The 57,671-nt window shown below is 41.1% G+C and carries 52 protein-coding genes, 1 other RNA gene and 1 pseudogene (1 of these 54 running past the window's edge); 45 read left to right on the top strand and 9 right to left on the bottom strand.

Features of this window, described 5'->3' with window-relative positions:
* Positions 1-157: pseudogene (locus tag JOC28_RS10685) on the bottom strand (transposase); its annotated part reaches 666 nt to the left of the window's first position; the annotation flags it as partial.
* A 211-nt stretch (positions 158-368) separates the two neighbouring features.
* Between JOC28_RS10685 and JOC28_RS02725 the strand changes: the two are divergent.
* From JOC28_RS02725 to JOC28_RS02685, 9 genes are all read left to right on the top strand, one after another.
* Positions 369-914, top strand: a complete 546-nt coding sequence (locus JOC28_RS02725) for an LOG family protein (RefSeq protein ID WP_205009116.1) — start codon at positions 369-371, stop codon at positions 912-914.
* 9 nt (positions 915-923) lie between these two features.
* On the top strand, positions 924-1,472 hold the full coding sequence (locus JOC28_RS02720; protein WP_205009110.1) for a nucleotidyltransferase family protein: 549 nt from the start codon (positions 924-926) through the stop codon (positions 1,470-1,472).
* A gap of 146 nt (positions 1,473-1,618) precedes the next feature.
* Positions 1,619-2,038, top strand: a complete 420-nt coding sequence (locus JOC28_RS02715; protein WP_205009109.1) for a CopY/TcrY family copper transport repressor — start codon at positions 1,619-1,621, stop codon at positions 2,036-2,038.
* A 116-nt stretch (positions 2,039-2,154) separates the two neighbouring features.
* A complete protein-coding gene (locus JOC28_RS02710; RefSeq protein WP_205009108.1) occupies positions 2,155-4,389 on the top strand; it encodes a heavy metal translocating P-type ATPase in 2,235 nt (744 codons plus the stop codon).
* 26 nt (positions 4,390-4,415) lie between these two features.
* On the top strand, positions 4,416-4,622 hold the full coding sequence (locus JOC28_RS02705; protein WP_205009107.1) for a heavy-metal-associated domain-containing protein: 207 nt from the start codon (positions 4,416-4,418) through the stop codon (positions 4,620-4,622).
* Positions 4,623-4,848: 226 nt separating this feature from the next.
* Entirely contained in the window at positions 4,849-5,391 is a 543-nt protein-coding gene (locus JOC28_RS02700) for a TetR/AcrR family transcriptional regulator (RefSeq protein WP_205009106.1), read from the top strand.
* A 103-nt stretch (positions 5,392-5,494) separates the two neighbouring features.
* Positions 5,495-6,295 carry a hypothetical protein gene (locus JOC28_RS02695; RefSeq protein ID WP_205009105.1) on the top strand — a complete coding sequence of 267 codons (801 nt, stop codon included), beginning with the start codon at positions 5,495-5,497 and terminating at the stop codon, positions 6,293-6,295.
* A 672-nt stretch (positions 6,296-6,967) separates the two neighbouring features.
* A complete protein-coding gene (locus JOC28_RS02690; protein WP_205009104.1) occupies positions 6,968-7,597 on the top strand; it encodes a trimeric intracellular cation channel family protein in 630 nt (209 codons plus the stop codon).
* Positions 7,590-8,399 carry a Cof-type HAD-IIB family hydrolase gene (locus tag JOC28_RS02685; RefSeq protein ID WP_205009103.1) on the top strand — a complete coding sequence of 270 codons (810 nt, stop codon included), beginning with the start codon at positions 7,590-7,592 and terminating at the stop codon, positions 8,397-8,399. The genes JOC28_RS02690 and JOC28_RS02685 overlap by 8 nt, the downstream gene beginning before the upstream one ends.
* A gap of 45 nt (positions 8,400-8,444) precedes the next feature.
* Here the strand turns inward: JOC28_RS02685 and JOC28_RS02680 are convergent, their stop codons facing one another.
* Positions 8,445-9,002: a TetR/AcrR family transcriptional regulator gene (locus JOC28_RS02680; protein ID WP_205009102.1), complete on the bottom strand. Its 558-nt coding sequence runs from the start codon at positions 9,000-9,002 to the stop codon at positions 8,445-8,447.
* Between the two features lie 145 nt (positions 9,003-9,147).
* Here JOC28_RS02680 and JOC28_RS02675 point away from each other — a divergent pair, with 145 nt between their 5' ends.
* On the top strand, positions 9,148-9,993 hold the full coding sequence (locus tag JOC28_RS02675; RefSeq protein WP_205009101.1) for a DegV family protein: 846 nt from the start codon (positions 9,148-9,150) through the stop codon (positions 9,991-9,993).
* 12 nt (positions 9,994-10,005) lie between these two features.
* On the opposite strand, the gene JOC28_RS02670 is transcribed toward JOC28_RS02675, so the two are convergent.
* Positions 10,006-10,506, bottom strand: coding sequence for a YgjV family protein (locus tag JOC28_RS02670; protein ID WP_205009100.1), 501 nt, complete (start codon positions 10,504-10,506; stop codon positions 10,006-10,008).
* The gene (locus JOC28_RS02665; protein ID WP_205009099.1) at positions 10,506-11,060 is read right to left on the bottom strand and encodes a peptidase; all 555 of its coding nucleotides are present in this window, start codon (positions 11,058-11,060) and stop codon (positions 10,506-10,508) included. Before JOC28_RS02665 ends, JOC28_RS02670 begins: the two co-directional genes overlap by 1 nt.
* Before the next feature lie 199 nt (positions 11,061-11,259).
* On the opposite strand from JOC28_RS02665, the gene JOC28_RS02660 reads away from it, so the two are divergent.
* From JOC28_RS02660 to pepC, 13 genes are all read left to right on the top strand, one after another.
* Positions 11,260-12,894: a Na/Pi symporter gene (locus JOC28_RS02660; protein WP_205009098.1), complete on the top strand. Its 1,635-nt coding sequence runs from the start codon at positions 11,260-11,262 to the stop codon at positions 12,892-12,894.
* Positions 12,895-13,198: 304 nt separating this feature from the next.
* Complete coding sequence (locus JOC28_RS02655; protein ID WP_205009097.1) at positions 13,199-13,483, top strand: lactococcin 972 family bacteriocin; 285 nt, start codon at positions 13,199-13,201, stop codon at positions 13,481-13,483.
* Positions 13,484-13,547: 64 nt separating this feature from the next.
* On the top strand, positions 13,548-15,500 hold the full coding sequence (locus JOC28_RS02650) for a DUF1430 domain-containing protein (RefSeq protein WP_205009096.1): 1,953 nt from the start codon (positions 13,548-13,550) through the stop codon (positions 15,498-15,500).
* A gap of 1 nt (position 15,501) precedes the next feature.
* Entirely contained in the window at positions 15,502-16,137 is a 636-nt protein-coding gene (locus tag JOC28_RS02645) for an ATP-binding cassette domain-containing protein (RefSeq protein WP_205009095.1), read from the top strand.
* A gap of 78 nt (positions 16,138-16,215) precedes the next feature.
* A complete protein-coding gene (gene nagA, locus JOC28_RS02640; protein WP_205009094.1) occupies positions 16,216-17,370 on the top strand; it encodes an N-acetylglucosamine-6-phosphate deacetylase in 1,155 nt (384 codons plus the stop codon).
* A gap of 404 nt (positions 17,371-17,774) precedes the next feature.
* The gene (gene glyQ / locus JOC28_RS02635) at positions 17,775-18,692 is read left to right on the top strand and encodes a glycine--tRNA ligase subunit alpha (RefSeq protein ID WP_205009093.1); all 918 of its coding nucleotides are present in this window, start codon (positions 17,775-17,777) and stop codon (positions 18,690-18,692) included.
* A gap of 429 nt (positions 18,693-19,121) precedes the next feature.
* A complete protein-coding gene (gene glyS / locus JOC28_RS02630; RefSeq protein ID WP_205009092.1) occupies positions 19,122-21,158 on the top strand; it encodes a glycine--tRNA ligase subunit beta in 2,037 nt (678 codons plus the stop codon).
* 9 nt (positions 21,159-21,167) lie between these two features.
* Positions 21,168-21,425 carry a DUF896 family protein gene (locus JOC28_RS02625; RefSeq protein ID WP_016465955.1) on the top strand — a complete coding sequence of 86 codons (258 nt, stop codon included), beginning with the start codon at positions 21,168-21,170 and terminating at the stop codon, positions 21,423-21,425.
* Positions 21,426-21,562: 137 nt separating this feature from the next.
* Positions 21,563-22,951 (top strand): amino acid permease, encoded by a 1,389-nt coding sequence (locus JOC28_RS02620; protein ID WP_205009091.1) that lies wholly within the window; start codon positions 21,563-21,565, stop codon positions 22,949-22,951.
* Between the two features lie 215 nt (positions 22,952-23,166).
* Positions 23,167-24,621, top strand: coding sequence for a nicotinate phosphoribosyltransferase (locus JOC28_RS02615; RefSeq protein WP_205009090.1), 1,455 nt, complete (start codon positions 23,167-23,169; stop codon positions 24,619-24,621).
* 9 nt (positions 24,622-24,630) lie between these two features.
* On the top strand, positions 24,631-25,455 hold the full coding sequence (gene nadE, locus JOC28_RS02610; RefSeq protein WP_205009089.1) for an ammonia-dependent NAD(+) synthetase: 825 nt from the start codon (positions 24,631-24,633) through the stop codon (positions 25,453-25,455).
* A gap of 323 nt (positions 25,456-25,778) precedes the next feature.
* Positions 25,779-26,972, top strand: a complete 1,194-nt coding sequence (locus JOC28_RS02605; RefSeq protein WP_205009088.1) for a glycosyltransferase — start codon at positions 25,779-25,781, stop codon at positions 26,970-26,972.
* 556 nt (positions 26,973-27,528) lie between these two features.
* The gene (pepC, locus tag JOC28_RS02600; RefSeq protein WP_205009087.1) at positions 27,529-28,863 is read left to right on the top strand and encodes an aminopeptidase C; all 1,335 of its coding nucleotides are present in this window, start codon (positions 27,529-27,531) and stop codon (positions 28,861-28,863) included.
* Between the two features lie 400 nt (positions 28,864-29,263).
* Here pepC and pbp1a read toward each other — a convergent pair whose 3' ends face one another.
* Complete coding sequence (gene pbp1a, locus JOC28_RS02595) at positions 29,264-31,444, bottom strand: penicillin-binding protein PBP1A (RefSeq protein WP_205009086.1); 2,181 nt, start codon at positions 31,442-31,444, stop codon at positions 29,264-29,266.
* The gene (gene recU, locus JOC28_RS02590) at positions 31,441-32,037 is read right to left on the bottom strand and encodes a Holliday junction resolvase RecU (RefSeq protein ID WP_205009085.1); all 597 of its coding nucleotides are present in this window, start codon (positions 32,035-32,037) and stop codon (positions 31,441-31,443) included. Before recU ends, pbp1a begins: the two co-directional genes overlap by 4 nt.
* Before the next feature lie 75 nt (positions 32,038-32,112).
* Here recU and JOC28_RS02585 point away from each other — a divergent pair, with 75 nt between their 5' ends.
* The 5 genes from JOC28_RS02585 (at position 32,113) to JOC28_RS02565 (ending at position 36,264) form a co-directional block, all read left to right on the top strand.
* Complete coding sequence (locus JOC28_RS02585; protein ID WP_205009084.1) at positions 32,113-32,628, top strand: SLOG family protein; 516 nt, start codon at positions 32,113-32,115, stop codon at positions 32,626-32,628.
* 103 nt (positions 32,629-32,731) lie between these two features.
* The gene (gene gpsB, locus JOC28_RS02580) at positions 32,732-33,064 is read left to right on the top strand and encodes a cell division regulator GpsB (protein ID WP_205009083.1); all 333 of its coding nucleotides are present in this window, start codon (positions 32,732-32,734) and stop codon (positions 33,062-33,064) included.
* A 13-nt stretch (positions 33,065-33,077) separates the two neighbouring features.
* Positions 33,078-33,450, top strand: an RNA gene (gene rnpB, locus JOC28_RS02575) — RNase P RNA component class B.
* Between the two features lie 153 nt (positions 33,451-33,603).
* The gene (locus JOC28_RS02570; protein ID WP_205009082.1) at positions 33,604-34,761 is read left to right on the top strand and encodes a THUMP domain-containing class I SAM-dependent RNA methyltransferase; all 1,158 of its coding nucleotides are present in this window, start codon (positions 33,604-33,606) and stop codon (positions 34,759-34,761) included.
* 12 nt (positions 34,762-34,773) lie between these two features.
* A complete protein-coding gene (locus JOC28_RS02565) occupies positions 34,774-36,264 on the top strand; it encodes a cell division site-positioning protein MapZ family protein (protein WP_239548818.1) in 1,491 nt (496 codons plus the stop codon).
* 477 nt (positions 36,265-36,741) lie between these two features.
* Here JOC28_RS02565 and JOC28_RS02560 read toward each other — a convergent pair whose 3' ends face one another.
* Positions 36,742-37,224, bottom strand: a complete 483-nt coding sequence (locus tag JOC28_RS02560; RefSeq protein WP_205009081.1) for an S-ribosylhomocysteine lyase — start codon at positions 37,222-37,224, stop codon at positions 36,742-36,744.
* 144 nt (positions 37,225-37,368) lie between these two features.
* On the opposite strand from JOC28_RS02560, the gene JOC28_RS02555 reads away from it, so the two are divergent.
* The 14 genes from JOC28_RS02555 to JOC28_RS02490 all read left to right on the top strand — a co-directional run bounded on the left by JOC28_RS02555 (position 37,369) and on the right by JOC28_RS02490 (position 52,991).
* The gene (locus JOC28_RS02555) at positions 37,369-38,979 is read left to right on the top strand and encodes a ribonuclease Y (RefSeq protein ID WP_205009080.1); all 1,611 of its coding nucleotides are present in this window, start codon (positions 37,369-37,371) and stop codon (positions 38,977-38,979) included.
* A 290-nt stretch (positions 38,980-39,269) separates the two neighbouring features.
* Positions 39,270-39,884 (top strand): guanylate kinase, encoded by a 615-nt coding sequence (gene gmk, locus JOC28_RS02550; RefSeq protein ID WP_205009079.1) that lies wholly within the window; start codon positions 39,270-39,272, stop codon positions 39,882-39,884.
* A gap of 99 nt (positions 39,885-39,983) precedes the next feature.
* Entirely contained in the window at positions 39,984-40,295 is a 312-nt protein-coding gene (rpoZ, locus tag JOC28_RS02545; protein WP_205009114.1) for a DNA-directed RNA polymerase subunit omega, read from the top strand.
* A 141-nt stretch (positions 40,296-40,436) separates the two neighbouring features.
* Complete coding sequence (locus tag JOC28_RS02540) at positions 40,437-42,821, top strand: primosomal protein N' (protein ID WP_205009078.1); 2,385 nt, start codon at positions 40,437-40,439, stop codon at positions 42,819-42,821.
* A gap of 9 nt (positions 42,822-42,830) precedes the next feature.
* A complete protein-coding gene (locus tag JOC28_RS02535; protein ID WP_205009077.1) occupies positions 42,831-43,340 on the top strand; it encodes a hypothetical protein in 510 nt (169 codons plus the stop codon).
* 216 nt (positions 43,341-43,556) lie between these two features.
* Positions 43,557-44,492: a methionyl-tRNA formyltransferase gene (gene fmt, locus JOC28_RS02530; protein WP_205009076.1), complete on the top strand. Its 936-nt coding sequence runs from the start codon at positions 43,557-43,559 to the stop codon at positions 44,490-44,492.
* A complete protein-coding gene (rsmB, locus tag JOC28_RS02525; RefSeq protein ID WP_205009075.1) occupies positions 44,482-45,804 on the top strand; it encodes a 16S rRNA (cytosine(967)-C(5))-methyltransferase RsmB in 1,323 nt (440 codons plus the stop codon). The genes fmt and rsmB overlap by 11 nt, the downstream gene beginning before the upstream one ends.
* A gap of 46 nt (positions 45,805-45,850) precedes the next feature.
* Positions 45,851-46,591, top strand: coding sequence for a Stp1/IreP family PP2C-type Ser/Thr phosphatase (locus tag JOC28_RS02520; protein WP_205009113.1), 741 nt, complete (start codon positions 45,851-45,853; stop codon positions 46,589-46,591).
* A complete protein-coding gene (gene pknB, locus JOC28_RS02515) occupies positions 46,591-48,489 on the top strand; it encodes a Stk1 family PASTA domain-containing Ser/Thr kinase (protein WP_205009074.1) in 1,899 nt (632 codons plus the stop codon). Before JOC28_RS02520 ends, pknB begins: the two co-directional genes overlap by 1 nt.
* 129 nt (positions 48,490-48,618) lie before the next feature.
* Entirely contained in the window at positions 48,619-49,314 is a 696-nt protein-coding gene (liaF, locus tag JOC28_RS02510) for a cell wall-active antibiotics response protein LiaF (RefSeq protein WP_205009073.1), read from the top strand.
* Positions 49,311-50,294, top strand: a complete 984-nt coding sequence (locus tag JOC28_RS02505) for an envelope stress sensor histidine kinase LiaS (RefSeq protein ID WP_205009072.1) — start codon at positions 49,311-49,313, stop codon at positions 50,292-50,294. Before liaF ends, JOC28_RS02505 begins: the two co-directional genes overlap by 4 nt.
* Before the next feature lie 247 nt (positions 50,295-50,541).
* Positions 50,542-51,180, top strand: coding sequence for a response regulator transcription factor (locus JOC28_RS02500; RefSeq protein ID WP_205009071.1), 639 nt, complete (start codon positions 50,542-50,544; stop codon positions 51,178-51,180).
* A 51-nt stretch (positions 51,181-51,231) separates the two neighbouring features.
* A complete protein-coding gene (locus tag JOC28_RS02495; protein ID WP_205009070.1) occupies positions 51,232-52,632 on the top strand; it encodes a Cof-type HAD-IIB family hydrolase in 1,401 nt (466 codons plus the stop codon).
* Positions 52,632-52,991, top strand: a complete 360-nt coding sequence (locus tag JOC28_RS02490) for a S1 RNA-binding domain-containing protein (protein ID WP_205009069.1) — start codon at positions 52,632-52,634, stop codon at positions 52,989-52,991. The genes JOC28_RS02495 and JOC28_RS02490 overlap by 1 nt, the downstream gene beginning before the upstream one ends.
* A 63-nt stretch (positions 52,992-53,054) precedes the next feature.
* On the opposite strand, the gene cysK is transcribed toward JOC28_RS02490, so the two are convergent.
* Both cysK and JOC28_RS02480 read right to left on the bottom strand, forming a co-directional pair.
* Positions 53,055-53,978: a cysteine synthase A gene (gene cysK / locus JOC28_RS02485; protein WP_205009068.1), complete on the bottom strand. Its 924-nt coding sequence runs from the start codon at positions 53,976-53,978 to the stop codon at positions 53,055-53,057.
* Positions 53,979-54,080: 102 nt separating this feature from the next.
* Positions 54,081-54,731, bottom strand: coding sequence for a YigZ family protein (locus JOC28_RS02480; protein ID WP_205009067.1), 651 nt, complete (start codon positions 54,729-54,731; stop codon positions 54,081-54,083).
* Between the two features lie 44 nt (positions 54,732-54,775).
* Between JOC28_RS02480 and JOC28_RS02475 the strand changes: the two genes are divergently transcribed.
* The 3 genes from JOC28_RS02475 to hpf all read left to right on the top strand — a co-directional run bounded on the left by JOC28_RS02475 (position 54,776) and on the right by hpf (position 57,369).
* Positions 54,776-56,083 (top strand): ATP-dependent helicase ComFA, encoded by a 1,308-nt coding sequence (locus tag JOC28_RS02475; RefSeq protein ID WP_205009066.1) that lies wholly within the window; start codon positions 54,776-54,778, stop codon positions 56,081-56,083.
* Positions 56,080-56,742 (top strand): ComF family protein, encoded by a 663-nt coding sequence (locus JOC28_RS02470; protein WP_205009065.1) that lies wholly within the window; start codon positions 56,080-56,082, stop codon positions 56,740-56,742. Before JOC28_RS02475 ends, JOC28_RS02470 begins: the two co-directional genes overlap by 4 nt.
* Before the next feature lie 78 nt (positions 56,743-56,820).
* Positions 56,821-57,369, top strand: coding sequence for a ribosome hibernation-promoting factor, HPF/YfiA family (hpf, locus tag JOC28_RS02465; protein WP_205009064.1), 549 nt, complete (start codon positions 56,821-56,823; stop codon positions 57,367-57,369).
* Positions 57,370-57,671 lie beyond the last annotated feature (302 nt).

Here is a 57,671-nt window from a genome sequence, read left to right as displayed (position 1 = left end):
TAGCCATTTTTTCTTGGCAGCTGGAGCATTGCGGCGCATCGTAATCTAATTTGGCATAAAAGACTTTGTGAGTTGAAAATTTATCAAATTCTTTTTCAAAAGTGATGTTAGGGTCTTTAATATCGAGCGAGTCTTTGATATAATCTATTTGTTCCATATGAATCTTTCTAATGATGGTTTTGTCGCTTTTCATTATAGGTCATGTGGGACTTTTTTATACTCAAAAAGCCCTACAATCTCTATGGTGGGTTTACCCACTACAGAAATTATAGAGCCAAAAAGAAGAGGTTGGCTAAGGCCAGCCTCTTTTTTGCTTTTGTGTTATGATTAAAGCAATAGAAGTAGATTGAAAGAAAGTGAGAATGACAATGAGAGTGACCGTATATTTGGGCGCTAGTTTAGGTAAGGATGACAGTTTTAAAGAGGCAACACTTGAGCTTGGACAGTGGTTGGTAGATTCTGGCTATGATCTGGTTTATGGTGGCAGTAAGGTTGGGCTGATGGGAATATTAGCAGATACAGTCTTGGCTGGTGGAAGACAAGTTTTCGGCTATATACCAACTTTTCTGAGAGATCGTGAGATTGCTCACGCTGGTTTGACAGACCTGACTGTTGTAGAGACAATGAGTGAACGTAAGCAACTGATGATTGAAAAGGGTGATATCCTCCTTGCTCTGCCTGGTGGTCCAGGGACTCTTGAGGAGATTTCGGAAGCAATCTCTTTGGCGCGTGTTGGTCAGCATGATAAGCCCTGCATTTTACTGAATATCAATGGTTACTATAATCCTCTAAAGGCTCAGTTTGAGGCCATGGTTGCCTCTGGTTTTCTAGATGCGAAGGTCGCACAAAAGACTCTCTTTGCTGATAACCTAGATCAGATTGAGCGCTTTCTGGCTAGTCAAGGCTACAAGTGAGGACATTTTATGGATCTCGTGACTTTATTTGAGCAGGACCCAGAATTGATGCGGATTTTTAGGATAATCGCAGAGCTAGGTTTGAAGGATTCTTGGCTAGCTGCTGGCACTCTGAGGAATTATGTTTGGAATACTTTATCAAATAGGAAAGGTCTCGAGAATGCTAGTGATTTAGATGTGATTTTCTATGATCCAACAGTTACCTATGAGCAAACATTGGCCTTGCAAGAAGATCTTAATCACCGCTATCCTGATTACAAGTGGGAAGTCAAAAATCAAGTCTATATGCATAGCCACAGTCCGAATACAAGCTCCTACCTGTCTTCATGCGATGCAGTTAGTAAATACCCTGAGCGCTGTACAGCCATTGCTGCGCGTCTTAATGCACAAGGTCATCTAGACCTTTTTCTCCCATATGGCTCTGATGATATTGAAGAATTTATTGTAGAAGCAACACCGCATTTTGCAGCGGACAAAGATCGGATGTCTGTCTATCGGGAGCGTCAGGCTAAAAAGAACTGGAGCAAGATATGGACTCAGTTGGATGTGAGATATTAAAAAAGAGTCTCAGGACTTTTTTTAGATTTTTAAGTTGACAATTGTAGACCAAGGTAATATAATAAGTTTACAAAAGTAAACGAAGGATATAAAAAGTTGAAAACTTGAATATAAGCCTTGTTCAATAAAGAAGAAAGGAGTTTTCTATGACAATTTCAAATGCTGAATGGGAAATCATGAGAGTGGTTTGGACCAAGCAAGAGACAACCTCAAGTGAAATTTTAGATGTTCTGAGTCAGAAGACGGAATGGACAGCATCGACAGTTAAGACTCTCTTGAGACGTCTGGTTGACAAGAGCTATCTGGTGACAGAGAGAGTTGGCAAGGCATTTATTTATCGACCTTTGATGACTGAAGAAGAGAGTATCAATCGTCAGGTAGATCAGACCTTTGCTAAATTTTGCCAGCAAAAGCACCTGTCTATCTTTGAACATCTTCTGGAAGAAGCTCCGATGACAGCTGAAGATATTGCTCGCTTGCAGGCCTTGCTAAGTCAAAAGACGACTGTTTCTAACGTTCCTTGTAACTGTATCAAGGGTCAATGCACCTGTAAGGAACATCAGTGATATAGTGAATGGAATAAAAGTTAGGATGGTCTTGAATTGCTTCGATGAATGCCAGTTCTATCTGTCTCAATCCACTATACAAACAGATTTACAGTCTTTAGAAAGTTAGGTTTATTATGAAAGAAGAAGTCTTTGTCATTGACGGCATGACCTGTGCCTCTTGTGCACTAACTGTCGAAAATGCCGTTAAAAAGATGGATAATGTTGATGGTGCCGTTGTCAATTTGACAACAGAGAAGATGACGGTCAATTATGACCCAAGTTTGGTTTCTGAGTCTGATATTGCAAAAGCAGTTGCTGATTCAGGTTATAGCGCTAGTGTCTATGATCCTGCAACAGCTAAAAGTCAGTCAGAGCGTCAGGACGAGGCTACTAAGAGCATGTGGAATAAATTCCTCTGGTCTTCAGCCTTTGCAGTGCCTCTTCTTTACATCTCAATGGGGTCAATGATGGGTCTCTGGTTGCCTGATATCCTATCACCAACTAGTCAGCCGATGATTTTTGCGACTGTGCAGTTGCTTTTGACCCTTCCGGTCATGTATTTTGGCAGACGTTTCTATGTTAATGGCTATCGCGCCCTTTTCAAGGGGCACCCAAACATGGATTCCTTGGTTGCCTTGGCAACCAGCGCAGCCTTTATTTACAGCTTGTACGGCATGTATCATATCGGTTTGGGACATGCCCACCATGCGCACGAGCTCTACTTTGAGTCAGTGGCAGTTATCCTTGCCTTGATTACGCTTGGGAAATACTTTGAAACCTTATCTAAGGGTCGCACGTCAGACGCTATCCAAAAGCTGATGAAGTTGTCTGCTAAGGAAGCTCGTGTTATCCGTGACGGTCAGGAAGTGTCTATCCCTATCGAAGATGTTGTCCTTGGGGACCAAGTTCTGGTTCGCCCAGGAGAAAAGGTTCCTGTTGATGGTAAGGTTATCTCTGGTAGCTCTTCAATTGATGAATCCATGTTGACGGGTGAGCCAATTCCTGTGGAAAAAGCAGCAGATGACCAAGTCTTTGCAGCCTCTATCAATGGTCAAGGTGCCCTCACTATCAGTGCGGAAAAAGTTGGTGATGACACGCTCTTGTCACAAATCATCAAACTGGTTGAGGATGCTCAACAGACTAAGGCACCGATTGCTAAGATTGCCGATAAGGTGTCAGGTGTCTTCGTTCCAGTTGTTATGACAATTGCCCTTTTGACAGGTCTCTTCTGGTACTTTATCATGGGTCAAACTTTCGTCTTTGCCCTTCAAACTGCCATCGCTGTTCTTGTTATTGCCTGCCCATGTGCTCTTGGGCTTGCGACTCCAACTGCTATCATGGTTGGTACAGGTCGTGCCGCTGAAAATGGTATCCTCTACAAACGTGGTGATACCCTTGAAAATGCTCACCACTTGGATACTATCGTCTTTGATAAGACTGGTACTATCACACAAGGAAAACCTCAACTTGTTGCCCTTCACGCTTTTTGGGAAAATGAGCAGAGCTTACTAGCTCAAGTAGCTTCTATCGAAAAAATGTCTGAACACCCACTTAGCCAAGCCATTGTCGAAAAGGCTGAGAGTGACAATTTGACATTACTTCCGATTGACAACTTCCAATCATTGACAGGTTTTGGTTTGCAGGCTGACATTGATGGACAGACTATCTTTGTTGGGAATAACAAACTCATGACGCAAGAAGGCGTTTCTCTTGAGCAAGTTCAGGACTTGGTTGCTGAGGCTACTGAGAAAGGTCAAACCCCAATCTATGTTGCTAAAGAAGGTCAATTGATTGGTTTGATAACTGTTGCCGACCTTGTTAAGGAAGACAGTAAAGAAACAGTAGCTCGCTTGCAGGCTATGGGAATCGAAGTTGTCATGTTGACAGGTGACAATCAAAGAACAGCGCAAGCTATTGCCAAAGAAGTTGGTATCAAACGTGTTATCAGCGATGTCTTGCCAGACCAAAAATCACAAGCTATCAAAGACTTGCAAGCTCAGGGCAAAAATGTTGCTATGGTCGGTGACGGAATCAATGATGCCCCAGCCCTTGCAACAGCTGATATCGGTATCGCAGTCGGTTCAGGTACTGACATTGCTATTGAATCAGCCGATATTATCTTGATGAAACCAGAGATTTCAGATGTGGTTAAAACCTTGTCTATCAGCCGTTTGACCATCAAAGTCATCAAGGAAAATCTCTTCTGGGCATTCATCTATAATGTCCTTGCTATCCCAGTTGCCATGGGTGTCCTCTATCTCTTTGGAGGACCACTCCTCAATCCTATGATTGCAGGTTTGGCTATGGGCTTCAGCTCAGTATCCGTTGTCCTCAACGCCTTGCGTTTGAAATATATTAAATTAAGCTAAATAAGAAAGTAGAAAGAGGTTCTATTATGGAAAAAGTATATGAAGTATCAGGAATGAAATGTGAAGGCTGTGCCAAAACAGTAACTGAAAAACTTTCAGCAGTTCGTGGCGTTGAATCAGTTGAGGTTAACCATGAGACAGGTCAAGCTAAAATCGTAGGTAAACCTTTTAAACTCTCCCTCAAAAATGCTCTTAAAGGTACAAATTATAGCCTAGGAAAAGAGATTAAATAAGAAAAAACAGTTTTCAAAAACTAGCTTACATGAAATGGGCATTCCTATATATGATAGGGAATGCTCATTTTTTTCTTATAGATTATATTAAAACACTTAGAAAGTTACAGTAAAATCTGAGTCATGTCACCAAAATTTGTTACGTTTGACAGATGAATGACTAGTATTGATGACATCGCATGAAACTAATAAGAGTATGCTATACTAAGAAAAAGGAGTGAATATAATGGATTTACGTCAATATAAAACGAAGACATCTATTAAGCAAGCATTTTTTGAGTTATTATCTGAAAGAGATTTTGCTAAAATAACGGTTGCTAATATTCTTGAGAGATCTATGGTTGGTCGAACAACTTTTTATCGTTATTATTTAGATAAATATGATTTAGTAGAGCAGTTAATAGCAGAAATTTCTTATAATTACGAACAAACCTTGCATCTCCATCTTGAGACTGAAGATAAGAATATTACTGGGCTACTCGATAATTTAAGGGAGGAGACTAGAGAATTACTACTCTTACGTCGGATTGCTAATAAGGAATTAGAAATCGACTCTATGCTTAAAAATCATTTAATGACTATTTTTCAAAATACATTTGTAGATCGAGTAAAGATCAACCGACCGGAAATATCAGTAAATCTACTTTCTGCCTTGGTTTTGGAGCTTTTAATTTGTCAAGAAAAAGGAATATTTCAGGGTGAAGAGAGTGAAATTGATGAAATCTTTGATGATTTATCCCAACTTTTGCAACTTCTTCGGAACAATTAAGCTTGATTTGTCCCAAAAGGAATAGATTTGGGTTAATTGTCTCTCGTTTTTGAACGAAGACAGAGTTACAATACTGTCATCAAAAGAAATGAGGTATATTCAAATGACACAATATCCTGAATTGAAAGCTACTATCAATGGTCGTGAAGTCTGTTGGGAAGAAATTAGCCACTGGAAAGCTATGCGCTCAGCTCATGTACTGCAAGAACTGGTTGATTTTGGACAAACACTATACTTAAATGGTCAACCATTGCCAAATAATCAATTTTACTCACTGAGTGAAGACGAGTTGTTGCAAGCCTCTATCGAAAGCAAGCTTGCTTTGGGACAAGATAAAATCTTGGAGCTCTATGCGGATAAATTAGCTGAAAGTGACCAAATGTGGACTGACATTGTTGCGAATACACCAAAAGGTGCACCTCTCAAAGAAGCTCACGTTATCTTTGAAATCAAAGGTATTAGTCCAGCATTGATTGCCAATATTGATAAAGAAGGTGGTATGGATGTGCAAGCATCCTATGCTATTCATCCTGAACATTATGTTTTTTCTCAAAAGGGTAATGTTCAACATGTTATGGAAACTTTTGGAGGTTATAAAAATCCCTCTTATTTCCGATTGGAAATGTTAGATCCAAAGACGAATCAGTTACCAGGAAAAGTTGATCCTAGAGCTGTTAATATCATTTTTGGTGTTGGACATCTTGTCTCTAAAGAGTTAAATATTCAACAATATGCGATGCATCAATTCATCCCGACAGAAACAGGTTTGAAAGTGGATTTAGGTATATTTGCGCCAGCAGGAGTTCCTGATGAAGCAATTGTTGGGCATATGGAACATTTTGCAGTTGAATTCGGATCTATATTTAAGATGGCTATTGATGCTGGACGTCAAGCCGCAGGATAAAATAATATCTTCATAGATTGAATAGGCTAGAGAAAGATTTATATCTTTGATAAATTTACTGTTTGAGTTAGAGGAAATTCCCTTTGTTTAAAGGGAGATACGAATCAAAAAATAAAATTACACTGTACTTTCAAGATTGAGTTACAGTGTTTTTATGTTTGAAGTGTATTCTTAGCCAATATTTTGTCTTTATAGAAGCACCTTTTCATGATAAACTAGGAATAGCTAAATGATGAATGCGCTTTTTATGGCTATTTGCTAGGGGCTTATGTCATGAGAGTCAAATACCAGCCTTTGAGAAGTGCAAAAAAGATAGTTCTTACTAGAGTCTAGCGACTATGCATTGTTTTAAGCGTCGTAGGCGTCTGGTGCTGAAGCACCTAGTCGCCCTGATGTGGGTGCGTCTGCGAAATCAAAGATTTGGGACTTTTGATGAAAGTTTTACTTTCTTCATTACCCACCTCAAACTGTCTCCCAGACAGTTTGAGCATATTTTTGTCTTGCTCGCTTAACGGCTTTTGTATCATGTTATTTGAACACAGGACTAATTCACTAGGAAAAAGATAAGTCTTCCAGAGAGGCTAGCCTCTCTGTCAGCCTTCCTATTTTTCTTCGTGAATTTCCAGCAAGCTGGAACGTCCCTTTGTATCATAAATTTTGAAAGGAAGTTTAATGGAATCCACGATTTGGGAGATTTTGTCAATCATTGGTACGATTGCTTTTGCGGTGTCGGGTGCCTTGGTTGCTATTGAGGAAGATTTTGATGTTTTGGGGATTTTTACGCTTGGTTTTCTGACTGCTTTTGGTGGTGGTACTATTCGTAATCTGCTGATTGGTCTCCCTATGACGGCGCTCTGGAGTCAGCAACTGGAGTTCTATACAGCGCTTGTGGCCATCCTTCTTTTGATTATTTTTCCGCAGCTGGTTTTTAGGCATTGGAAAAAGGCGGAGCTGTGGACAGATGCCCTGGGCTTGGCAGCTTTTTCAATTCAAGGAGCTCTGCACGCGCAAAATCTCCATCAGCCATTGAGTGCCGTAATCGTTGCTGCTGTTCTGACTGGAGCAGGAGGTGGCGTTGTTCGTGATGTTCTGGCAGGGCGCAAGCCCATTATCCTCAGAAGTGAGATCTATGCTGGCTGGGCAATCTTAGCTGCCCTGCTTATTTACTTCCATATTGTCACCAGTGATCTGGGCTACTTTGGTCTTGTGATTGCCTTGACAGTTTTGAGAATGTATGGTTATTGGAAAAATTGGCACTTACCTAAGGTGACTTGGGTGGAAAGAGAGGACAAAGATGATTAAACTGATTGCCATTGATATGGACGGAACGCTATTGAATAGTCAAAAGGAGATTCCAGAAGAAAATATTCTAGCCATCCAAAAGGCGGCTGCAGCAGGAGTTAAGATTGTGCTCTGCACAGGTCGTCCCAAGTCTGGAATCCTTCCCTACTTTGAAAAGCTAGGTTTGACTGAGGAAGAATATATTATCATGAATAATGGCTGCACGATATACAATACCAAGGACTGGGACTTGATTCACTATGAATCTCTGACTAGTCAGGAGATTGCCCAACTGCAGGCAGCTTGTCAGGATGTTGAAGGTGTTAGCTTGACTTTGACAGGTGAGAAAACCTACTATGAAGTGGCGGACAAAGTGTCAGATTTGGTTGCTTATGATGCTGGCTTGGTTTTTGACACAGCCCAGGCTAGAAGTTTGGAAGCAATTGACCAAGAAGGAGAAATCATTTTCCAAGCCATGTATATGGGGGAAAAAGAATTTTTAGATCCTTTTGAACAGTCAGTGGATGGAGAGCTCAGCCAAGTCTTTTCAACCGTTAGAAGCCAATCTTACATTTACGAGGCTATGCCTAAGGGGGCAACCAAGGCATCAGCCCTCAAGGTTTTAGCCCAGCATTTGGGCTTGACAGAAGACAATATCATGGCCATGGGTGACGCTGCTAATGACCTTGAGATGTTGACCTATGCTAAGCACAGCGTTGCTATGGGAAATGCTTCCGCAGACATCAAGTCTCTCTGCCGTTACACAACGACAACAAATGATCAAGCAGGTGTAGCGCAGGCTATTTACGATTACGTTTTATAATGAAAAAATCTCCGATTCGAAATTGAATTGGAGATTTTTTTGTAATTAGGGAAGTAATGGAAGGTCTATGGCAGCCATCTCCTCTTCTGGAATGGTCATGCCATCAGAAATCCATTTGATTAGGACTGATAAAATAGCTGTTGACCAGAAGAAGTTACTGTAAGATGTTAACTCTTTCTTCCTATGATTTTGGTATTTGGATAGGCTTTCCAGTACCATCTCATTCAGCCAGTGGTCCAATTGGTTTTCTTTGGCAAGTCGGATAAGATGAGCCTCTTTTTTACTCTCCCTAAAGAGAAAGAGCCAGGCTTGATAGCGGTCTTCTTCCAGATTGAAGCGCTGCATTTGCTTCATAATCCGACGAATAACACGACGAAAGCGGCCTTTGAGGATGGCTTCTTTGGATGTAAAGTTGCGGTAAAAGGCATTGCGTGAGACGCCAGCCTTGCTGACGAGTTCAGAGATGGTCAGTTGTTTTAGGGACTTGTTTTCAAGGAGTTGTAGCAGGGCTGTCTCTAGGGATTCGATGGTTAGTTTTTGAGAGAGTCGGTTGGATTTTCTCAAATTCTTGATAGATTCAGATGATATCCGTTTTTCAGCCATGACAAGTCCTTTCTATTTGTGACGTCTGACAGTTTTTTGATCCTGTCAGAGTCTCTTCATGTTATAATTGTAAGTGAAATTAGTTTGTATGTCAAACTAATTTGAAGAAACATACCTTTTAAGCAAATAGAAATGAGGACATGCTATGTCATGGAAAATTGTTGCCGATTCAGGCTGTGATTTGAGAGAAGTTGCAGAGCTTGCCCCACAAACAAGTTTTGTACGTGTACCCTTGACCCTACAAATTGGAAATCAGATTTTTGTCGATGATGAAGGGTTAAATATAGAAGATATGATGGCGACCCTCTATGGAACGCCAGCGGCTGCCAGTTCAGCCTGTCCAAGTCCTGATGCCTTTTTACAGGCCTATGAAGGAGCAGATAATGTTATTGTGGTGACTATTACAGGTAATCTATCAGGAAGCTACAATGCTGCAAGGCTAGCCAAGGAGATGTTCCAAGAGACAAATCCTAACCGTAAGATTCATGTCATTGACAGTCTTTCAGCTGGTGGCGAATGTGACCTTCTGGTTGAAGAAATTAATCGTCTGATTGCTCAAGGATTGAGCTTTGAAGAGGTTGTCGATGGCATCACTGCCTATCAAGAAAAGACTAAGCTGCTTTTTGTTCTCGCCAAGGTTGATAATCTTGTCAAGAATGGTCGTCTCAGTAAGCTCGTCGGTAAGGTAGTAGGACTTTTAAACATTCGCATGGTTGGTGAAGCTAGCAGCCAAGGAACCTTGGAGCTTTTGCAAAAAGCGCGTGGTCAGAAAAAAGCTGTTCAGGCTTCCTATGATGAGATGCGTAAGGCTGGCTATCAAGGTGGGCGAGTTTTGATTGCTCACTGCAATAATGAGAAGATTTGCCAGAGCCTTCGGGAATTGATTCAGAAAGATTTTCCCCAAGCTCAAGTTCAGGCAATTCCAACTTCAGGACTCTGCAGTTTTTATGCTGAAGATGGCGGTATCCTATTAGGTTACGAGGTCGAATAAGAAAAAACAGCCCTACGAAAGGCTGTTTTTCTTGTAGTCTTTGTAAATAGCAAAGCTGGTTGACAGGCTGATAAAGATATCCATAGCGACAGCAGGATAGGCTTTAATGGTCAAATCATAGACCAGCCAGAGTAACATATTTTCAATGATAACCCAGCGCAGCCATTGAACCTTATCAGTCATGAAGGTTGCGATAGTGTAGGAGACAGATGACAGAATAGGCAAATAGCCAATCAAGCCAAGTTTGTTGAAATAGCTTCCCAGCACAATCTGAATAAGAACTAAGAAAATAGTCATATTTTTGCTGTCTTTTTGAATTATAATCAAACTATTTCTGACAATAGAGACTGTGATGGTAATGGCACCAGTGTAGCCACCTAGCATGAAATTGGCTATGGCTGTGAAAATATAGTCGGCAATCTGCCAAGCCATCATGCTTTTTTTCTGCTTAGCAAAAGAGGACACCGCTAAGCAGGTGGCCCCTATGGCTGAAAAGATGAGAGCTAAGCTCATTATTGGTAACCGTCGCTTGTCACAGTAGCATCATTTGTGTAAGTGCTATATGTTGCAGCGCTTTGACTAGTTGTTGTCGTTGCAGCTGCAGCAGTAACGCTTGATAGGGCATCTAGGCGAGCTTGAAGGCTAGCTTTGACACTTGTATTACCAACGGCATTGATAGCATTTTGAGCATTTGTCAGTGTTGTATCAGTTGGGTTGCTTTCAGCTGCTGCAACAGAAGCGTTAGCTGTCGCTTGGTTAGTCAATTCAGTTGAAACAGCATCGATACGAGCTTGAAGACTAGCCTTGCTTGTTGGGTCAGTCACGGCATCAACAGCAGCTTGAGCCAAGGCAAGGTTGTCTTGGTTTTGATTGTCTTCAAGTGCTTTAACGGCTTCTTCAGCAGTTGCAGTAAGATTGCTGTCGCTTGTTGAACTTGTTGTTTGGCTAGTTTGGTTTGTTGAAACAGTCGCTTCTTGACGTCCGAAGGTGAAGTAAAGACCAGCTGAGAGTCCTAAAACAATCAGGGTAAGAAAGAGAAAAACAATTTCACTTTTTGATGATTTCATATATTAGTATCCTTTTGTCTTAAATTTATGGAAAATTCCCATTCACCTCTATTATAGAATAAAATGGCTATTTTTCCAAGAAAATTCAGATTAGAATTTAGAGAGAATAGCAAAAAGAGCTTGTCTCAGAGTCCATAATCTTATAGAATAGAAATGTTGGTTTAAAATCAACTATTCTACAAATGATGAGGAAAAAATTGTGTCCGTAAATTGGCAAGAAATTGCATTTAGTTTTTTAGGTGGCCTAGGTCTCTTCCTGTTTTCGATTAAGTATATGGGAGATGGCTTACAGCAGGCTGCCGGGGATAAGCTGCGCTACTATATTGATAAGTACACCAGCAATCCCTTTTTAGGTGTCTTGATTGGTATTGCCATGACAGCCTTGATTCAGTCGAGTTCAGGGGTTACTGTTATCACCGTTGGTCTGGTTTCTGCTGGTCTTTTGACCCTGCGTCAGGCTATTGGTATCGTTATGGGTGCCAATATTGGAACGACAGTAACATCTTTCTTGATTGGTTTTAAGTTGGGTGATTATGCCCTGCCTATGATTTTTATTGGTGCTGCTCTGCTATTTTTCACAAGTAATAAAAAAGTGAATAACTGGGGGCGTATCATCTTTGGTGTCGGAGGGATTTTCTTTGCCTTGAATCTGATGGGTGATGCTGTTGAGCCTCTGAAATCAGTGGATGCCTTTAGAGATTACTTGGCAACGCTTGGTGATAAGCCTATCATGGGAGTTTTGATTGGTACTGGTTTGACCATGTTGATTCAGTCTTCTGCTGCAACAATCGGTATCCTGCAAAGCCTTTATTCTGGCGGTTTGTTGGACCTAAAAGGTGCCCTGCCTATCTTGTTTGGCGATAATATCGGAACAACGATTACAGCTGTTTTGGCGGCCTTGGGATCAAATATCGCTGCTAAGCGTGTCGCAGGTGCCCATGTGATGTTCAATGTTATCGGTACTGTGCTCTGCATGATTTTCTTGGTACCTTTTACAGCAATGATTCAATGGTTTAAGACCCAGCTAGGTCTGACACCTGAGATGACCATTGCCTTTGCCCATGGAACCTTTAACATCACCAATACCATTATTCAATTCCCATTCATCGGTGGTTTGGCTTACTTGGTGACTAAGATTATTCCTGGCGAAGACGAGGCGCCAGCTAAGTATGAGCCAATCTACTTGGATCGTAACTTGATTACTCAAGCGCCATCTATTGCTTTGGGAAATGCTAAAAAAGAACTTGTACACTTGGCTTCATATGCTATCCAATCTTTGGAAGCAGCCCACTCATATACCATGACTTCAAATGACAAGTACGCTGATAAGGTTCACAAGTATGAAGAAGCGGTTAATACGATTGATGAAGAATTGACGACCTACTTGATTGATATCTCGAACGAATCACTCAGTCAGAGTGAAAATGAAGTTCTCGCTAGCGTCCTTGATTCTTCTCGTGATATTGAGCGAATCGGTGACCATTCAGAGAGTTTGGCAAGCCTAACAGCCTATGTCATCTCTAAGGATGTAACCTTCTCAGAAGCAGCGCAGGCAGAATTAAATGACATCTACGATAGAACACATCGTTTAGTTCTTGATAGTATTCGTGTTCTAGTTGATAATGATAAGGTTCTTGCTGGATCTGTTATTGAACGTCACAAGGAAATCGAATCTCTTGAGCGCCAGCTTCGTAAGATTCATACCAAACGATTGAACAAGGGTGAATGTAGTGCCCAAGCAGGTATCAACTATGTTGATATTCTCTCTCACTACACGCGCATCACAGACCACGCCCTTAACCTCGTTCAAAAAGTAACAGAAGATAGTATTTAAGAAAGCACCTTCGGGTGTTTTTTAGCTGAAGACAAATTTCATTTTGAGGTTTGTCTTTTTTAGTGTATGTGAGACAAGGAATAAATACTAAAAATTAATTATTTAATCCTGATTAGAAATCTATTTGTCGTAAGTCTTTTATAGCTAGCCATAAAAAATAGTTATAAGACAAATCTTATTTAGAGTGATATACTAATGATATCAATTGATAGTAAACGTTTTCGCAAATATTAGGAGGTGGTTCCGATGTCTTTAGATGGTAGTAGTTTAGTTGAAGAAGATAGTTTTGAAATGGAGGATTATTATGGAAATAAAAAGATTTATTATCAGTGGGGCTATCGTATCACTTTTAGCTCTAGGAGTTTCTACAACTGTCAGTGCAGGCACTAGCTGGGATTATGGTTATGGTGTTTCGACAGCCTATTCTAATTATTATCACTCCCACAGATCTCATGGTGCTAAGGTTGTCAATAAAAATACAGGACGTGTGGGTATAGACAATAAAGGCGCAGGAGCTTGGGCAAAAGCAGTTGTGGGAAGAAATGTCACAGAAAAAGCTAGTTTCTATTATAACAACTCAACATACTAGCTATTGATAAATAGTTCTAGAAAGGGAGGCAAAAACCTCCTTTTATGTTTTAGGAGGTATTGTTATGTGGTCTAAAATGAAGCAACTTGTTTTGTTAATAACTTTTTTTGTAGTGACACTTTATTCGGTAACTCTTATTTATCGGTATCAGAATCAAATATTTGCTAATGGAAAAGATGTAATCGTCGTTACAGAATCAACAACAACACTCTTATCAGATTTAGAGACCATTGCTGAAGACAATCATCTTGTCTTTGCTAAGCAAATCATGGTCGCTAGTACAGACGGAAAAAGCGATAATCAACCAAGCTTTTACAAAATTGGACAAGGAAATATACCTAGTAATTTTAAACTGCAAAAGAACCAGAAGATTATTGAAAACAGTTCCAATAACGTCCTTTACTTCGTATTTGGTAAGTCAGTTAATGTAAAAAAGATCACCAGTCAGCTCAATCAAAAAGGGCATCAAGTGGCTATTTATGATAATAACTGGCTTTTTCAAATCATTTTATCAATTTTTGATCCCGATATTTTTTTAGGATTTTTATTATTACTAATGACTCTTCTTATTGTCAGTCTGTCCATTGGAGTTTCCAACTTGAAGAAAGCAGGCCTACAACGCTTATCAGGATTATCAAAATCTCAAATTGCGTTTGGTCATTTCAAAAATGAGTCTTTATACCATATTTTTCTAACTCTGCTGAGTCTAGCGGTAGGAGAAGCTTTGCTTTATTCAAAAAAGCTTACTTCTCTGACCTATGGAGAGATGCTTTTAGTAACACTCTTATTTTGGTTTTTAGTAACAGGTGTGACATTATTCTTAGCAGATTGTCTTATTTGGTTTGTTTTAAGTAAGCAGAGTTTGGAAATGAGTATAAAACATAAAGCACCAATTCGTTTTTTACAAAATTTACTCACACTTTTAGAAGTCATTAGTGTACTGATGGTAATGTTTTCAATATCACGATTTTTGACCAATCAAGGAGAACTTTCACAACTAAACGAGGCATCTTATAATTGGAAAAAGCATGATAATATCTATTCGGCTAGTTTAATGAATGGTGGTACTGATGCAGAGAGTCTTCAAAATTTTTTAAAAGATTTTGCGAGCTCATCTGACTTGATGCTTGTGGGAGATAATCTCAATTTTGCTAAAAGATCACAATATCTTCCAAATGCGAATAGTGATGAAAATGTCTTATTTGTTACACCAAATTTTATTGAAAAATCACAACTAACAATACCGAAAACAGCTCAGGAAAAACTAGGTCATTTGGCTGAAAAAGAATATATGATTCTTGTCCCAGAGTCTCAATCTCAAAATGAAGATGACTTATCAAGTAAATGGAATGACCGTATCAGCGAATATGGTTCGATTGATGTTAGCTATTCATCAGCAGTCTATTCTAAAAAAGAGAAGTTCTTTACCTATCGAATATTTGGGTCATTTGCTATCACAAATACCTCTTTTGCTGAAAATCCGATTATTATCGTTGTCAACTTAGAAACCTTTCAAGCTGCAGATACTTTTAAATTCTATTTTGAGTCGTGGATGAGTAAGCAGCAACTTCTCTTTTCTGATAAGGAAAAGTTTATGTCTCTGGTTTCTAAGTATGACTTGGAGTCATCTGTTGGTTCCCTATTAAATGGTGAAAATGCTCTTCAAACGAGAATGGCTAATTTAAGATTGAAACAGATTTATCTTTTGATTTCAAATCTTATTTCGGTCATGTCCTTGCTCCTTTTGGGAAGTTTATTGAATACTATCTACTTTTATCAAAATCGTAAGAAATTCTTCATCGAGTGGCTCTCAGGTAAGACCTTTCTGCAAACTCATTGGAGACATCTCATTGATCTGGTCTTGATGCTTGGCATATTATCATTTGTCGTGCCAATTTTTTCTCTCCCAATTTTAGTCATGTTAGTGCCGTTTTCCTTTGCCACTTTGGTTATCCTACAATTTTATCTACAATCGAAATTTGTCAAAAGAGATGTTAGTCTTTTAAAGGGGGAATAATATGATTGAACTACAAGAATTATCCAAATCCTTTGATGATAAGTCTATCTTTCAAAATCTTAATCTCAACCTTAAAGCAGGTCAATCTTACGCCCTTATCGGACCATCTGGGAGTGGTAAGACAAGCTTATTAAATATAGTTGGGAAATTGGATAAAGATTATCAAGGAGATATTTTTATCGAAGGAAAAAATTTGAAAACGATTCGTGAAGTTACTTACTTTAGAAATGACCTCAGCTATCTCTTTCAAAACTATGGCTTGATTGATAATGAGTCTGTTTTAGAGAATTTGAGTCTAGCTTTTGTAGGAAAAAAGTTGTCCAAAAAAGAAAAACAGCTTGAAATTAGAAAGGCTCTTAAACGTGTGAAATTGTCTTATCTTGACCTATCACGCAAAATTTATTCCCTTTCTGGTGGGGAAGCTCAGCGTATTGCCTTGGCAAAAGTTATTTTAAAGCGTCCTAAAATTATTTTGGCAGACGAACCGACAGGAGCATTAGATGATGAAAATGCTTTGGAGGTGCTAGACATTTTAAAAAGTCTCTTGAGCGAAGATTCCTATCTACTGGTAGCGACTCACAATCAAGTGGTTTGGGAAGGACTAGATCATGTTATCAATATATCCGATTATAAATGAAAAGGTAGCTAATATACAAAAAAGCTCTTAAGGCGTATAATAAAGCTAATACTTAGTGAGTCTTATGGAGGTAGCTTTATGTACTATGTGAAAGCAGATGCTTTTTTCTATGCCGATCAGGTCAAGCCAGATGGTTATCTGGCTGTTGATAAGGGATTATTTGGTGACTGGACAGAATCGGTAGCCTCGGATGCAGAGGTTGTGGATTATTCAGGTCATCTGATTGCTCCTGGCTTGGTGGATACTCATATTCATGGCTTTGCTGGGCAGGATGTCATGGACAATTCAGCCCAAGGTCTCAAGCAGATGAGTCAAGCTCTGCTATCAACAGGGGTGACCTCCTTTTTACCAACGACATTGACCTCTTCATCTGAGCATCTGAGGGCTGTTTCGGCTACCATTGCTAGCGTCAAGGGGCAGGAGCCAGGTGCTAAGATTCAGGGGATTTATTTTGAGGGACCTTATTTTACAGAGGAGTTTAAGGGAGCTCAAAACCCCATTTACATGAAGGAGCCTAGTCTAGATGAATTTCACTCTTGGCAAATAGCTGCGCAGGGTCTGATTAGGAAAATAGCGCTAGCTCCAGAACGAGAAGGTGTAGCAGACTTCGTCTCTCAACTGACAGAAGAAGGTGTCTATGTGGCGCTGGGCCATTCAAATGCAACCTATAAGCAAGCTAAGGAAGCAGTGCAAGCGGGTGCTTCTATCTGGGTTCACGCCTATAATGGCATGCGTGGTCTGACCCATCGCGAGCCTGGTATGGTTGGTGCAGTTTATAATCTACCAGATACCTATGCGGAGCTGATTTGCGATGGACACCATGTGTCGCCAGTTGCCTGTCAGATTCTCCTCCAGCAGAAATCCAGCGATCAGATTGCTCTCATCACCGACTGTATGGCAGCTGGTGGGCAGCCTGACGGTGATTATATGCTAGGAGAGTTTCCTGTTGTGGTGGCAAATGGCACAGCTCGACTCAAAGAAGGTGGTAATCTAGCAGGCTCTATCCTAGAACTCAAGGATGCGGTCAAAAATATCATCGACTGGGGAATCGCAGACCTAGCTCAGGCTATCAAGATGGCAAGCTATGTTCCAGCTAAATCGCTGGGTCTGGAAAATGACTGTGGACAAATCAAAAAAGGAATGGCAGCTGATTTTATCGTCCTAGACCAAGATGCCAATCTTCAAGCAACCTATCTAGATGGGCAAAAAGTATGGGAGGTAACACATGGTTAGATTTTGGGTGGGAACAGTCTCAAAAAGCCATGTAGATTTAGCTCTTAAAGGAGGTTTATGTGTATCTTTGAAGAGGTGAAGGTGGAGTGATATAAAATCGTTAGACAAAATCCTATTTTTCTGCTATACTATTTGTCAAGAAAGAGGGTCTTTCATCTAGCTACTCTTAGCGAGTCTGGGACAGTGTGAGCCAGATAGTAGGGAGAGAGATTGGAGCTTTCTCGATTTATTGAGGTAAATCTTTACAATTGTTAGTAATGAAGTAATAAATTAGGGTGGAACCGCGTTTGATACGCCCCTATGTCTCTTGGCATGGGTGTGTAGAAGATGTGGTTCTTTTATATTTCCAGCGCCAGCGATTTTATCAAAGATAGTTTACAGCTATCTTATAAAAGGAGTAAAACATGTCAAAAAAACTTACTTTTCAAGAGATAATCTTGACTCTACAACAATATTGGAATGACCAAGGTTGTATGCTTATGCAGGCTTACGATAATGAAAAGGGTGCGGGAACAATGAGTCCTTACACTTTCCTTCGTGCTATCGGTCCTGAGCCTTGGAATGCTGCCTATGTTGAGCCATCACGTCGTCCTGCTGATGGTCGTTATGGTGAAAACCCTAACCGTCTTTACCAACACCACCAATTCCAAGTGGTTATGAAACCTTCTCCAAGCAATATTCAAGAGCTTTACCTTGAGTCTTTGGAAAAATTGGGAATCAACCCGCTTGAACATGATATCCGCTTTGTTGAGGATAACTGGGAAAACCCATCAACTGGTTCAGCTGGTCTTGGTTGGGAAGTTTGGCTTGATGGGATGGAAATCACTCAGTTCACTTATTTCCAACAAGTTGGTGGCTTGGCAACAGGTCCTGTAACTTCTGAGGTGACTTACGGTTTGGAACGTTTGGCTTCATACATCCAAGAAGTGGATTCAGTTTATGATATTGAGTGGGCACCTGGTGTTAAATACGGAGAAATCTTCCTTCAACCTGAATACGAACACTCAAAATATTCATTTGAAATTTCAGACCAAGACATGCTTTTGGAAAACTTTGAGAAATTTGAAAAAGAAGCAGAGCGTGCTTTGGAAGAAGGACTTGTTCACCCAGCATATGACTATGTTCTCAAATGTTCACACACTTTCAACCTGCTTGATGCCCGTGGAGCTGTCTCAGTAACGGAACGTGCGGGTTACATTGCTCGTATCCGTAACCTTGCCCGTGTCGTAGCTAAAACATTCGTCGCAGAACGTAAAAAACTTGGCTATCCACTTCTTGACGAAGAAACACGCGCAAAATTATTAGCAGAAGACGCAGAATAAGATTTTAAAAACAAATCTAGAACAAAAGCGTCAGCAAAGGGCAAACCAAATGAGCCCTAAATCCCAGCCTGCTGCCATGGTCAAGGTAAGGTTAGCTAAAGCTAACCTTACAGGTCAGTGAAACAGTCCAGTGGACTGTTTCAGGTCGGCAATCGAAAATTAAAATTTGCCGAGAGACTCAAGGCTCCAATTTTAGTAATGAAACGACTTTAGTCGGTTGCTTACGTGCCGACCATTTAAGGCAGGCTGGAAAAGGAAAACAATCTTTTTGAATAAAGGGTCAGGACACAGGCAGTGAACTGTGCATCAAATTGAAAGGAATTGAACACGGGCTAAATGCTTGGAATTTAGATAACTTGCTACTGAAATCAGGATTTCAGGCAAGTTCCTAAAATTCAGTCGCATTGAGACGCCCTTGGTATCTTAATTATGACAAAAAATTTATTAGTAGAACTTGGCTTGGAAGAACTTCCAGCCTACGTGGTCACACCAAGTGAAAAACAATTGGGTGAGCGCTTAGCAACATTTTTGAAAGACAACCGTTTGGATTTTGAAGCGATTCAAACTTTCTCAACACCACGCCGTTTGGCAGTTCGTGTGACTGGTCTTGCAGACCAACAGACAGATTTGACAGAGGATTTCAAAGGTCCTTCTAAGAAAATCGCCTTGGATGCAGATGGCAATTTCTCAAAAGCTGCTCAAGGATTTGTTCGTGGTAAAGGCTTGACAGTTGACGACATCGAATTCCGTGAAATCAAGGGTGAAGAGTACGTTTACGTCACTAAGCATGAAGCTGGTAAGCCTGCTAAGGAAGTACTTGCAGGCATTCCAGAGGTTCTTGCTAGCATGACTTTCCCAGTCAGCATGCACTGGGCTTCTAACAGCTTTGAGTACATCCGTCCAGTCCACACCTTGACTGTCCTCCTAGATGATGAGGCTTTGGACTTAGATTTCTTGGATATTCATTCTGGACGCGTCAGCCGTGGTCACCGTTTCCTTGGTCAGGAAACGGAAATTGCTAGCGCTGATTCTTATGAAGACGATTTGCGCAAGCAATTTGTCATCGCAGATGCCAAAGAACGTGAAGCGCTTATCGTTGAGCAAATCAAGGCAATCGAAAAAGCAGAAAACGTTCAGGTAGAAATCGACGCTGACCTTCTTAACGAAGTCCTCAACTTGGTCGAATACCCAACTGCTTTCATGGGATCTTTCGATACCAAATACCTTGACGTGCCTGAAGAAGTTTTGGTGACGTCAATGAAGAACCACCAACGTTACTTCGTTGTCCGTGACCTTGATGGTAACTTGAAACCAAACTTTATCTCAGTTCGTAATGGTAATGCTGAGCATATCGAGAACGTGGTTAAAGGAAACGAAAAAGTTCTGGTTGCCCGTCTTGAAGACGGTGAGTTTTTCTGGCGTGAAGACCAAAAATTGCAAATCGCAGACCTCGTAGCTAAATTGGCTAACGTGACCTTCCATGAAAAAATCGGTTCACTAGCTCAACACATGAACCGTGCTAAGGTTATTGCTGCCTACCTTGCTCAAAAAGCAGGGCTTTCAGCAGATGAAGCAGCAGCGCTTGACCGTGCAGCAGACATCTACAAATTTGACCTTTTGACTGGTATGGTTGGTGAGTTCGACGAACTTCAAGGGATCATGGGTGAAAAATATGCTCTTCTCGCTGGTGAGAATGCAGCTGTAGCAGCAGCTATCCGTGAACACTACTTGCCAAACTCAGCAGAAGGCGAGCTTCCAGAAACGAAGGTCGGTGCAGCTCTTGCCCTTGCTGACAAGCTGGATACTCTCTTCTCATTCTTCTCGGTTGGGCTTATTCCAAGCGGTTCTAATGACCCTTATGCCCTTCGCCGTGCTACTCAAGGTATCGTGCGTATCTTGGACGCTTTCGGTTGGAACATTCCTATGAATGAGCTTGTGGACGATATCTATGCCCTTAACTTTGACAGCCTAACTTATGACAACAAGGCTGAGGTCATTAACTTTATCAAGGCGCGTGTTGATAAGATGATGGGCAAAACACCTAAAGACATCAAGGAAGCTGTCCTTGCAGGATCAACCTTTGTTGTGCCTGACATGTTGGCAGCAGCTAGCGCTCTCCTTGAAGCAAGTAAGACTGACAGCTACAAGCCTGCAGTTGAGAGTCTCTCACGTGTCTTCAACCTTGCTGAAAAAGCTGACGCTATTGTGGCGATTGACAGCTCACTCTTTGAAAACGAGCAAGAGAAGCTGCTGGCAAAAGCAACTGATGAATTAGTCTTGACAGGAAGTGCAAGCGACAAATTAGCTCAGCTATTTGCCCTAAGCCCAGTTATCAATGACTTCTTTGACAACACAATGGTTATGGCAGAAGATCAAGCAGTGAAAAACAACCGCTTGGCTCTGCTTGCTAGCTTGACTGCAAAAGCAGATGCTCTTGCCAAATTCAACCTCTTGAATACAAAATAAGGAAAATCTATGACACCAGAAAAAATCGCTCGTATCAACGAGCTTGCTAAAAAGAAAAAGACAGAAGGTTTGACTGCTGAAGAAAAAGTAGAACAAGCCAAATTACGTGAAGAGTACATCGAAGGCTACCGCCGTGCGGTTCGTCACCACGTTGAAGGTATCAAAATTGTTGACGAAGAAGGTAACGATGTCACACCAGAAAAACTGCGCCAAGTCCAACGTGAAAAAGGACTTCACGGTCGTTCACTAGACGATCCAAATTCATAAGTCGCAGATGATTAGAAAAAGGCTGGGACGAAACTCCCAAGCCTTTCTATGTTTATCGTCTGTTTGATAAGATGGGATGAAAAGACTACAATCATGAAAATGTTTTAGGAAGCTATTTTAAGATTGGAGCAACTCTAATGAGTCACAAAAATGAAGAAAATGATCACAAGACCAGCGATAATGGTATGGTCCGTGGTCTACAAAATCGCCATGTTCAGCTGATTGCCATTGCAGGTACGATCGGAACAGGTCTCTTTCTGGGAGCAGGACGTTCAATCAGCTTGACTGGTCCATCTATTATCTTGGTTTACTTGATAACTGGGGTCTTTATGTATTTTATGATGCGTGCCATCGGTGAAATGCTTTATATGGATCCTGATCAACATACCTTCATCAACTTTATTACAAAATATCTAGGTAAGGGCTGGGGTTATTTCTCAGGTTGGTCTTACTGGGTATCACTTATTTTCTTGGGTATGGCAGAAATCACTGCTGTTGCAGAATATGTTCAATATTGGTTCCCAGCTTGGCCAGCCTGGTCTATCCAGCTAGTCTTCCTCGTACTTCTTAGCTCTGTAAACCTCATTGCTGTTAAGATCTTCGGTGAAGCAGAGTTCTGGTTTGGGATGATTAAGATCATCACTATTATTGGTTTGATTGCCACAGGTATCTTTATGGTCTTGACCAACTTTGAAACACCAGTTGGACACGCTAGCCTAAACAACATTATCAATGATTTCCAACTCTTCCCTAATGGTTGGGTCAGCTTTGTTATGACCTTCCAGATGGTATTCTTTGCCTATCAGGCTATTGAGTTTGTTGGGATTACGACTTCTGAAACTGCCAACCCACGTGCAGTCTTGCCAAAGGCTATTAAACAGATTCCGATTCGTATCGTTATCTTCTATGTCGGTGCCCTTGTAGCCCTTATGGCTATCCTGCCTTGGCGTGAGCTTCCAGTTGATGCTTCACCATTTGTTATGGTATTCCAATTGGCTGGTGTCAAATGGGCTGCCGCTTTGATCAACTTTGTTGTCTTGACAGCAGCTGCCTCAGCCCTCAATTCGACCCTCTACTCAACAGGTCGTCACCTCTATCAGATTGCTAAGGAATCTGATTCACGCACCATGAGTAAGCTGAAATTGGATCGTCTATCACGCACAGGTGTTCCAAGCCCTGCTATTATCCTATCAGCAATTGTTATTGCGGTCTCAGCGCTAATCAATGTTATTCCAGGTGTTTCAGATGCCTTCTCACTTGTGACGGCATCATCATCTGGTGTCTACATCGCCATCTACACCTTGACTATGATTGCCCACATGCGTTACCGTAAGTCACAAGAATTTATGACTGATGGCTACCTTATGCCAGCCTACAAGATTCTTAATCCAATGACTATTGCCTTCTTTATCTTCGTCTTTGTCTGCCTCTTCCTACAAGAGTCAACCTTTATCGGAGCTATCGGAGCAAGTATCTGGATTGTCCTATTTGGAATTTATAGCCAACTTAAATTCAAAGGTCAATAATCATGAAAATCAGTAGCAGAAAAAATCTGTTGCTGTTTTTTGTCTCGAAAGTCTATATTTGACCTAGCGTTTCTCCTAGTCCTGCTTTTAGCTAAATTATGTTATAATAGTCACAATCATTATTACAAGATGGTTAGACGAGCTAGGCTGTTGAAGTCTTCAACTGGCCTGACAAATATCACTGAGAAGATTCAGCACTATTAAAGGAGTATGTCATGTATAAGGACGACAGTTTGACCCTACATACTGATCTATATCAAATTAACATGATGCAGGTTTATTTTAACCAAGGCATCCACAATAAGAAGGCGGTTTTTGAACTCTATTTCCGTCAGCTTCCTTTTAAAAATGGCTACGCTGTTTTTGCAGGTTTGGAGCGCGTGATTGCTTACTTGGAGCAGTTGCGTTTTTCAGAGACAGACTTGGCTTATTTGAAAGAGCAGGGCTATCCAGAAGATTTCTTAGCCTACTTGGCTGACTTTAAATTGGAACTCAGCATTCGTTCTGCCAAGGAAGGTGATTTGGTCTTTGCCAATGAACCAATTTTACAGGTGGAAGGTCCTCTTGCCCAATGCCAATTGGTTGAAACAGCTCTGCTTAATATCATCAACTATCAGGTTCTAATTGCGACCAAGGCAGCCCGTATCAAGTCGGTTATCGGAGATGAGCCCCTACTTGAATTTGGGACACGCCGTGCGCAGGAAATGGATGCTGCTATTTGGGGAACCCGCGCAGCTGTTATTGGAGGAGCGGATGCGACTTCAAATGTCCGTGCAGGAAAACTCTTTGATATCCCTGTTTCAGGAACGCATGCGCATGCCCTTGTCCAAACCTACGGTAATGACTACGAGGCCTTTAAAGCCTATGCAGCAACTCATAAGGACTGCGTCTTCTTGGTGGATACCTATGATACGCTTAAAATCGGTGTGCCAGCGGCTATCCGTGTGGCTAAGGAGTTGGGGGACCAGATTAACTTCCTTGGTGTGCGTCTTGACTCAGGTGACTTGGCTTATCTGTCTAAGCAGGTCCGCAAGCAACTGGACGATGCAGGTTTTGAAAATGCTCGCATCTACGCTTCAAATGATTTGGATGAAAATACCATTCTCAACCTCAAAATGCAAAAAGCCAAGATTGATGTCTGGGGTGTCGGTACCAAACTAATCACTGCCTATGACCAGCCAGCTCTAGGTGCGGTTTACAAGATTGTCTCTATCGAAGACGACAAGGGACAGATGAAGGACACTATCAAGCTGTCTAACAATGCTGAAAAGGTCTCAACACCTGGTAAGAAGCAGGTTTGGCGCATTACAAGCAATGCCAAGGGCAAGTCAGAAGGTGACTACATCACTTTTTCTGATGTTGATGTTAATAGCCAAGCAGAACTTCACATGTTCCATCCGACTTATACTTACATCAGTAAGACCGTCAAGGATTTCAAGGCTGTGCCCCTCTTGGTTGATATCTATAAAGATGGTCAGCTCATCTATGACCGACCAAGTCTAGCAGCCATTAAAGACTATGCCAAAGAGCAACTCGATGCCCTCTGGAATGAATACAAGCGTGTCCTCAATCCACAAGATTACCCAGTTGACTTGGCTCAAGACGTCTGGGACAACAAGATGGCTCTGATTGACCGTGTTCGCAAGGAAACATACAGCTCAGCTGAATAAGGAGAAAAGATGACTTTACAAGATCAGATTATCAAAGAATTGGGCGTGAAAGCGACCATTGACCCCAAAGAAGAAATTCGTCGCTCGATTGATTTTCTTAAGGAATATATGCTTAAGCACAGCTTTTTGAAGAGCTATGTCTTGGGAATTTCTGGTGGTCAGGATTCCAGTTTGGCAGGCCGCCTTGCCCAGCTTGCTATGGAGGAGCTCCGCGCGGAGACTGGAGATGACAGCTACCGTTTTATCGCTGTCCGTCTTCCATTCGGCGTTCAGGCAGACGAAGACGATGCTCAACGTGCCCTAGCCTTCATTCAGCCAGATGTCAGCCTAGCGGTTAATATCAAGGAAGCTGTCGATGGTCAAGTGGCAGAGCTTGAAAAAGCTGGTATCAGCGTTTCAGACTTTAACAAAGGTAACATCAAGGCTCGCCAACGCATGATTACTCAATATGCTATTGCTGGGGAAAATAGCGGAGCAGTTATCGGAACTGACCATGCTGCTGAGAATTTGACAGGATTCTTTACTAAATTTGGTGACGGCGGAGCAGATATTTTGCCACTCTTCCGTCTCAACAAACGCCAAGGTAAGGCTCTTCTTGCAGAACTAGGAGCAGACCCAGCCCTCTATGAAAAAATCCCAACAGCCGACCTAGAAGAAGACAAACCAGGAATCGCAGACGAAGTAGCCCTAGGAGTAACCTACACCGAAATCGACGACTACCTCGAAGGCAAAACCGTCTCAGAACAAGCACAAACAACCATCGAAAACTGGTGGCACAAAGCAGAACACAAACGCCACCTCCCAATCACAGTCTTTGACGATTTTTGGAAATAAAACAGTCCAGTGGACTGTTTTATCCCGAGCACGAAAACGTGAAAGCGAGGTAAGTCCAGTGGACTGTTTTATCCCGAGCACGAAAATGGGAAAGTGATGTAAGTTCAGTGGAGCTAAAGGTGTCTCCCAGCTACTTTTACTATCCCGAGCATGAAAACGGGAAAGCGAGGTAAGTCCAGTGGAGCTTAAGGTGTCTCTCAGCTACTTTTACTGTTTTAATCTGAAAATCTAGTAGCTAGAGTTTCAGATAGACTTGCTAGATGATTTGCTTGAGACAAGTTTTGTTTAAGGACTTCCAAAATGAGTAATGGATTGAGAAGATTATGACTAAAAATGTTTTTGTACTTGCAGGTGACTACGCCTATATCAGATATATTGAGACGACCTTGAAGTCCTTGTTGCTTCATAATCCTAATAGTAAGGTCTATATTTTCAATCAAGATATTCCTCAAGAGTGGTTTCGTAATATCAGAAAGCGCTGCGGGGCAGATTATTTAGACTTGGTTGATATCAAGCTATTTGACGATTTCTTATCTGCCAGTCTATCGCAGACTACAAATGGGCATATTAACTATATGACCTTTGCCAGATATTTTATTCCTCAGTATGTTTCAGAAGATCTCTTGGTTTATTTGGATAGTGATATGATTGTGACAGGGAGCTTGTCTCACTTATTTGATATTAATTTGGGTGATCATTATCTAGCGGCTGCTAGTGATTTTGAGGCTAATTTTAATGCTGGTTTTCTGCTGATCAATAACCGCCTTTGGAGAGAAGCAGGGCTAAAAGATATTCTGATTGATTATACTTTGGAGCACTTGTCAACCCTGACAGTGGGTGATCAGGAGGTCTTGAATCATATTGTTGGAGAGAGATTCTTGCAATTGGAGGAGACTTATAATTTTAAAATCGGTCTGGATACTTTTGTAAGTGAATCTGATCAATTTTTGGAAAAATTACCCAACCATCCACTTCATCAACTTCCTTTAGTTCTTCATTATCTTTCTTATGATAAACCTTGGAATATCACTTCCAGAGGACGCTTGAGAGAGGTCTGGTGGCACTACCATAACTTGGAGTGGTCCGAGATAGTTTCTACTTGGAAAGTCTTGCCTACTAGCATTGGAAAACCTTCTAAGAATCTCTTTATTCTGACGGATTCTTGTTGGATTGAACAACTGGATTATCTGATAGAGAACTTGCCAGATTGGCATTTTCATATCGCTGCTTTTACAACAGTAGCACCAGTTCTCTTAGCTAAAATGGCCAATGAAAATGTGACGGTTTATCCAAATATCATCAGACAGACCACACTTGCAGGACTTTTGTCAGAGGCTGATATCTATCTTGATATCAATCATGAACGAAAATTTGATGATATCTTACAAGAGTGGAAGAAGACTGCTAAGCCGATTCTATCCTTTGATAATACCAATCACAGTCAGGTAGACACGCTTGTTTTTCCAACGTCTCAGCCAGAACAGATGGTAGACTATATCAGACAATACAAGTCATAAGAGAAAAAACGATATAGGATTGGAAGATAACTTCTTATTGATGGAAGTTCATCTTCCAATCTTTTTATGAGAAATTAACAGAAAATTGTGTCAACTCTTGAAATCCTTTTCAGAAAGGTTATAATAGATTTAGATTATTTGAACACGCCCTGAACATTGTGTCAAAAAGATAAACTTTCTTGTGTTTAGCAACACAGCGTCAGTTTCCTATTTTGACTTTATGTTCTACGGGCTTTGTATCATCTTATTTGAACACTGTGCGAAAAAGATGAATCTCCTTGTGTGCAAGCACACAGCGTTTTTCTGCGTCGTAGGCATCTGGTGCTAAAGCACCTAGTCGCCCTGACGTGGGTGCGTCTACGAAATCAAAGATTTCGGACTTACCGTATATTTTCACTTTGCGTTTTACGGCTTTTGTATCATGCTATTTGAACACGGGCTAAAAGGCTAGTGAAAAAGATGAGCTGGCTAGAAAATCAGGATTTTCTGCCATCTCCCTATTTTCAAACGCCTTTCTTAACGCCCTTTGTATCATTTTATTTGAAAGGAAATTATTATGTCTCAACTTAGTCAAGAATTTACAGATAAACTGTTTGCGGCTTATGAAGCCAATGCTAAATACCGTGCAGTTGAAAATGCAGTAACTCATAATGGTCTTTTGAAATCCTTGGAGACACGCCAGTCTGCCATTGACAATGACTATGTTTTCTCAATTGATTTGACCAAAGATGAGGTCTCAAATCAGAAAGCATCTGGGCGTTGCTGGATGTTTGCGGCTCTTAATACCTTCCGCCACAAATTGATTTCAGACTTCAAATTGGAAAATTTTGAATTGTCACAAGCCCACACTTTCTTCTGGGACAAGTATGAAAAATCAAACTGGTTCTTGGAACAAATCATTGCCACAGCAGATGAGGAAACAAGTAGCCGTAAGGTGAAATTCCTCCTCGACACGCCACAACAAGATGGTGGACAATGGGACATGGTTGTTGCCCTCTTTGAAAAATACGGTGTTGTTCCAAAATCAGTCTATCCTGAATCAATCTCATCAAGCGCCAGCCGTGAGCTCAATCAGTATTTGAATAAATTGTTGCGTCAGGATGCTCAAATCCTTCGTGACGAGATTGCTAAGGGAGCTGATGCCAATGCTGTTCAAGCTAAAAAAGAAGAACTCTTGCAAGATATCTTCAACTTCCTTGCAGTAAACCTAGGCTTGCCACCACGTCAGTTTGACTTTGCCTACCGTGACAAGGACAATAACTACCAAACAGAAAAAAGCATCACACCTCAAGCCTTCTTTGATAAGTATGTCGGACTCAAACTCTCTGACTATGTATCTGTTATCAATGCACCAACAGCAGATAAGCCCTACGGCAAGTCTTACACGGTAGAGTTGCTTGGAAATGTCGTTGGCAGCCCAGCTGTTCGCTACATCAACCTTGATATGGAGCGTTTCAAAGAGCTTGCTATTGCTCAGATGCAGGCTGGTGAGACTGTCTGGTTTGGTTCTGATGTCGGTCAATCAAGCGACCGTCAGACTGGTATCATGGCGACAAATACCTACGACTTTGAGACAGCCCTCGACATCAACTTTACTCAGGACAAGGCAGGACGTCTGGATTACAGCGAGAGCCTTATGACTCACGCTATGGTTTTGACAGGGGTTGATTTGGATGAAAATGGCAAAGCTATCAAATGGAAAGTTGAAAACTCTTGGGGAGACAAGGTTGGTCAGAAAGGTTACTTCGTTGCCTCTGACGCTTGGATGGATGAGTACACCTACCAGATTGTCGTCCGTAAAGAATTCTTGACAGCAGAAGAGCTAGCAGCCTATGAAGCAGAGCCACAAGTCCTTGCACCATGGGATCCAATGGGAGCCTTGGCTAAATAAGCTAGTAAGCAAAGATTTTAAAAAGTTAGAGAGATTTCTCTAGCTTTTTTATTATGAAGACAAGCAAAAACCGTTTGGATTTCTCCAAACGGTTTCAGAATGTAGACAAACCTAGTTTACAATAAAATTTAAAACTAAAGCTCTGCTTACTTAAAATAAATTTTCCGATTTCATGCGAGCGTTAGCGAGCACCCAAAAGATACTTCCGCCGTGATGATAGTATAAGAAATGTTTTTATATAGGCATTTCTTATACTCGGAATGTTTGAGACATGAGGCTCGAACATTAGTCATGGAATTCCGCAGGAAGTCGCTGACGTCCGACATCACTTAAGGAAAGTATCGAAAAAAGACTTTGTCTTCAACCAGAAACCGTTTGGAGAAATCCAAACGGTTTTTAATTATGCTGCACTGTCTGTGCTTGAAGAGTTATCTGTATCGCTCTCACTGTTTGAGTTAGAGCTAGATGATTGGCTGCTGCTTGATTCTTCTGAGCTAGATTCTTGGTATGAAGAGCTAGTTTCTTCTGAACTTGACTCTTCAGTTGTTTCACTACTTGAATAGCTGTAGTAGCTGCTATTTCTAGAGCTTGAAGAAGATCTAGCGCTACCAAGGTAGACATAAGATCCGCTGCGGTAAACACCGTCAGGCATTGTCCAATCAGTGCTACCACTTCCGTACATAGTGTTGAGGTAGCCACTCATTTGTGAGTAAACTTCAGCAGCGATGTTGAGGTTGTCTCCGTAGATAGGTGTTAGACGGTTTGAGTAACCAGTCCAGACAGCCATAGCATACTGAGTTGTGTAACCAACAAAGGTTTCATCAGGTGCCATTGTACCAACAGAGCTACTGTAGATACCTGTTTCTGCTTCGATTTGAGCAAGTTCGTCATCTGAATAGTTTGACGTACCAGTCTTACCAGCATTGTAAGGAGCTCCTGAAACAGCGGCGTAAGTACCTGTACCAGATGTCAGAACGGTTTTCATCATATCTGTCATCATGTAGGCTGTTGTTTCAGACATGGCTTGAGTGCTAGTAGCTGAGAAGTCTTGTGACGTACCATCACTAAATTCAACCTTGTTAATGTACATAGGCTCGTAATAAGTACCACCATTAGCGAATGCAGCATAGGCAGCTGCCATTTTTTCACTACTTGCACCATATTTTTGATCTGCACTAGATGTAGAACTTGAGATGGCATTTGAGTAGTACATTTCAGGATAATCGATTCCTAGTTTGTTAAGGAAGCTGAGTGATGTATCCAAACCAACCGCTTCAAGAGCTCGAACGGCTGGGATATTACGTGATTGTTGAAGAGCATAAGTTAGGGTGATGTTACCGTAGTATTGACGGTCCCAGTCATAGACTGGAGTAGAAGTACCAGGATAGTTATAGGCGGTATCCTTAACGGTATCAGCGGTACTTGTATAAACACCATTTTCAATAGCTGGCGCATAGTCTGTGATTGGTTTCATAGTAGAACCAAAGTCACGGTCAGTCAAGACAGCCTGGTTGGTTCCGAGAGAAACATTGCTATCTTGATTTCGACTACCTAGCTGAGCAATGACTTTACCATTTGTAACGTCAACAACAGTTGAAGCAACTTGGAAATCCTCATCTGGGAATGAGACATAAAGTCCACTGTTGTAGATGTCCCAAAGTTGTTGTTGGGCGCTTGTATCTACGTTTGTATAAACTTTAAGTCCTGCAGTGAAGACGTCTTGACCTGTCTTAGTTTGAACTTGCTCAATAACTTGTTTGATGTAGTTATCAAGGTATGGTTCATAACTTGATGTCTCTTCTAGTGTTTGAAGTCCGTCTGTAACAGGTGTTGCGACAGCTGTATTGTACTCGTCTTGAGTGATTTTTTCATCTTCTAGCATTTCAGCTAAGACGGTATCACGACGTTCTTTAGCAGCGTCAGGGTTAGTATAAGGATCGTATTGGGTAGGAGCTTGTGGAATACCAGCCATCAAAGCTACTTGAGCGATTGAAAGATCTTTCAATTCCTTACCGTAGTAAGCTTTAGAAGCTGTCTGCATACCGTAGTATCCATTACCCATGTAAACCTTGTTGATGTAGAAGGTAAGGATTTCTTCTTTGGTATATTCTTGTTCCATTTGCAGAGCCAACCAAACTTCTTGAGCTTTACGCTTCAATGTTTGGTCAGATTCGCTAGTTGAGAAGTAGGCCAACTTGATCAGCTGTTGATCAAGTGTTGACCCCCCTTGGGTGCTATTGCTGATCAGGTTATTCCAGGCCGCACCGAAGATACGATAGATATCAACCCCACGGTGTTGGAAGAAACGTTTGTCCTCGATAGAAGTGACGGCATTTACCAAATTAACTGGAATGCTGTCTGCAGAGACACTTTCACGTTTTTCTGATCCCAAATCGGCAATCAGATTACCTCCGCTATCGTAGATCAGACTTGAATTGGTGGATTCGAGTTTTGATTTTGAGAGTTGAGGGGTGCTACTCACATAGTAGGCAAAGAGTAGCCCACCGGCAATAACACCGATAATGGTTAAGCTTAAAATAGTAATTAGGGAGTATTTTAAGACTTTTGAAAATGTTTTCATTTTTCACCACCTAATAAATTTTTTTCAATAATGTCCAGATAAGGAACCTGAGGATAGGCACCTGCGCCAATCTCAAATCCTCTTTTTTTGATATAATCAAGAGGCATGGACTTGCTGCCCAGATCTTTCTGGTAGAAAGTAATCAAATCAGCAGCCGGCAGGAGATAGGTTTCCTTGAGAGTTGAGAAGTGAAGGAGGACAAAGCAAATACCATCTTGCTCCAGAACATTTGCCATGTGCTCAATCTGGTGAGCGTGGAAATTTTTCATGGGCATGGAAGTCTTTTGTCTGGTTTCCTTGGCTTCAAAGTCAATATAATGTCCCTTGTAAACACCTGAGTAGTCAGTAGTAGAGGCTTGACGAAAATAGGCTTCAACAATCTTAGCGCGGCTTCTTTTCGGATAATCAACCTTTACAATTTGAACAGGCGTCGGTTTTTTGTGAATAACTGCAATCTTGCGTGACAAATAAAAGTCATTTGTCGCATTGATAGCAGATTCAAAGGACATCCCACGGTTAGCAAAATTGACAGTCGCTTCTTTGTTGACAGTCGGTGTTTGCTTACGAATAATACGATGAGGGTATTTTACCATACAAACTCCTAGGGATACTTGTTTATAGAAATAAACAATACTATTATACCATAAAATTAAAAAGGATAACAGATAATGAGTTCTCTACTAATAACAGGCTATAAAAGCTTTGAACTTGGGATTTTTAATGATAAGGATCCTAAGCTCAAAGTCATCAAAAAGGCTATCAGAAAGGATTTGATCCGCTATTTTGAAGAGGGAGTAGACTGGTTGGTTTTTACAGGAAATCTAGGCTTTGAAGTCTGGGCTCTTGAAGTTGCTAAAGACCTAAGAGATGAATATGATTTTTCAATGGCCTGCCTTTTCCTGTTTGAAGATCAAGGACAGTCTTGGAGTGAGGCAAATCAAGAGAAACTTGCACAATTTAAGCAGCTTGATTTTGTTAAATACAGCTACCCTACCTATCAAAATCCGAGTCAATTTAAAACCTATAATCAGTTTTTGATTGAAAATACAGATGGGGCTTATCTTTTCTACGATAATGAGAGCGAAACGCAGCTCAAATACCTCTATCAATTGATGAAAGAAGCAGATTATGACTTACAGGAATTGAGCTTCGAACGCCTCAATGAAATCGCTTCAGAGGACTAGAGAGACAAGTTAAATAGTTGCTTTTTTTAAAATATTCATGTATCATATTGAATGATGGGATTTTTATAAATCTATAGAAACGATAAGTATGGAGAGTGCAGCGATGGCAGACATTTTATTTAGTCCAAAAGATATTTTTGAACAAGAATTTAAGACGAGCATGAGAGGCTACGACAAAAAAGAAGTTGACGAGTTTCTCGATGACATCATCAAAGACTATGAGTCATACATTGCGACAATCGAAAAACTTCGCGAAGAAAATGCTAGCTTGAAAGAAAAACTCAAGACAGCATCATCAGCACCAAAGGCTGCTAGTGCACCAGTTGCACCAGCAAGTCCTCAACAACGTGTCGTTGAACCAGCTTCAAATTATGATATTTTAAAACGTATCAGCCGTTTGGAAAAAGAAGTCTTCGGTAAACAAATCGTCGAATAAGAAAAATCTTGCAATTTTTGGATAATCGCGTGGTAGACTTCGGTTTGCCATGAGGAAAGTCCATGCTAGCACTGGCTGAGATGCCGGTAGTGATTGTGCTAGGCGAATGCATAAGCCTAGGAAGGTAGCTTTCTACCTTACGGCGAGTAAAAGGGCTAAGTCTTTGGATATGCCTGAATAGCTCTGAAAGTGCCACAGTGACGTAGTTTCTTGGGAAACCAAGAAAGTGGAACGCGGTAAACCCCTCAAGCTAGCAACCCAAACTTTGGTCGGGGCATGGGATGGAAGGAAATGAACGGAAATCCTGACTGGAAACAGTAGACAGATGATTATCGATAGAGGGAGAGACACCTAGCTCCTTCTTGAACAAAACATGGCTTATAGAAAATTGCATATAGGTATGAGGCTGGGATGAAAGTAGTTCCAGCCTCTCATTATATCAAGTGTAAACCATTCCTCTTGTTGCCTACTCAGTTAATGCAAAAAAAAACAAGAGGAATCATTCATCCTAAATAGATTAGAAAACGTAAAAAAGAGAAATGAAACAAGAATTTAACCTTATTGCAACAGCGGCAGCAGGACTTGAGGCAGTCGTTGGTAAAGAAATTCGTAACCTGGGCATTGACTGTCAGGTTGAAAATGGGAAGGTCCGCTTCAAAGGTGACCTAAAAACGATCGCAGAAACCAATCTCTGGCTTCGCTCAGCAGACCGTATCAAGATTGTTGTGGGCACTTTTCCAGCAAGGACCTTTGAAGAACTCTTTCAAGGTGTTTTTGCCTTGGATTGGGAGAACTATCTTCCTCTAGGATCGACCTTCCCTATTTCCAAAGCAAAATGTGTCCGCTCTAAGCTTCACAATGAGCCTAGCGTACAGGCTATTACCAAGAAGGCGGTAGTTAAGAAACTTCAAAAACATTATCACCGTCCTGAGGGTGTGCCTTTGGTTGAAAATGGACCAACTTATAAGATTGAGGTGTCTATTCTCAAAGATCAGGCAACTCTCTTGATTGATACAACAGGTGACAGTCTCTTCAAACGTGGTTACCGTACAGACAAAGGTGGTGCTCCGATTAAGGAAAATATGGCGGCAGCTATTTTACAGTTGAGCAACTGGTATCCTGACAAACCTTTGATTGACCCGACTTGTGGTTCTGGAACTTTCTGTATTGAAGCGGCCATGATTGGTATGAATATTGCTCCTGGCTTTAACCGTGATTTTGCCTTTGAGGCCTGGTCATGGGTTGATAAGGATTTGGTCCAAGCTGTGCGCGATGAGGCAGAAAGTAAGGCAGACTATGATGTTGAACTCGACATTATGGGTTGTGATATCGATGCTCGTATGGTGGAAATCGCTAAGAAAAATGCCGAAGAGGCAGGTCTTGCAGATGTTATCAAATTGAAACAAATGCGTCTTCAAGACTTGAAAACCGATAAAATCAACGGTGTTATCATTTCAAACCCTCCTTATGGGGAGCGACTCTTGGATGACAAAGCCATTGACATTTTGTATAATGAAATGGGGCAAACCTTTGCACCGCTCAAAACCTGGAGCAAGTTTATCTTGACCAGTGATGAACAATTTGAAAGTAAATACGGCAGTCTTGCCGATAAGAAACGCAAACTTTATAACGGAACTTTGCGTGTTGACCTCTATCAATACTTTGGTCAACGCGTCCGCCGTTCAGTCAGCGAATAGGAAGGTCATACGATGACAACTGAAAATGATAATTTAGATTTTGAAAAAGCTAAGGATATGACAGTTGAAGAGGCTGTTAAAAAAAGCGAAGAGCTTAAGGCTGGTATCACAGAAGATGATAGTATCCTTGATAAATATATCAAGCAAAATCGTGAGCAGGTTGAAGCTCAAAAGTTTGAAAATACAGATATTGACTCTTTAGATACGGCTTCTCTTGATAATTTCATCAAGAAACAACGTGAAGAGTTGGCTGCCTCAGGGCTTTTGGAAAATGCTAGCGATGATGTTAAAGAAGTTGCTGAAGAAGTCATTAGCGGTGCCTCAACTGAGTCAGCTAAAGCAGACTTGGAAGAGACTATCGTTGCAGAAACTGCTCTGATCCCAGAAACAGAAAGTAGTCAAGCTGCAGCGGAAACTAATAACGTTAAGGAAGAAACTGAGTCTGAGTCAGCAAGTATTCTATTAGGAGATGCTGAAGACACGCCAGTTTACAAGAATAAAAAAGTCATCTTTGGTTCTTTAGCAGCTATCATTGTTGCAATTTTTGCAGTAGCATTTGGTCTTAATGCTCTTAATAGCTCTAATCAAACAGCAAGTTCTTCATCAAGTAGTTCAGCTTCAAGTTCATCAAGCAGTAGCTCATCAACAAGTGATGCCAAGGCTAATAATGACGCCTTTACAACACTTTATGATAGCTTCTACACTGATTCAAACAAGACAGCTTTGAAAAATAGTAGTTTTTCAAGCCTCTCTGATTTGGAAGCGGCACTTGAAAAGTTGAAAGATACGGATTACTACGATGCTGCTAAGAAGAAATATGATGCTCTAAAGAGTCAAATTGAAGCTATTCAAACAGTCAATGGTCTCTTTGAAGCGGAAGCTATTGTCGATGGAACTTACAATAGTTCAGTCGCTGTTAAGGCGGGAGCAAACTTTGATAGTCTTCCAAGTTCAGTTCTGAATACAGGAAATGCGACGACAGATAGTCTTATTCAAACAGCTATCGCTGGTGGACGCAGCCTTCAAGCAGGTACAGCGACAACAACAGCCGCAGCAAGTTCGCAAGCGGACCAAGCTAGTCAAGCAGCTAGTGACACAACTACTGCAGCGACATCATCAGCAGCTAGTGCTTCAACAGGTTCTGCGACTACGACAACAACACCGTCTGTATCAGCAGCAACTTCTTACGGTATTACAAGCTACGATGTTTCAACTCTTCAACGCGATAAGAGTCGTGTTCCTTACAACGACGCAGCAATCGCAGATTCATCAAACTCAGCTTGGACCTTTGGTGAAGGTGTTCTTGAAAAAATTGTAGCAACATCACAAGCTCGTGGCTACATCACAGGTAATAACTACATTCTTGAACGTGTCAATATCATTAACGGTAACGGCTATTACAACATGTTCAAACCAGATGGAACCTACCTCTTCTCAATCAATGCCAAAACAGGTTACTTTGTCGGAAATGCCGCAGGTAACTCAGATGCTCTTGATTACTAAGAGATTTAAAGAAAAAAAGAGAGTGGGACAAAAATCGGTAATTCCGAAGGAATTCGATTTTGTCAGCAAGTCTTTCTTTTAAGTTGCTGACCTGAAACAGTCTATCCCCAGACTGTTTCACTCCCACCTCCGCACAGTTTCAACAGTTCAGTGAACTGTTGAAAGTTGGAAATAAAGCAAACTAAGTTTGCGTCATTCGTTAGGGCTGTAAGAGTTGATTTATTGACGCTCAAACAGTCCACTGGACTGTTTGAGGTGGGAAATAGAGAAAGCGGAGCTTTCATCCTCTCCACTCAGCAGTGGTTTATTGGTGCTAAAGCACCTAATGAACTGTGCAGGGGACTTTCTAAGCTGGCAAAGCCAGCAAGAAAGGCTCCTAACCCCTGCGCTTTGCAAACTAGATTATAAAAAAGAAGAGGCTAGGACTTTTGTTCCGGCTTCTTCTTTTTGCTATTCAAAGGCAGTTTAGTTACTTACTTAGACGATGTGACGTTCGAAGGCGTTATCTGAAATACCTTGAGAGAGGATGAGTTTAGCCCACTCTTTAGCAGAATGAAGGCTGTGGTCTTTGTAGTTACCGCATGATTCGATTGTTGTTCCAGGAACATCTTCCCAGCTAATGCCATCAGCGATTTCTTGGAGGCTTGATTTGATCACTTTAGCGATTTCAGTAGCGTCTTGTTTGCCCCACATAATCATATGGAAACCTGTACGACAGCCAAATGGTGAACAGTCAATCAAGCCATCGATACGTTGACGAATCAATTTTGCTAGTAGGTGTTCGATGGTGTGAAGCCCTGCTGTATCAATAGAATTCATATTTGGTTGGATGAGGCGGATATCAAAGTTTGTGATGATATCTCCCACAGGTCCAACTTCTTCTGAAATCAGGCGGACGTAAGGTGCTTTGACAATGGTGTGATCAAGTTCGAAACTCTCAACAACAACTTCTTTAGACATAGGATTCTCCTTTTGTTTGCTTTCTTTCTATCATAACATAATTTTGCTTAAAGGCGTCCGATTTTTCATTGTAGAAAGCCTTAACTTATGATAAAATAAAAGGTGATTTTCCAAGTGAAAATTAATTTTTATTGAGGTGAAAACATGTTAAATATCATCATTATTTCGCTTGTTTTTGCACTCATTGGTTTGATTGTTGGTTATGTGGTTATTTCAATCAGATTAAAATCTGCTAAGGAAGCTGCAGAACTAACGCTTTTGAATGCCGAACAAGATGCTGTGACGATCAAAGGAAAGGCTGAATCAGAAGCCTTGACCATTGTCCAAACAGCTGAGAGAGAAAGTAGTGCTCATAAGAAAGAACTGCTTATCGAGGCAAAAGAAGAAGCTAGAAGATATCGCGAAGAGATTGAAAAAGAATTTAAGTCTGAAAAACAAGAATTGAAGCAGATGGAAAGTCGTTTGACAGACCGTGCTTCATCCCTTGACCGAAAAGATGAAAATTTAAGCAATAAGGAAAAACTGCTCAACTCAAAAGAGCAGAGTCTTTCAGATAAATCTAGACATATTGATGAGCGTGAAGAACAGGTTGCAAAACTAGAAGACGAAAAACGTGCCGAATTGGAGCGCGTTGGTGCTATGACGATTGCAGAAGCGCGTGAGGTTATCCTAACGGAGACTGAAAACAATCTGACTCATGAAATCGCAACACGTATCAAGGATGCTGAGCGTGATGTCAAAGATCGCTCAGACAAGATGGCTAAGGACTTGCTAGCTCAGGCTATGCAACGTTTAGCTGGTGATTATGTCACAGAACAAACCATTACCAGTGTTCATCTTCCAGATGATAGTATGAAAGGTCGTATCATCGGTCGTGAGGGACGTAATATTCGTACCCTTGAAAGCTTGACAGGTATCGATGTTATTATCGATGATACTCCTGAGGTTGTAGTGCTTTCAGGTTTTGATCCAATTCGTCGTGAGATTGCTCGCATGACCTTGGAGACCTTGATTTCAGATGGTCGTATCCACCCAGCTCGTATTGAGGAATTGGTTGAAAAGAACCGTCAGGAACTTGACAATCGTATCCGTGAGTATGGTGAGGCAGCGGCTTATGAAATTGGTGCACCAAACCTCCACCCAGATCTAATTAAGATTATGGGACGTTTGCAGTTCCGTACTTCTTACGGTCAAAATGTGCTGCGCCACTCAGTTGAGGTTGGTAAGTTAGCAGGTATTTTGGCTGGTGAATTGGGTGAGAATGTAGCACTTGCTCGTCGTGCAGGTTTCCTTCATGATATGGGGAAAGCCATTGACCGCGAGGTTGAAGGTAGCCACGTTGAGATTGGAACAGAGTTTGCTCGTAAGTACAAGGAGCATCCAGTTGTTGTCAATACCATTGCTAGTCACCACGGAGATGTTGAGCCTGAGTCTGTTATCGCAGTCTTGGTTGCAGCAGCGGATGCCCTTAGTTCAGCCCGTCCAGGAGCTCGTAATGAGTCTATGGAAAACTATATCAAGCGCCTACGCGACTTGGAAGAAATCGCATCTAGCTTTGACGGTGTGCAAAATTGCTTCGCCCTTCAAGCTGGACGTGAAATTCGTATCATGGTTCAACCTGGTAAAGTTAATGATGACCAGGTGACTATCCTTGCTCATAAGGTCCGTGAAAAAATTGAAAACAATCTTGACTACCCAGGAAATATCAAAGTTACCGTTATCCGTGAGATGCGTGCCGTTGATTATGCTAAGTAGTTTATATGCCAAAAGGGGAATTTGACTTGTGTCAGATTTCTTTTTTGTTTTTCAGTGGCTAAAATTTGTCAACCCTATTTGCAAAAGCCTAAGTTTCAGATTATGAAAGAGATTTTCAGTCTAAAAGCTCTATCAGTTAATATTAGCTTATTATAAGGGTGTCTTTATACTAGGGACAAAACCTTACTGAAAAAGAAAGTCTAGTCTTCCTTGAAAAAAAGCCATTTTTTTGCTAAAATGGTTAACAGAAACTTTCTCGCAGTTGAGAGCTAATCATTAAGGAGTGTGACATGTCTGAACGTGGCTTACTAATTGTCTTTTCAGGTCCTTCAGGAGTTGGTAAAGGAACAGTTAGACAGGAAATTTTTTCAACACCAGATCACAAGTTTGAATATTCAGTATCGATGACAACAAGACCCCAACGTCCAGGTGAGGTTGATGGTGTCGATTATTTCTTCCGAACACGTGAAGAATTTGAAGAATTGATTAAAAATGGTCAAATGCTAGAGTATGCCGAGTATGTTGGTAACTACTACGGAACTCCCTTGACTTATGTCAATGAAACCCTTGATAAGGGTATCGATGTCTTTCTTGAAATTGAAGTACAAGGTGCTCTTCAGGTTAAGACAAAGGTTCCTGATGGTGTCTTTATCTTCTTGACGCCACCTGATCTTGATGAATTGAAAGATCGTCTTGTTGGACGCGGTACGGATAGTGAGGAAGTTATTGCTCAACGTATCGAACGTGCCAAAGAAGAGATTGCTCTTATGCGTGAATATGATTATGCTGTGGTTAACGATGAGGTGCCTTTGGCTGCCGAGCGTGTTAAACGTATTATCGAAGCTGAGCATTTCCGTGTAGACCGTGTGATTGGTCGCTACAACGATATGATTAAAGATATGTAGCCAGTAAACAGTTAAGTAGTCATGTCTTGGGAGATGATTAACTTACTGTTAGCGACTGCATTTTGAAAAAAGTAACTAGAAAAGAGATATAAGCTTATGATGTTGAAACCATCTATCGATAAATTGTTGGACAAGGTTCCTTCAAAATACTCACTTGTTATCCTTCAAGCAAAACGTGCTCACGAATTGGAAGCAGGTGCTGAAGCAACTCAAGATTTCAAATCTGCTAAGTCAACACTTCGTGCCTTGGAAGAAATCGAATCTGGTAATGTTGTTATCCACCCAGATCCAGAAGCAAAACGTGAAAGTGTACGTCGTAAGGCGGAAGAAGCACGCCTAGCTAAGGAAGAAGAAGAACGTAAAATCAAGGCTCAAATCGCCAAAGAAAAAGAAGAAGGAGAAAAAATCTAAGATTGGAAATCTTAGATTTTTCCTGTTTTTTGAAGATGTGAACTGTTCTTCTTGCCACTACCCTAAAGACTAGGATTTTGAGGGAGGAATAGTTAGCACTAAGGAGTACTGAACACTGGCAGAAGGCCATAAAGGTAAGATATGACTAAAATTGCAAAAATTATTGTTGATATCCCGCTCATGCAGACGGACAAGCCTTTTTCCTATGAGGTTCCTGAGCATCTGCTGGATTTGGTTCAAGTAGGGGTGCGTGTCCATGTGCCTTTCGGTAAGGGAAATCGTCTCTTGCAGGGATTTGTTGTGGGGTTGGAGGATGCTGATGCAGCTGACTTGAAGCCAATCAGAGAGTTTTTGGATTTTGAGCCAGTCCTTAATGCTGAGCAGCTGCTCTTGGCAGACCAGATGCGACACACCGTTTTTTCTTATAAGATTTCGATTTTGAAAGCTATGCTGCCTGGGCTTCTCAACTCTAAGTACGACAAGGAATTTCACCCTCTGGCTAGCCTTTCCGATGAGGAGCGCCAGCTTTATTTTCCAAAAAATAGCCCTCTCCTAGCATCTGAGCTCCGTGAGGAACTTTCTTTAAAAATGGCAGAGCTGCTCAAGGCAGGCAAGGTGGAGCAGGTCTATCTGGCTAAGGATAGGCAGACCATCAAGACGCAGAAGCACTATGATGTTAATCTTCAGCTTTTGGAGACTTTGGAGATTGCAGGTCGTGCTAAGAAGCGTTTGGAAATGAGGGCTTGGCTCTTGGAAAATAGCCAGTCAGGTCTGCTTAAGGATTTACAGGCTCTTTATGGGCGTGAGGTTATCAAGTTCTTTGAAGATGCTGGTGCTTTAAACATTCGTGAGGTGGAGGTCAGCCGAGCCCATGCTTACTTTAAGGATGTCAAGTCCAGCAACTTTTTACAACTTAATGAGGAGCAGGCAGCTGTTGTTGAACAAGTGACGGCAGCCATAGGACAAGCTAGCAAGCCTTTTCTTTTAGAAGGTGTTACGGGTTCAGGAAAGACAGAAGTTTACCTGCATATTATCGATAAGGTCTTGCAGCAGGGGAAAACAGCTATTGTTCTGGTTCCTGAAATCTCACTGACGCCACAGATGACCAATCGCTTTATTTCTCGCTTTGGAGAGCAGGTGGCCATTATGCATTCAGGTCTGTCTGATGGTGAGAAATTCGATGAATGGCGTAAGGTCAAGTCAGGTCAAGCCAAGGTTGTCGTTGGTGCCCGCTCTGCTATTTTCGCCCCTCTGGAAAATATCGGTGCCATCATCATCGACGAGGAGCATGAGGCGACCTACAAGCAGGAGTCTAATCCCCGTTATCATGCCAGAGATGTGGCTCAGTTGCGGGCTGACTATCACAAGGCTGTGCTGGTCATGGGCTCAGCTACACCATCTATCGAGAGTCGGGCGCGTGCCAGCCGAGAGGTCTATCAGTTCTTGCAGTTGACCAAGCGTGCCAATCCCAATGCCAAGATACCAGAGGTGGAGATTTTGGATTTCAGGGATTATATCGGTCAGCAAGAGGCTGGAAATTTCACACCACCCTTGCTTGAAGCGATTGAGGAGCGACTGGCTAAGAAGGAGCAGGTGGTGCTCATGCTTAATCGCCGTGGCTTTTCAAGTTTTGTCATGTGTCGTGATTGTGGCTTTGTCGATGACTGTCCCAACTGTGATATTTCACTGACCTTGCACATGGATACCAAGACCATGAATTGCCATTACTGTGGTTTTCAAAAGGGAATCCCTAGAAACTGTCCTAATTGTCAGAGCCCAAGTATCCGTTACTATGGGACTGGGACCCAGAAAGCCTATGATGAGCTAGCAGAGATTTTTCCTCAGGCGAGAATTTTACGCATGGATGTAGATACGACTCGCCAGAAAGGTGCTCATGAAAAGCTTTTGACCAAGTTTGGAAATCATGAAGCGGATATTCTCTTGGGAACCCAGATGATTGCCAAGGGCTTGGATTTTCCAAATGTTACCCTGGTAGGTGTCCTCAATGCAGATACCTCCCTCAATCTCCCTGATTTCAGGTCATCTGAGCGGACCTTCCAGCTCTTGACTCAGGTGGCAGGTCGTGCAGGGCGAGCTGACAAGCCAGGTCAGGTCTATATCCAAACCTACAATCCTGACCACTATGCCATTCAGCTTGCCAAGGCTCAGGATTATGAAGCCTTCTACCAGTACGAGATGTCTATCCGCAGGCAGTTGGGCTATCCGCCTTACTACTTTACCGTCGGTCTGACGCTTTCCCATTCTTCTGAGGAAATAGCTGTGCAGAAAAGTTACGAGGTTATGGGACTCTTGAGACAAGGCTTGACAGACAAGGTTAAACTGCTAGGTCCGACACCCAAACCTATTGCCAGAACACATAATCTCTACCACTATCAAATTTTAGTCAAATATCGCTTCGAAGATCACTTGGAAGAAAGTCTCAATCGTATCCTTGACTGGACCCAGGAAAAAGACAATCAAAAAGTCCGAGTCATCATTGACCACGAACCACAGAATTTGATGTAGGGAGGTTCTATGTTTTTCATACTCTTATGTTTTGGTGTTTTCAAAATTTGTCAGAAGGCGAATGAATTTGAAGAGCTATCAAATTTTGAAATCCGAGTACTCCCTATCTATGCAGGAATCATGTTTTTGACCAGTATGGATTGGAGGCTACTCTCCCTTGTGGAAGTCTTGGGCTTATCAGTCATTTCCTACGCAATTGCTCGCTTTCAATTGACAAGTCTAGAAGTAAAAGAAGACAGCGAGAAGATTTTGATCAAAAAAGGGAATGCCTTTCTGATAGGCTGGGCTTTGAGTCTGCTTTTAGGAATTGGCTTGGAATACCTTAGCTTGGGAGAGTTATCTCTTCACCATATTCTAGAAAATTTTGGAAAAGACCTCTTTAAAGAATTATCAGTCGTGGGTCTATTCACCGCTAAGAATGATTGGTATATCTGGCTCATCACGACTGTTATGACTTATAGCTATAGCAACTATCTTCAAAAATATTATCCTAGCCTGACAAACAAAAAGAGCCAGTAAGCGACAAGGTCAAACAGAATTGCTATAATGATGGTGTAGTTTGACTTATTATTGTTTTTTTATGGATTTTATATCTTAGAGAAAGGAACTGAACATGGGACTAATTTTCTAGAGGAAAAGATAAATCATACCTAGACGTCAAGCGTCATCGGTAGATTTCCTATTTCCTTACGAAAATTTCCAGCAAGCTGGAACGTCCCTTTGTATCTTATTATTATGACAAAATTAATTTTTATGGGGACGCCTGATTTTTCAGCGACTGTCCTAAAAGGTCTTCTAGCGGATGATCGCTATGAGATTCTTGCTGTAACGACGCAGCCTGATCGCGCTGTTGGTCGTAAGAAAGAAATCAAGATGACACCTGTTAAGGAGGTGGCTCTTGAGCACAATATTCCTGTTTATCAACCTGAGAAATTGTCAGGTTCGACAGAGTTAGAAAACTTGATGGCTCTAGGTGCTGACGGTATTGTGACTGCAGCCTTTGGTCAATTTTTGCCACCCAAACTCTTGAATGCTGTTGATTTTGCAGTCAATGTTCATGCTTCGCTGCTACCTAAATACCGTGGTGGTGCACCAATTCATTATGCCATTATCAATGGGGAATTAGAGGCTGGTGTGACCATTATGGAGATGGTTAAGGAGATGGATGCTGGTGACATGGTTGCTAAGGCATCGACACCAATTCTAGATAGCGATAATGTCGGTACCATGTTTGAAAAATTAGCTGTTATTGGACGTGATCTTCTTTTAGAAACCCTACCTGGCTATATTTCAGGGGATATCAAGCCTGAGCCACAGAATCATGATGAGGCAACTTTCTCACCTAATATTTCTCCAGAAGAGGAGCGTATTGACTGGAATAAGTCAGCGCGTGAGATTTTTAATCAGATCCGTGGGATGTACCCATGGCCAGTTGCTCATACGATTTTGGATGGCAATCGCTTTAAAATTTATGAAGCGCAGCTGGTTGATGGTCAGGGACAAGCTGGTCAGATTATTGAGAAAACCAAAAAGACCTTGGTTGTTGCGGCGGAAAGCGGAGCTATCTCCCTAACAAGCGTCCAACCAGCGGGTAAACCTCGTATGGCAATCGCAGACTTCCTCAATGGTGTTGGTAGAAATCTTGAAGTAGGTGACCGTTTTGGCCAATGATTGGAAAAAAACAGCGAGAGGACAGGCTCTCATGGTCTTGGAAGAGGTCTTCCGTGGGGGAGCCTATTCTAATATCGCTCTTAATCAGCAACTCAAAATCAGCAAGCTTTCTGACAAGGACAAGGGGCTAGTGACGGAAATCGTTTATGGAACGGTTGCTCGTAAATTGACCTTGGAATGGCAGTTGGCTCATGTGATTGAGGATCGTGATAAGCTTGAAACATGGGTCTATGACCTGCTCATGCTCAGTCTTTATCAGTTGCTTTATCTGGATAAGATTCCTGCTCACGCTGTTGTTAATGATGCGGTAGCTATTGCCAAAAATCGTGGCAATAAAAAGGGTGCCGAGAAGTTGGTCAATGCTGTGCTGAGAAAATTGTCTAGTGGTAATTTGGCTGATCCTAGCACCATCAAGCGTCTTAACAAACGTTATTCAATCCAGTATTCCTTGCCCGTTTGGTTGGTCAAAAAGTTGATTGACCAGTACGGACAAGACCGTGCTGTCAAGCTATTTGAGAGTTTACATGAGCGTAATAAGGCTAGTTTTCGTGTGACAGATCCTGGTCGTTTTGATGAATTGGCTGCTGCTCTAGAGGCTGATCCTTCTGTCCTTTCTGAAGTAGGTCTGACCAAATCGTCTGGGCATGTAGCTGGAACAAGCTATTTCAAAGAAGGTCTCGTAACCATGCAGGATGAGACTAGTCAGCTGGTTGCACCGACACTCAACTTACAGGGTTCTGAGCAGGTTTTGGATGCCTGTGCAGCACCAGGTGGTAAGACTGTTCACATGGCCTCTTATTTGACGACTGGTCAGGTGACGGCGCTTGACCTTTATGACCATAAGCTGGCTTTGATTGAAGAAAATGCAGAGCGTCTAGGCGTTAAAGAGCGTATTGTTACTAAAAAGTTAGATGCTAGTAAAGTTCATGAGACATTTCCGCAAGACTCTTTCGATAAGATTTTAGTAGATGCCCCTTGTTCTGGCATTGGACTGATCCGTAGAAAGCCTGATATCAAGTATCATAAGGATTTGCAGGATTTTGAAAGCTTGCAGAAAATCCAATTGGAAATCTTAGCAAGTGTTTGTCAAACCTTGCGTAAAGGTGGTATAATAACATATAGCACTTGCACCATTGTTGCAGAAGAAAATCAGGAAGTCATTAGGAAATTCTTGGAGACACATCCTGATTTTGAGCAAGTTATGTTAAGACACGAAAAAGAAGATATTATGGTTGATGGCTGTCTTGCTATCACGCCAGAACAATATCTGACAGATGGCTTCTTCATTGCACAAGTAAGAAAAAAAGCCTAGTGTATTAGTAGGAGGAGAACTGACCTTGTCAGAAAACACTAAAACTATGGAAATTTCACTTTTAACAGATATTGGACAAAAACGTTCTAATAACCAAGATTTTGTTAATAAATATGATAATAAAGTAGGGATTCCACTTATCGTCCTCGCAGACGGTATGGGGGGGCATCGCGCAGGTAATATTGCTAGTGAGATGGCAGTAACAAACCTTGGAAGAGAGTGGGTTAATACGGACTTTAGCCACCTCAGCCAAATTCGTGATTGGATGATGGCTCATATTGAGCAAGAAAACCAGAAAATCTATGAGTTGGGTCAAACAGAAGACTATAAGGGCATGGGAACAACTATTGAAGCCCTTGCTGTTGTTGATAATAATGTTATTTTTGCCCACGTTGGAGATTCACGTATCGGTTTTATTCATGAAGGAAACTATACTCAACTAACAAGCGATCACTCTCTCGTTAATGAGTTGGTTAAAGCAGGTCAGCTGACAGAAGAAGAAGCTGCTGTTCATCCACAAAAGAACATTATTACCCAATCTATTGGTCAAGCTAATCCGGTAGAATTAGACCTTGGTGTACAGCCTTTGGAAGCTGGCGATACTGTTTTGATTAACAGTGATGGTCTGACAAATATGGTTTCAAAAGAAGAAATTGAAGCTATCATTACAGATTCATATCTGACTTTGTCAGAGAAAGCCAAAACCTTGGTAGACACTGCAAATAATGCAGGAGGCCTTGACAATATAACTGTTGCCCTAGTTAGATTCGACCAGGAGGATAATTGATGATCCAAGTTGGCAAATTATTTGCTGGCCGTTATCGGATCCTGAAGTCAATTGGACGTGGTGGGATGGCAGACGTTTATTTAGCCAATGATTTGATTCTTGATAATGAGGAAGTAGCCATCAAGGTACTTCGTACCAATTATCAAACTGACCAAGTTGCTGTTGCTCGTTTCCAAAGAGAAGCTAGAGCCATGGCAGAATTGAATCATCCCAATATTGTCGCTATTAGAGATATCGGTGAAGAGGATGGACAACAATTCCTTGTTATGGAATATGTTAATGGTTCAGACTTGAAAAAATATATTCAAGACCATGCCCCTCTTTCGAATGCGGAAGCTATTCGCATTATGAGTGAAGTTTTGTCAGCCATGACACTCGCTCACCAGAAAGGGATCATTCACCGAGATTTGAAACCCCAGAATGTCTTGTTGACGCAGGATGGTAGAGCCAAGGTTACCGATTTTGGTATCGCAGTAGCCTTCGCTGAAACCAGCTTAACACAAACCAATTCAATGCTTGGTAGTGTGCACTATTTATCACCAGAGCAGGCGCGTGGCTCAAAAGCGACCGTCCAAAGTGATATCTATGCCATGGGAATTATGCTCTTTGAAATGTTGACAGGTCACATCCCTTATGATGGGGATAGTGCGGTAACAATCGCGCTGCAGCATTTTCAAAAGCCTCTTCCATCGATCACAATGGAAAATCGAAATGTTCCTCAAGCACTTGAAAATGTCGTCATTAAAGCGACAGCTAAAAAGTTAGCAGATCGTTATGTGACGACCAATGAAATGAGTCGTGATCTGTTGACATCCTTGCAACCTAACCGCAGTCATGAGGCTAAGCTGCACTTTACAGACACAACAGATGTAAAACCTTTACCAAAGGTTGATCAAAATACAGCCAGTGTCACAACTGAGCAATTGCTCAATACACAGAGCTCGAGCAAAAAGAAAGCTAAAGCGGAAGCTACTTCTAAAGAGCTTGAAGAAGAACCAGTTCAAAAGGTTAAAAAAGCTAAGAAAAAACGAGGCATCTTAAGCATTCTCTTTAGAATTATCCTAGTTTTCTTTGTACTTGCCTTAGCGGGATTTGCCTTCTTGATGATGACTTCTAAGTCTACTGTCAGTGTTCCAGATGTGACAGGAATGACGCTTGAGACAGCCCAGTCAACAATCGAACAAGCAGGTCTTACTGTTGGTGATGTTGAAAATGTTGCTGACAGTAGTGTTGAATCTGGTCATGTTATTAAAACTGATCCAACTGCTAATAGCTCTAAAAAAGAAGGCTCTAAAATCACGATCTACCTATCTACTGGTAGCGAAAGCATTACCCTAGATGACTATACTGGTAAACAGTATAGTGATGCCGTCAGTGATTTGAAATCTAAAGGAATTTCTTCGGACAGAATTGTCAAAGAAGAGGTTGAAACTGATAATTATACTAATGGAGAAATTATCAGTCAGGATCCATCTTCTGGAAATGATTTTAGCTTATCAGGTTCTGATACTATCACCTTTAAGGTAGCGGTAAATACTAGCGTTACAATGCCAGATGTGACAGGTATGACTTATTCAGAAGCCAAAAATGCTTTGCTGGCTTTGGGATTGGATTCGTCACAAATTTTGACAGACTCATCAAGCCCGTCGTCAACAGCGACTGTTTATGCTCAATATCCTTATTATGGAGATAGCATCGGTATCAGTGCAGGTGATCAAGTAACCTTGTACTTACAAGAGGCTTCAAGTAACAGCTCGACAGCCTATTCGTCAAATCATAACAGCAGTTCGTCAACGACGAACTCAAGTTCATCAAGCGATGAATCATCGTCAAGCGATACGGATAGCTCTTCAAGTTCATCATCTAGTGATTCTGTAACGGAAGAGTCCTCAAATTAATATTAAGAGAAAGACTAGCTTTAAGGCTGGTCTTTTTTTGCTATTTTCTATCTATTTACAACCAGAGTCGGATGAATTTGGAGACTATTTCTGCTAGAATAGGAGTAATTGGGAAGAGAAGGAAAATCTATGAAAAAATTTCAGTTCTTTATTGTTGTCGAGGCAGTATTGTTCGCCTTGGCTATGATGAGTCTCTTGGCAACGGATGTGCCCAGATTCTTTATGATTTTAACGCTGACGCTTTTGGTCTTAAAATACTATAATGCGGGAAATCGGATGGATTTTCTCTTGACGACCAGTCTCTTGATTCTCTTTTTGATGATGATGACTAATATCTATATCATTATCGGGATTGTTTTTGGTGTTATCTATATTCTGATTAATCATTTTGCCCAGGTCAAGTCTAAGAACCGTCAAGCAACTATACGATTTAAGGAAAAAGATATCTTCTTCAAGCCGAGTCGCAATCGTTGGATTGGTAATGTGAGTCATCAAGGTGATGCCTATGGTTTTGATGATATCAACATTATTCGTCTCAGTGGACGTGATACCATTAACCTTGATAATGTCATTGTTCGAGGTTCAGATAATGTCATCATTATTCAAAAGGTCTATGGTCCGACAGAAATTCTGGTTCCCATTGATGTAGCTGTGCAGCTCAGTGTTTCTTCGGTTTATGGTAGCGTCAGCTTTTTTCAAGATGGTGACTATGATTTGCGAAATGAGGCAGTAAAGTTGATGACGCCAAACTTTCCAGAAAGTCAAAAGCGTGTCAAGATTATCGTCAATGTTTTGGCAGGAGATACTGAGGTGAAGGGCGTATGAAAAAGCAACAAATTTTCCTACTTTTCTTCTATGCCTTGGTGACAGTGGTTTCCATTGTTTTCATTATTATTGACAGCTTTGATCTCTCACTAAAGCAGGTTTTCGCTAATGTTGAGTTGCTCAATCAGTTTGTCTTTTCTATCCTTCTATTGACCCTATCCTTGACGATTATGCTGGTTTTTGTGGCAATGCTGAGCGATTATAATTCCAAGAGGATTATTCATAAGAATATCAAGCGGATTAGCAATAACCGTGAGTTGATCAAGGATAATAGTGATATTGGTTATAGCTTGCAGCTCTTGTCCTTAAAAATGAAGGAATTGACCAGACGATTGCAGGAGACAGAAAATGCCAGTCTTATGAATGGCGAAGAGCTGGTTATGAATGAGCGTAAGCGGATTGCCCGTGATCTTCATGATACCGTCAGTCAAGAACTTTTTGCAGCTTCCATGCTAGTATCTGGAACAAGTCTTAGTCTAGATCATTTGACCAGTGATCAACTTAAGACCCAGCTTCAAGCGACTGAGGAGATGATTAATACTGCACAGAGAGACTTGAGGATTTTGTTGCTGCACTTGAGACCAACGGAACTAGAAGGACGCACTCTGTCAGAAGGTTTCAAGGTCTTGATTCAAGAATTGACAGATAAATCAAGTATCAAAGTTACCTTCAAAAATGATGTGACTAGCCTACCCAAGACCATAGAAGACAATCTCTTTCGGATTGCTCAAGAGTTTATTAGTAATACTCTCAAGCATTCTAAGGCTAAACATTTGGAGATTTATCTCCATCAGACGGACAATGAAGTCCAGCTCAAGATGACTGACGATGGTATTGGATTTGACATCAATCAAGAGAGAAGTCTTAGCTATGGCTTGACCAATATTGAAGACCGTGTCAAGGATTTGGCGGGTCGTATCAAGCTACTTAGTGGTGAAAAGCAGGGCGTTAGCATGGATATCCGAGTTCCTATTACCTAAATGGAACATGGGTTACAAACGGTGCAAAAGGATAAAAGTCCTAGTAAGTCAACGAAATAGAAGATTTCGGACTTACCGAATATTTTTGCTTTGCGTTTTACGGCTTTTGTATCATTGTATTTGAACACGGGCTAAGGTCTTGGCAAAAAAGACTCTTTTTCCTAGAGTCTAGCGACTCTGCGTCAAAATCCCTATTTTTGCTGAGACCTTTTTACGCCCTTTGTATCATAAATTAAGGAGAAAATGAATGACAAAGACATCGATTATTCTAGTTGATGACCATGAGATGGTTAGACTAGGTTTAAAGAGCTTTTTGAATTTACAGACTGATGTCGAGGTAATCGGCGAAGCTTCTAATGGAGCTGAAGGTGTGGAGATGGCGCTAGACCTGAAACCAGATGTAGTGGTTATGGACTTGGTTATGCCAGAGATGGACGGTGTTGAAGCGACGCTGGCTATTCTCAAAAAATGGAAAAAAGCACAGATTCTCGTTTTGACCTCTTATTTGGACAATGAAAAAATTTACCCTGTCATAGAAGCAGGTGCTAAGGGATATATGCTAAAGACTTCTAGTGCAGCTGAAATTCTCAATGCTATCCGAAAAGTTGCCAAGGGCGACTTAGCTATTGAGACAGAAGTAGATCAGAAGATCAAGGATCACGATGAAAATCCTGATCTACATGATGACTTGACTGCGCGTGAGCGTGATATTCTAAGACTTCTAGCCAAAGGCTATGATAATCAGACCATCGCAGACCAACTTTTCATTTCCTTGAAAACTGTCAAAACGCATGTGTCTAATATTTTGGCTAAATTGCAGGTCGATGATAGGACTCAGGCGGTTGTTTATGCCTTTAGACATCATTTAGTTCCACAAGATGAGTGAGAAAATGGTATAATATAAGAGAACGTTATCATATTTTGAAGAGGTTATAGGATGGACGCAAAAACAAAGTACAAGGCAAAGAAAATCAAGATTGTCTTTTTTGATATTGATGATACACTTAGACGCAAAGAGACAAGTTACATGCCAGAATCAGTCAAGGTAGCTTTTGCTGACTTGAAAGCTAAAGGTATTCTGACAGGGATTGCAACAGGACGTGCCCTCTATGGTGTTGTTCCTGAGATTCGCGATCTTGAGCCAGATTACTTTGTCACTATCAACGGGACTTATGTGATTGATAAGAAAAAACAAGAAATTTTCAATCAACCCCTAGATCCAGAAGTGACTAAGGCCTATGTTGACTGGTGTCAGCAGGAAGGTATCGCTTATGGTTTTGCTGGTAAAGATAAGCCAGTTGTTTCAGAGCGTAGCCAGTTGATCGATGACGCCATGATTCCAGTCTATGGACTTTGCGATGTTGAGCCTGATTTTCATTTGACCAATGATGTTTATCACATGTGGACTTTTGCGGAAAATAATGCAGAGCTGGAACTTCCAAAAGAACTAGCTGGCCATGTTCGCTTAGTACCTTGGCACCAGCATTCTTCTGATGTTGTTAAAAATGGTATTTCGAAAGCATCAGGAGTTGAAGAAGTCCTAAAGGCTGAAAAATTAAAAGCAGTCAATGCCATGATGTTTGGTGATGGGCCAAATGATATGGAAATTTTTGACTATGTTGGTCTTAAGATTGCCATGGGCAACGCTGTCCCAGAAATCAAAGCAAAAGCGGATTACGTTACAGATACAGTAGAAGAAGATGGCATCTTTAATGCCTTGGAGAAATTAGGAATGGTAGAAAAACAATTAAACTTCCCACAACTTAACCTTGCTGAGTCAGAAGGCCCAGTTGCAACAATTAAAACAAACCACGGGGACCTTGTTATCAAGCTCTTCCCGGATCATGCGCCTTTGACAGTAAAAAACTTTGTTGATTTGGCTGAAAGTGGCTACTACGATGGTGTTATTTTCCACCGTATTATCAAAGACTTCATGATTCAAGGTGGCGACCCAACAGGTACTGGTATGGGTGGCGAGTCTAGCTTTGGCGGCAGTTTCCAAGATGAATTCTCAGATGAGCTTTACAATCTTCGTGGTGCCTTGTCAATGGCTAACGCTGGTCCAAATACAAACGGCAGCCAGTTCTTTATTGTTCAAAACAGCAACCTTCCATACAGTGCCAAAGAATTGTCACGTGGTGGTTGGCCAGAAGCTATTGCTGAAAATTATGCGGCAAATGGTGGAACACCACACCTAGACCGTCGTCACACAGTTTTTGGACAACTTGCAGATGAAGAGTCTTACAAAGTCTTGGATGCTATCGCAGCTGTTGAAACTGGTGCACAAGATAAACCTGTTGAAGATGTTATTATTGAAACAGTTGAGGTTTCTGACTAATGAAAATTGGTGATAAGATAAAAGGGACTATCACAGGCATCAAGCCTTACGGTGCCTTTGTCAGCTTGGATAATGAGACAACAGGACTCATCCATATTTCTGAAATCAAGACAGGTTATATTGATAATATCTTCAACACTCTGTCTATTGGTCAAGAAGTCTTGGTGCAGGTTGTCGATTTTGATGAGTTCACCAAAAAGGCAAGCCTGTCTCTCAGAACACTAGAAGAAGAGAAACATCAATTTCCTCATCGCCATCGCTTTTCAAATAGCCGTTATAAAATCGGATTTAAGCCACTGGCAGATAGCCTTCCAGAATGGATTGATGAAAGCCTAGACTTTTTAAAACAAGAACACTAAACAAAAAGCTAAGTTTACCATAGAACGGTAACTTAGCTTTTTTGTTTGTATTAGATTTTCTTTTTAATCATTATATAGTGCAGTTGAGAGGTAACGTTCTCCGTTATCTGCTGCGAGTGCCAAGACTTTTTTGCCTTTTCCAAGTTTTTTAGCAACTTCGATAGCAGCCCAAACTGCTGCTGAACCTGAGATTCCGATAAGGAATCCTTCTTGTCCACCAAAGTTACGACCAGTAGCAAGAGCATCGTCAGATTTCACACGAATAACTTCGTCATAACTTTCAGTGTCAAGTGCTACTGGGATAAATCCAGTTGAGATACCTTGAATTTTGTGTGGGCCAGGTTTGTCACCTGAAAGTACAGCTGATTCGTCAGCTTCAAGTCCGTAAATCTTAATATCAGGATTATCTGCTTTGAGGACACGAGAAACACCAGTGATCGTACCACCGGTACCGATACCAGCTACAAAGGCATCTAGTCCCTTAGAACCAAAAGCTTCAAGGATTTCAGGACCAGTTGTTGCTTCGTGTACGGCAGGGTTAGCAGGATTATCAAATTGTAGAGGAACCCAGCCACCAACTTCTTTCGCAATTTCATGAGCTTTATCAATCGCACCTTTGGTACCAGCAGTACCAGGAGTCAAAACAAGTTCAGCTCCATAGGCTTTAATCAATTTTTGACGTTCAACACTCATTGTTTCAGGCATAGTGATAATGACTTTGTAGCCTTTAGCAGCCCCTACCCAAGAAAGTCCAATACCAGTATTACCTGAAGTTGGCTCAACAATAGTATCACCTGGTTTGATAATACCACGTTTCTCAGCATCTTCAATCATGTTAAGAGCAATACGATCCTTAACAGAAGAACCAGGGTTAAATGCTTCAAGCTTAACGTAAACGTCAGCAGCATCTTCTGGAACGATATGGTTGAGTTTGACGATAGGAGTTTGTCCAATGAGTTCAGTGATATTGTTATAAATCTTTGCCATGATAATACCTCTCTTAAATCAATATGTTTTCAGTATAAGGCTTATAGGCTTAATTGTAAAATAACTATTTTTTATCACAGTGATAGGCGTTTGTTATCGCTATCAATTTTCCTCACTTGTCTCAAGAGTAAGCGGAAGCTCGACGATTTGACTTCCAGCTTCTTCCACTCGAACCTTACCTTGGTAAAATTCTGTCAGAGAAGCTAATGTTCCCTCAACTTTTTCTGGATCAACATAGATGGTACTAGTAACTTCCTCTAAAAAGAGAGGTTCCTGTTCCAGTAGGTTTTCTTGACTGAGAAAATTGGCAAAGGTTTGGTACTGAGGATAGGTCAAAGTAACTTTCAAACCTGTCTGCTCCTTAACTTCTACGATTCCAATTTCTTTAAGCGCGTGACTGACACTACCTGCATAAGCACGGATAAGACCACCAGCACCCAGCTTGGTTCCACCAAAGTAACGTGTCACCACAGCCACCACATTGGTCAGGCCCTGCTTTTCCAAAACAGTTAGCATGGGTACGCCAGCTGTACCAGAAGGTTCCCCATCATCACTTGAACGCTTGATACTACTATCTTCTCCGATGATCATGGCAGAGCAGGAGTGGCTAGCTTTGTAATGTTCTTTTTTGATTTGAGCGATAAACTCACGTCCTTCTTCCTCAGTTTCAATACGTCTGAGTTGGCAGATGAAACGTGACTTTTTAATCTCTTCCTCGGCAATGCCGTCTTGAAAAATAGTTTTGTAATTCATAAGAAAATTTTATCATAAATTCAAGTAACTGCGAATAAATAGTTATGGAGAACTTTCAAGATTACTATGGTCGCTTATTGACCAGCAATCAATTAAGTGATGACGAGAAATTACATGCTAGTCAGCTTCCGACAATTCTTAAGGCTAAAAAGGGAAATACCTGTCAACGATGTGCTAGTCTGATTGAGAAGGACTGGTTATTAGCAGATGGGACTTCTTATTGTAGAAATTGCATTCTTTTAGGAAGGATAAGGAGTTCAGAAATGCTTTATAATTTCCCTGCTCAGCCATTTCCCAAGAGAGACAAGTCTGTCCTAGTCTGGGAGGGACAGTTGACCCCCTATCAAGAGGAGGTATCAAATGGCTTGGTGACGGGTTTTCGTGAAGGCAAGCAACTTCTAGTTCATGCAGTGACAGGAGCAGGTAAAACGGAGATGACCTATCAGGTTATTGCAGATTGTATCAATCGTGGCGGACAAGTTTGTCTGGCTAGTCCTAGAATTGATGTCTGTAAGGAGTTGTATGAGCGTCTTAACAGAGATTTTGATTGTAAGATTGTTCTCCTTCATGGTGAATCTGAAGACTACCAAAGAGCACCCTTGGTTATCGCAACGACCCATCAACTTCTCAAATTTTACCATGCTTTTGACCTACTCTTGATTGATGAGGTGGATGCTTTTCCTTATGTCGATAATCACATGCTCTATCACGCTGTTGACCAAGCCATTAAACCAAATGCCAGTCGTATTTATATGACAGCCACTTCGACAAAGATGCTTTCAAAAAAAGTTGAGCGAAAAGAACTGGAGTTACTTCACTTAGCAAGACGTTTCCACGCCAACCCACTTGTTATTCCAAAATTTATGGAAAACCAGAACTTCCCCAAGGCATTTACAAAGGGAAAACTAGATAGTTTTTTCAAAAAACAGTTTGACTTGCAGAGAAAAACAAGATTTCCGCTTCTAATTTTCTTTCCTAATATTGAAAGAGGAGAAGCATTTACCAAACTTTTGCAAACTTGCTACCCTGAGGAAAAAATTGGCTTTGTTTCTAGTGTTACGGAAAATCGAGCAGAGCTGGTCCAACAGTTTCGACAAGAAGACCTGACCATATTGATCAGTACGACCATTCTTGAGCGTGGAGTTACCTTCCCTTGTGTCGACGTTTTTGTCATGGAGGCTCAGCATAGACTCTATACTTCCTCATCTTTGGTGCAAATAGCAGGGCGGGTTGGTCGTGCTAGTCAACGACCTGATGGTTTGGTTTACTTTTTTCATCAAGGCATTTCAAGAGCTATGCGACGAGCAGTCAAAGAAATCAAGACCATGAATCAAAAAGGAGGATTTGAATGAACTGCCTTCTCTGCCAAGAAAGTCTCACAGAAAAGATAAGTTTTCTTGACTTACTTACTATTAGACAAAATCAAAAGACCCTATGTCCGACCTGCCAAGCAGGATTTGAAGCTATTTCTGATAATCATTGTCCATCTTGTTTTAAATCTCATCAAGATACTGTTTGTTCAGATTGTCTTATTTGGAAAGAAAAAGGGGAAACTATCAGTCATGAATCTATCTATCAATATAATCAAGCCATGAAGGATTATATGTCTCGCTTTAAATTTATGGGTGACTATCTTCTCAAGGATGTTTTTAAACAAGACTTGAAAAAAGCTTTGAAAGCTTATAAGGATTTTCAAGTTGTTCCAATTCCTATGGATAAGGAAAATCAGAAGCTAAGAGGATTTAATCAAGTTGAAGCTCTTTTAGAGGCGGCAGGGATTCCATATTTGTCACTTTTTGAAAAAGAAAAGGTAATAAAACAATCGTCTAAGTCGAGAAAGGAGCGATTAGTAAGTAAAAATCCCTTTCAGTTAAGAAAAGATTTACCAAAATTAGATAAAGTAATTATTGTAGATGATGTCTATACGACTGGTGCAACTTTATTGCATGCAAAAACTCTCTTACAAGAAGCAGGTTGTTCTAAGGTTTTGACATTTTCTTTAGCAAGATAACAAAAAAACTTGCAAATTTTCATGAAAACAGTATAATAAAGATAAAGAAAGCGCTTAAATGCGAGAAAGAGGTATCTTATGATTAAATATAGTATCCGTGGTGAAAACATTGAAGTAACAGAAGCTATCCGTGACTATGTTGAAAGTAAGCTCGGCAAAGTTGAAAAATACTTTAACTCTAACCAAGAGTTGGATGTCAGAGTCAACCTAAAAGTATATCGTGAGAAAACAGCTAAGGTTGAAGTAACAATTTTGCTTGGTTCAGTAACACTCAGAGCAGAAGATGTCTCACAAGATATGTATGGATCAATTGATTTGGTTGTTGACAAGATTGAACGACAAATCAGAAAAAACAAAACAAAAATCTCAAAGAAACATCGTGAAAAAGCACCAACCGGTCAAGTCTTTACAGATGAGTTTGAAGCTGAAAACATTGAAGAGAGTCCAGCAAGTAAAGTTGTTAGAACAAAACATGTTACATTGAAACCAATGGACTTGGAAGAAGCCCTTCTACAGATGGAATTACTTGGACATGATTTCTTTATCTATACAGACTCTGAAGATAGTGTGACGAATATTCTCTACAAACGTGAAGATGGAGAATTGGGTCTCATTGAAGCAAAATAGTAAATGCAAAAGTCATTGCCGAAAGGCAGTGACTTTTTTTTAAAAACGAGATTGACACATTAGTAAAGAATTTGCTATACTAATTGAGTTCCGATCGCGAGGTTAGAACGTAAAAAAAACTTTTTCAAAAAACTTGTTGACAAGGGAGGAAGAAGTTGATATACTGAATAAGTTGTCTCGAGAGAGCAACTAAGTGAACGAAAAACTTTTTTAAAAAAGTAGTTGACAAGAGTTAACAAGTTTGCTAGAATATAGAAGTTGTCTCTTAGGAGACAACAAGACCTTTGAAAACTGAACAAGAA

Source organism: Streptococcus loxodontisalivarius (assembly GCF_016908645.1).
GTDB lineage: Bacteria > Bacillota > Bacilli > Lactobacillales > Streptococcaceae > Streptococcus > Streptococcus loxodontisalivarius.
This window is presented reverse-complemented; position numbering and strand designations above follow the sequence as displayed.

Coding starts and splice junctions, on each gene's coding strand:
- JOC28_RS02555 (WP_205009080.1), top strand. CDS start 37,369: ATGTTAAATATCATCATTATTTCGCTTGTTTTTGCACTCATTGGTTTG.
- nagA (WP_205009094.1), top strand. CDS start 16,216: ATGTACTATGTGAAAGCAGATGCTTTTTTCTATGCCGATCAGGTCAAG.
- JOC28_RS02490 (WP_205009069.1), top strand. CDS start 52,632: ATGAAAATTGGTGATAAGATAAAAGGGACTATCACAGGCATCAAGCCT.
- JOC28_RS02475 (WP_205009066.1), top strand. CDS start 54,776: ATGGAGAACTTTCAAGATTACTATGGTCGCTTATTGACCAGCAATCAA.
- JOC28_RS02625 (WP_016465955.1), top strand. CDS start 21,168: ATGACACCAGAAAAAATCGCTCGTATCAACGAGCTTGCTAAAAAGAAA.
- JOC28_RS02480 (WP_205009067.1), bottom strand. CDS start 54,731: ATGAATTACAAAACTATTTTTCAAGACGGCATTGCCGAGGAAGAGATT.
- pknB (WP_205009074.1), top strand. CDS start 46,591: ATGATCCAAGTTGGCAAATTATTTGCTGGCCGTTATCGGATCCTGAAG.
- JOC28_RS02685 (WP_205009103.1), top strand. CDS start 7,590: ATGATTAAACTGATTGCCATTGATATGGACGGAACGCTATTGAATAGT.
- cysK (WP_205009068.1), bottom strand. CDS start 53,978: ATGGCAAAGATTTATAACAATATCACTGAACTCATTGGACAAACTCCT.
- JOC28_RS02655 (WP_205009097.1), top strand. CDS start 13,199: ATGGAAATAAAAAGATTTATTATCAGTGGGGCTATCGTATCACTTTTA.
- JOC28_RS02710 (WP_205009108.1), top strand. CDS start 2,155: ATGAAAGAAGAAGTCTTTGTCATTGACGGCATGACCTGTGCCTCTTGT.
- pepC (WP_205009087.1), top strand. CDS start 27,529: ATGTCTCAACTTAGTCAAGAATTTACAGATAAACTGTTTGCGGCTTAT.
- JOC28_RS02505 (WP_205009072.1), top strand. CDS start 49,311: ATGAAAAAGCAACAAATTTTCCTACTTTTCTTCTATGCCTTGGTGACA.
- JOC28_RS02500 (WP_205009071.1), top strand. CDS start 50,542: ATGACAAAGACATCGATTATTCTAGTTGATGACCATGAGATGGTTAGA.
- JOC28_RS02690 (WP_205009104.1), top strand. CDS start 6,968: ATGGAATCCACGATTTGGGAGATTTTGTCAATCATTGGTACGATTGCT.
- JOC28_RS02715 (WP_205009109.1), top strand. CDS start 1,619: ATGACAATTTCAAATGCTGAATGGGAAATCATGAGAGTGGTTTGGACC.
- JOC28_RS02665 (WP_205009099.1), bottom strand. CDS start 11,060: ATGAAATCATCAAAAAGTGAAATTGTTTTTCTCTTTCTTACCCTGATT.
- glyQ (WP_205009093.1), top strand. CDS start 17,775: ATGTCAAAAAAACTTACTTTTCAAGAGATAATCTTGACTCTACAACAA.
- JOC28_RS02725 (WP_205009116.1), top strand. CDS start 369: ATGAGAGTGACCGTATATTTGGGCGCTAGTTTAGGTAAGGATGACAGT.
- JOC28_RS02615 (WP_205009090.1), top strand. CDS start 23,167: ATGTATAAGGACGACAGTTTGACCCTACATACTGATCTATATCAAATT.
- hpf (WP_205009064.1), top strand. CDS start 56,821: ATGATTAAATATAGTATCCGTGGTGAAAACATTGAAGTAACAGAAGCT.
- JOC28_RS02675 (WP_205009101.1), top strand. CDS start 9,148: ATGTCATGGAAAATTGTTGCCGATTCAGGCTGTGATTTGAGAGAAGTT.
- JOC28_RS02565 (WP_239548818.1), top strand. CDS start 34,774: ATGACAACTGAAAATGATAATTTAGATTTTGAAAAAGCTAAGGATATG.
- JOC28_RS02540 (WP_205009078.1), top strand. CDS start 40,437: ATGACTAAAATTGCAAAAATTATTGTTGATATCCCGCTCATGCAGACG.
- JOC28_RS02645 (WP_205009095.1), top strand. CDS start 15,502: ATGATTGAACTACAAGAATTATCCAAATCCTTTGATGATAAGTCTATC.
- JOC28_RS02560 (WP_205009081.1), bottom strand. CDS start 37,224: ATGTCTAAAGAAGTTGTTGTTGAGAGTTTCGAACTTGATCACACCATT.
- JOC28_RS02620 (WP_205009091.1), top strand. CDS start 21,563: ATGAGTCACAAAAATGAAGAAAATGATCACAAGACCAGCGATAATGGT.
- JOC28_RS02570 (WP_205009082.1), top strand. CDS start 33,604: ATGAAACAAGAATTTAACCTTATTGCAACAGCGGCAGCAGGACTTGAG.
- fmt (WP_205009076.1), top strand. CDS start 43,557: ATGACAAAATTAATTTTTATGGGGACGCCTGATTTTTCAGCGACTGTC.
- JOC28_RS02520 (WP_205009113.1), top strand. CDS start 45,851: ATGGAAATTTCACTTTTAACAGATATTGGACAAAAACGTTCTAATAAC.
- gmk (WP_205009079.1), top strand. CDS start 39,270: ATGTCTGAACGTGGCTTACTAATTGTCTTTTCAGGTCCTTCAGGAGTT.
- recU (WP_205009085.1), bottom strand. CDS start 32,037: ATGGTAAAATACCCTCATCGTATTATTCGTAAGCAAACACCGACTGTC.
- JOC28_RS02535 (WP_205009077.1), top strand. CDS start 42,831: ATGTTTTTCATACTCTTATGTTTTGGTGTTTTCAAAATTTGTCAGAAG.
- JOC28_RS02705 (WP_205009107.1), top strand. CDS start 4,416: ATGGAAAAAGTATATGAAGTATCAGGAATGAAATGTGAAGGCTGTGCC.
- nadE (WP_205009089.1), top strand. CDS start 24,631: ATGACTTTACAAGATCAGATTATCAAAGAATTGGGCGTGAAAGCGACC.
- gpsB (WP_205009083.1), top strand. CDS start 32,732: ATGGCAGACATTTTATTTAGTCCAAAAGATATTTTTGAACAAGAATTT.
- glyS (WP_205009092.1), top strand. CDS start 19,122: ATGACAAAAAATTTATTAGTAGAACTTGGCTTGGAAGAACTTCCAGCC.
- JOC28_RS02680 (WP_205009102.1), bottom strand. CDS start 9,002: ATGGCTGAAAAACGGATATCATCTGAATCTATCAAGAATTTGAGAAAA.
- liaF (WP_205009073.1), top strand. CDS start 48,619: ATGAAAAAATTTCAGTTCTTTATTGTTGTCGAGGCAGTATTGTTCGCC.
- rpoZ (WP_205009114.1), top strand. CDS start 39,984: ATGTTGAAACCATCTATCGATAAATTGTTGGACAAGGTTCCTTCAAAA.
- JOC28_RS02470 (WP_205009065.1), top strand. CDS start 56,080: ATGAACTGCCTTCTCTGCCAAGAAAGTCTCACAGAAAAGATAAGTTTT.
- pbp1a (WP_205009086.1), bottom strand. CDS start 31,444: ATGAAAACATTTTCAAAAGTCTTAAAATACTCCCTAATTACTATTTTA.
- JOC28_RS02670 (WP_205009100.1), bottom strand. CDS start 10,506: ATGAGCTTAGCTCTCATCTTTTCAGCCATAGGGGCCACCTGCTTAGCG.
- JOC28_RS02695 (WP_205009105.1), top strand. CDS start 5,495: ATGACACAATATCCTGAATTGAAAGCTACTATCAATGGTCGTGAAGTC.
- JOC28_RS02700 (WP_205009106.1), top strand. CDS start 4,849: ATGGATTTACGTCAATATAAAACGAAGACATCTATTAAGCAAGCATTT.
- JOC28_RS02585 (WP_205009084.1), top strand. CDS start 32,113: ATGAGTTCTCTACTAATAACAGGCTATAAAAGCTTTGAACTTGGGATT.
- JOC28_RS02495 (WP_205009070.1), top strand. CDS start 51,232: ATGGACGCAAAAACAAAGTACAAGGCAAAGAAAATCAAGATTGTCTTT.
- JOC28_RS02605 (WP_205009088.1), top strand. CDS start 25,779: ATGACTAAAAATGTTTTTGTACTTGCAGGTGACTACGCCTATATCAGA.
- JOC28_RS02720 (WP_205009110.1), top strand. CDS start 924: ATGGATCTCGTGACTTTATTTGAGCAGGACCCAGAATTGATGCGGATT.
- JOC28_RS02650 (WP_205009096.1), top strand. CDS start 13,548: ATGTGGTCTAAAATGAAGCAACTTGTTTTGTTAATAACTTTTTTTGTA.